The organism is Caulobacter sp. FV2ps19, assembly GCF_058681035.1.
The window spans coordinates 1,396,886-1,451,497 of the sequence record NZ_CM178729.1; the positions used below are offsets into that span (position 1 = coordinate 1,396,886).

General features: G+C 67.3%; 53 protein-coding genes and 3 pseudogenes (2 of these 56 only partly in view). 35 read left to right on the plus strand and 21 right to left on the minus strand.

The window, feature by feature from the left end; translation table 11 throughout:
* From ACW18B_RS06795 to ACW18B_RS06805, 3 genes are all read left to right on the plus strand, one after another.
* Window positions 1–22 carry the 3' end of a hypothetical protein gene (locus ACW18B_RS06795; RefSeq protein ID WP_492050617.1) on the plus strand. Its footprint begins 1,304 nt before the window's first position, so only the last 22 of its 1,326 coding nucleotides appear in the window; the start codon falls outside the window, past its left edge; its stop codon occupies window positions 20–22.
* Between the two features lie 64 nt (window positions 23–86).
* Window positions 87–1,109 (plus strand): mechanosensitive ion channel family protein, encoded by a 1,023-nt coding sequence (locus tag ACW18B_RS06800; RefSeq protein WP_492050619.1) that lies wholly within the window; start codon window positions 87–89, stop codon window positions 1,107–1,109.
* Window positions 1,110–1,206: 97 nt separating this feature from the next.
* On the plus strand, window positions 1,207–2,256 hold the full coding sequence (locus ACW18B_RS06805; protein WP_492050621.1) for an HpcH/HpaI aldolase/citrate lyase family protein: 1,050 nt from the start codon (window positions 1,207–1,209) through the stop codon (window positions 2,254–2,256).
* Between the two features lie 309 nt (window positions 2,257–2,565).
* Here ACW18B_RS06805 and ACW18B_RS06810 read toward each other — a convergent pair whose 3' ends face one another.
* The 3 genes from ACW18B_RS06810 to ACW18B_RS06820 all read right to left on the minus strand — a co-directional run bounded on the left by ACW18B_RS06810 (window position 2,566) and on the right by ACW18B_RS06820 (window position 4,725).
* The gene (locus ACW18B_RS06810) at window positions 2,566–2,979 is read right to left on the minus strand and encodes an OsmC family protein (RefSeq protein WP_492050622.1); all 414 of its coding nucleotides are present in this window, start codon (window positions 2,977–2,979) and stop codon (window positions 2,566–2,568) included.
* A gap of 69 nt (window positions 2,980–3,048) precedes the next feature.
* Window positions 3,049–4,422 (minus strand): cytochrome P450, encoded by a 1,374-nt coding sequence (locus ACW18B_RS06815; RefSeq protein ID WP_492050623.1) that lies wholly within the window; start codon window positions 4,420–4,422, stop codon window positions 3,049–3,051.
* A gap of 102 nt (window positions 4,423–4,524) precedes the next feature.
* Window positions 4,525–4,725 carry a hypothetical protein gene (locus tag ACW18B_RS06820; protein ID WP_492050625.1) on the minus strand — a complete coding sequence of 67 codons (201 nt, stop codon included), beginning with the start codon at window positions 4,723–4,725 and terminating at the stop codon, window positions 4,525–4,527.
* Window positions 4,726–5,002: 277 nt separating this feature from the next.
* Here ACW18B_RS06820 and ACW18B_RS06825 point away from each other — a divergent pair, with 277 nt between their 5' ends.
* Window positions 5,003–5,965, plus strand: a complete 963-nt coding sequence (locus ACW18B_RS06825) for an acetyl-CoA carboxylase carboxyltransferase subunit alpha (protein ID WP_492050627.1) — start codon at window positions 5,003–5,005, stop codon at window positions 5,963–5,965.
* 45 nt (window positions 5,966–6,010) lie between these two features.
* On the opposite strand, the gene ACW18B_RS06830 is transcribed toward ACW18B_RS06825, so the two are convergent.
* Window positions 6,011–6,304, minus strand: coding sequence for a hypothetical protein (locus tag ACW18B_RS06830; protein ID WP_492050629.1), 294 nt, complete (start codon window positions 6,302–6,304; stop codon window positions 6,011–6,013).
* Between the two features lie 915 nt (window positions 6,305–7,219).
* Here ACW18B_RS06830 and ACW18B_RS06835 point away from each other — a divergent pair.
* Together ACW18B_RS06835 and ACW18B_RS06840 are read left to right on the plus strand one after the other, a co-directional pair.
* Entirely contained in the window at window positions 7,220–8,197 is a 978-nt protein-coding gene (locus tag ACW18B_RS06835; RefSeq protein WP_492050631.1) for an NAD(P)H-dependent flavin oxidoreductase, read from the plus strand.
* A gap of 72 nt (window positions 8,198–8,269) precedes the next feature.
* The gene (locus tag ACW18B_RS06840; RefSeq protein ID WP_492050633.1) at window positions 8,270–8,857 is read left to right on the plus strand and encodes a hypothetical protein; all 588 of its coding nucleotides are present in this window, start codon (window positions 8,270–8,272) and stop codon (window positions 8,855–8,857) included.
* A 134-nt stretch (window positions 8,858–8,991) separates the two neighbouring features.
* On the opposite strand, the gene ACW18B_RS06845 is transcribed toward ACW18B_RS06840, so the two are convergent.
* On the minus strand, window positions 8,992–9,282 hold the full coding sequence (locus ACW18B_RS06845) for a hypothetical protein (RefSeq protein WP_492050635.1): 291 nt from the start codon (window positions 9,280–9,282) through the stop codon (window positions 8,992–8,994).
* 674 nt (window positions 9,283–9,956) lie between these two features.
* Here ACW18B_RS06845 and ACW18B_RS06850 point away from each other — a divergent pair.
* Window positions 9,957–10,082 (plus strand): annotated as a pseudogene (locus ACW18B_RS06850) (hypothetical protein); the annotation flags it as partial.
* 434 nt (window positions 10,083–10,516) lie between these two features.
* Here the strand turns inward: ACW18B_RS06850 and ACW18B_RS06855 are convergent.
* Genes ACW18B_RS06855 through ACW18B_RS06865 form a run of 3 tightly spaced genes read right to left on the minus strand, consistent with a single transcriptional unit; the run spans window position 10,517 to window position 11,914 of the window.
* A complete protein-coding gene (locus ACW18B_RS06855; RefSeq protein WP_492050637.1) occupies window positions 10,517–11,011 on the minus strand; it encodes a hypothetical protein in 495 nt (164 codons plus the stop codon).
* Entirely contained in the window at window positions 11,011–11,475 is a 465-nt protein-coding gene (locus ACW18B_RS06860; RefSeq protein ID WP_492050639.1) for a hypothetical protein, read from the minus strand. Before ACW18B_RS06860 ends, ACW18B_RS06855 begins: the two co-directional genes overlap by 1 nt.
* Complete coding sequence (locus ACW18B_RS06865) at window positions 11,432–11,914, minus strand: hypothetical protein (protein WP_492050641.1); 483 nt, start codon at window positions 11,912–11,914, stop codon at window positions 11,432–11,434. Before ACW18B_RS06865 ends, ACW18B_RS06860 begins: the two co-directional genes overlap by 44 nt.
* A gap of 354 nt (window positions 11,915–12,268) precedes the next feature.
* Between ACW18B_RS06865 and ACW18B_RS06870 the strand changes: the two genes are divergently transcribed.
* Window positions 12,269–12,976, plus strand: coding sequence for an alpha/beta fold hydrolase (locus ACW18B_RS06870; RefSeq protein WP_492050642.1), 708 nt, complete (start codon window positions 12,269–12,271; stop codon window positions 12,974–12,976).
* A gap of 152 nt (window positions 12,977–13,128) precedes the next feature.
* Here ACW18B_RS06870 and uvrB read toward each other — a convergent pair whose 3' ends face one another.
* Window positions 13,129–15,396 carry an excinuclease ABC subunit UvrB gene (uvrB, locus tag ACW18B_RS06875; RefSeq protein WP_492050643.1) on the minus strand — a complete coding sequence of 756 codons (2,268 nt, stop codon included), beginning with the start codon at window positions 15,394–15,396 and terminating at the stop codon, window positions 13,129–13,131.
* Window positions 15,397–15,747: 351 nt separating this feature from the next.
* On the opposite strand from uvrB, the gene ACW18B_RS06880 reads away from it, so the two are divergent.
* On the plus strand, window positions 15,748–17,169 hold the full coding sequence (locus ACW18B_RS06880) for an alpha/beta hydrolase family protein (protein WP_492050645.1): 1,422 nt from the start codon (window positions 15,748–15,750) through the stop codon (window positions 17,167–17,169).
* A gap of 80 nt (window positions 17,170–17,249) precedes the next feature.
* Entirely contained in the window at window positions 17,250–18,440 is a 1,191-nt protein-coding gene (locus ACW18B_RS06885; protein WP_492050647.1) for an MFS transporter, read from the plus strand.
* A gap of 12 nt (window positions 18,441–18,452) precedes the next feature.
* Here ACW18B_RS06885 and ACW18B_RS06890 read toward each other — a convergent pair whose 3' ends face one another.
* Window positions 18,453–19,025 carry a DUF1003 domain-containing protein gene (locus ACW18B_RS06890; RefSeq protein ID WP_492050649.1) on the minus strand — a complete coding sequence of 191 codons (573 nt, stop codon included), beginning with the start codon at window positions 19,023–19,025 and terminating at the stop codon, window positions 18,453–18,455.
* Window positions 19,026–19,130: 105 nt separating this feature from the next.
* On the opposite strand from ACW18B_RS06890, the gene ACW18B_RS06895 reads away from it, so the two are divergent.
* Both ACW18B_RS06895 and ACW18B_RS06900 read left to right on the plus strand, forming a co-directional pair.
* The gene (locus ACW18B_RS06895; RefSeq protein ID WP_492050651.1) at window positions 19,131–19,310 is read left to right on the plus strand and encodes a YegP family protein; all 180 of its coding nucleotides are present in this window, start codon (window positions 19,131–19,133) and stop codon (window positions 19,308–19,310) included.
* 76 nt (window positions 19,311–19,386) lie between these two features.
* Window positions 19,387–20,220 (plus strand): SDR family oxidoreductase, encoded by an 834-nt coding sequence (locus tag ACW18B_RS06900; protein ID WP_492051637.1) that lies wholly within the window; start codon window positions 19,387–19,389, stop codon window positions 20,218–20,220.
* Here the strand turns inward: ACW18B_RS06900 and ACW18B_RS06905 are convergent.
* Window positions 20,180–21,118: a cell wall hydrolase gene (locus ACW18B_RS06905; protein ID WP_492050652.1), complete on the minus strand. Its 939-nt coding sequence runs from the start codon at window positions 21,116–21,118 to the stop codon at window positions 20,180–20,182. The two genes, ACW18B_RS06900 and ACW18B_RS06905, sit on opposite strands and share 41 nt — an antisense overlap.
* Window positions 21,119–21,798: 680 nt before the next feature.
* Here ACW18B_RS06905 and ACW18B_RS06910 point away from each other — a divergent pair.
* Complete coding sequence (locus tag ACW18B_RS06910) at window positions 21,799–22,008, plus strand: hypothetical protein (RefSeq protein ID WP_492050654.1); 210 nt, start codon at window positions 21,799–21,801, stop codon at window positions 22,006–22,008.
* Window positions 22,009–22,135: 127 nt separating this feature from the next.
* Here ACW18B_RS06910 and ACW18B_RS06915 read toward each other — a convergent pair whose 3' ends face one another.
* Complete coding sequence (locus ACW18B_RS06915; protein ID WP_492050656.1) at window positions 22,136–23,113, minus strand: hypothetical protein; 978 nt, start codon at window positions 23,111–23,113, stop codon at window positions 22,136–22,138.
* A 13-nt stretch (window positions 23,114–23,126) separates the two neighbouring features.
* The gene (locus ACW18B_RS06920; RefSeq protein WP_492050658.1) at window positions 23,127–23,456 is read right to left on the minus strand and encodes a PadR family transcriptional regulator; all 330 of its coding nucleotides are present in this window, start codon (window positions 23,454–23,456) and stop codon (window positions 23,127–23,129) included.
* 287 nt (window positions 23,457–23,743) lie between these two features.
* Here ACW18B_RS06920 and ACW18B_RS06925 point away from each other — a divergent pair, with 287 nt between their 5' ends.
* From ACW18B_RS06925 to ACW18B_RS06940, 4 genes and pseudogenes are all read left to right on the plus strand, one after another.
* Entirely contained in the window at window positions 23,744–25,336 is a 1,593-nt protein-coding gene (locus ACW18B_RS06925) for a flavin monoamine oxidase family protein (protein WP_492050660.1), read from the plus strand.
* Between the two features lie 2 nt (window positions 25,337–25,338).
* Window positions 25,339–25,767 (plus strand): c-type cytochrome, encoded by a 429-nt coding sequence (locus ACW18B_RS06930; protein ID WP_492050662.1) that lies wholly within the window; start codon window positions 25,339–25,341, stop codon window positions 25,765–25,767.
* Window positions 25,768–25,946: 179 nt separating this feature from the next.
* Window positions 25,947–28,511 (plus strand): annotated as a pseudogene (locus ACW18B_RS06935) (TonB-dependent receptor); the annotation flags it as partial.
* Window positions 28,512–28,656: 145 nt separating this feature from the next.
* Entirely contained in the window at window positions 28,657–29,478 is an 822-nt protein-coding gene (locus ACW18B_RS06940) for a hypothetical protein (RefSeq protein ID WP_492050663.1), read from the plus strand.
* Here ACW18B_RS06940 and ACW18B_RS06945 read toward each other — a convergent pair.
* On the minus strand, window positions 29,475–30,422 hold the full coding sequence (locus tag ACW18B_RS06945; protein WP_492050665.1) for a GlxA family transcriptional regulator: 948 nt from the start codon (window positions 30,420–30,422) through the stop codon (window positions 29,475–29,477). The two genes, ACW18B_RS06940 and ACW18B_RS06945, sit on opposite strands and share 4 nt — an antisense overlap.
* A gap of 78 nt (window positions 30,423–30,500) precedes the next feature.
* On the opposite strand from ACW18B_RS06945, the gene ACW18B_RS06950 reads away from it, so the two are divergent.
* Window positions 30,501–31,187 carry a DJ-1/PfpI family protein gene (locus ACW18B_RS06950; protein ID WP_492050666.1) on the plus strand — a complete coding sequence of 229 codons (687 nt, stop codon included), beginning with the start codon at window positions 30,501–30,503 and terminating at the stop codon, window positions 31,185–31,187.
* Between the two features lie 221 nt (window positions 31,188–31,408).
* Window positions 31,409–33,103, plus strand: a complete 1,695-nt coding sequence (locus tag ACW18B_RS06955) for an alpha/beta hydrolase family protein (protein WP_492050668.1) — start codon at window positions 31,409–31,411, stop codon at window positions 33,101–33,103.
* A 144-nt stretch (window positions 33,104–33,247) separates the two neighbouring features.
* Here the strand turns inward: ACW18B_RS06955 and ACW18B_RS06960 are convergent, their stop codons facing one another.
* Together ACW18B_RS06960 and ygiD are read right to left on the minus strand one after the other, a co-directional pair.
* Window positions 33,248–33,907 carry a DsbA family oxidoreductase gene (locus ACW18B_RS06960; protein ID WP_492050670.1) on the minus strand — a complete coding sequence of 220 codons (660 nt, stop codon included), beginning with the start codon at window positions 33,905–33,907 and terminating at the stop codon, window positions 33,248–33,250.
* A 482-nt stretch (window positions 33,908–34,389) separates the two neighbouring features.
* Entirely contained in the window at window positions 34,390–35,160 is a 771-nt protein-coding gene (gene ygiD, locus ACW18B_RS06965) for a 4,5-DOPA-extradiol-dioxygenase (protein WP_492050671.1), read from the minus strand.
* Window positions 35,161–35,267: 107 nt separating this feature from the next.
* Between ygiD and ACW18B_RS06970 the strand changes: the two genes are divergently transcribed.
* From ACW18B_RS06970 to ACW18B_RS06980, 3 genes are all read left to right on the plus strand, one after another.
* Complete coding sequence (locus ACW18B_RS06970; protein ID WP_492051638.1) at window positions 35,268–36,434, plus strand: acyltransferase family protein; 1,167 nt, start codon at window positions 35,268–35,270, stop codon at window positions 36,432–36,434.
* A gap of 205 nt (window positions 36,435–36,639) precedes the next feature.
* On the plus strand, window positions 36,640–37,410 hold the full coding sequence (locus ACW18B_RS06975; RefSeq protein WP_492051639.1) for a tyrosine-protein phosphatase: 771 nt from the start codon (window positions 36,640–36,642) through the stop codon (window positions 37,408–37,410).
* Between the two features lie 82 nt (window positions 37,411–37,492).
* Complete coding sequence (locus ACW18B_RS06980; protein WP_492050672.1) at window positions 37,493–38,938, plus strand: MFS transporter; 1,446 nt, start codon at window positions 37,493–37,495, stop codon at window positions 38,936–38,938.
* 6 nt (window positions 38,939–38,944) lie between these two features.
* Here the strand turns inward: ACW18B_RS06980 and ACW18B_RS06985 are convergent, their stop codons facing one another.
* Window positions 38,945–39,961 carry a sensor histidine kinase gene (locus ACW18B_RS06985; RefSeq protein WP_492050673.1) on the minus strand — a complete coding sequence of 339 codons (1,017 nt, stop codon included), beginning with the start codon at window positions 39,959–39,961 and terminating at the stop codon, window positions 38,945–38,947.
* Between the two features lie 185 nt (window positions 39,962–40,146).
* On the opposite strand from ACW18B_RS06985, the pseudogene pabB reads away from it, so the two are divergent.
* Window positions 40,147–41,499 (plus strand): annotated as a pseudogene (gene pabB, locus ACW18B_RS06990) (aminodeoxychorismate synthase, component I); the annotation flags it as partial.
* Window positions 41,496–42,254: an aminotransferase class IV gene (locus ACW18B_RS06995; protein ID WP_492050675.1), complete on the plus strand. Its 759-nt coding sequence runs from the start codon at window positions 41,496–41,498 to the stop codon at window positions 42,252–42,254. The pseudogene pabB and the gene ACW18B_RS06995, both read left to right, overlap by 4 nt.
* Here the strand turns inward: ACW18B_RS06995 and ACW18B_RS07000 are convergent.
* From ACW18B_RS07000 to ACW18B_RS07010, 3 genes are all read right to left on the minus strand, one after another.
* The gene (locus tag ACW18B_RS07000; protein ID WP_492050677.1) at window positions 42,251–42,820 is read right to left on the minus strand and encodes a TadE/TadG family type IV pilus assembly protein; all 570 of its coding nucleotides are present in this window, start codon (window positions 42,818–42,820) and stop codon (window positions 42,251–42,253) included. The two genes, ACW18B_RS06995 and ACW18B_RS07000, sit on opposite strands and share 4 nt — an antisense overlap.
* A complete protein-coding gene (locus ACW18B_RS07005) occupies window positions 42,805–43,383 on the minus strand; it encodes a TadE/TadG family type IV pilus assembly protein (protein WP_492050678.1) in 579 nt (192 codons plus the stop codon). The genes ACW18B_RS07000 and ACW18B_RS07005 overlap by 16 nt, the downstream gene beginning before the upstream one ends.
* A gap of 110 nt (window positions 43,384–43,493) precedes the next feature.
* Window positions 43,494–43,883, minus strand: a complete 390-nt coding sequence (locus tag ACW18B_RS07010; protein WP_492050680.1) for a pilus assembly protein N-terminal domain-containing protein — start codon at window positions 43,881–43,883, stop codon at window positions 43,494–43,496.
* 319 nt (window positions 43,884–44,202) lie between these two features.
* Here ACW18B_RS07010 and ACW18B_RS07015 point away from each other — a divergent pair, with 319 nt between their 5' ends.
* From ACW18B_RS07015 to ACW18B_RS07065, 11 genes are all read left to right on the plus strand, one after another.
* The gene (locus tag ACW18B_RS07015; RefSeq protein WP_492050682.1) at window positions 44,203–44,370 is read left to right on the plus strand and encodes a Flp family type IVb pilin; all 168 of its coding nucleotides are present in this window, start codon (window positions 44,203–44,205) and stop codon (window positions 44,368–44,370) included.
* 114 nt (window positions 44,371–44,484) lie between these two features.
* Entirely contained in the window at window positions 44,485–44,652 is a 168-nt protein-coding gene (locus tag ACW18B_RS07020) for a Flp family type IVb pilin (RefSeq protein ID WP_492050683.1), read from the plus strand.
* 203 nt (window positions 44,653–44,855) lie between these two features.
* On the plus strand, window positions 44,856–45,368 hold the full coding sequence (locus ACW18B_RS07025) for an A24 family peptidase (protein ID WP_492050684.1): 513 nt from the start codon (window positions 44,856–44,858) through the stop codon (window positions 45,366–45,368).
* Between the two features lie 202 nt (window positions 45,369–45,570).
* Window positions 45,571–46,470, plus strand: coding sequence for a Flp pilus assembly protein CpaB (gene cpaB, locus ACW18B_RS07030; protein ID WP_492050685.1), 900 nt, complete (start codon window positions 45,571–45,573; stop codon window positions 46,468–46,470).
* Window positions 46,471–46,481: 11 nt separating this feature from the next.
* Entirely contained in the window at window positions 46,482–48,107 is a 1,626-nt protein-coding gene (locus ACW18B_RS07035; protein WP_492050686.1) for a type II and III secretion system protein family protein, read from the plus strand.
* Window positions 48,108–48,117: 10 nt separating this feature from the next.
* A complete protein-coding gene (locus tag ACW18B_RS07040; protein ID WP_492050688.1) occupies window positions 48,118–48,825 on the plus strand; it encodes a CpaD family pilus assembly protein in 708 nt (235 codons plus the stop codon).
* The gene (locus ACW18B_RS07045; RefSeq protein ID WP_492050689.1) at window positions 48,825–50,381 is read left to right on the plus strand and encodes a CpaE/TadZ family protein; all 1,557 of its coding nucleotides are present in this window, start codon (window positions 48,825–48,827) and stop codon (window positions 50,379–50,381) included. Before ACW18B_RS07040 ends, ACW18B_RS07045 begins: the two co-directional genes overlap by 1 nt.
* Window positions 50,382–50,387: 6 nt before the next feature.
* Window positions 50,388–51,884, plus strand: coding sequence for a TadA family conjugal transfer-associated ATPase (locus ACW18B_RS07050; protein ID WP_492050691.1), 1,497 nt, complete (start codon window positions 50,388–50,390; stop codon window positions 51,882–51,884).
* Window positions 51,885–51,887: 3 nt separating this feature from the next.
* Entirely contained in the window at window positions 51,888–52,862 is a 975-nt protein-coding gene (locus ACW18B_RS07055) for a type II secretion system F family protein (RefSeq protein ID WP_492050693.1), read from the plus strand.
* Between the two features lie 12 nt (window positions 52,863–52,874).
* Window positions 52,875–53,852: a type II secretion system F family protein gene (locus tag ACW18B_RS07060; RefSeq protein ID WP_492050695.1), complete on the plus strand. Its 978-nt coding sequence runs from the start codon at window positions 52,875–52,877 to the stop codon at window positions 53,850–53,852.
* A gap of 70 nt (window positions 53,853–53,922) precedes the next feature.
* Window positions 53,923–54,090: a hypothetical protein gene (locus ACW18B_RS07065; RefSeq protein ID WP_492050696.1), complete on the plus strand. Its 168-nt coding sequence runs from the start codon at window positions 53,923–53,925 to the stop codon at window positions 54,088–54,090.
* Here ACW18B_RS07065 and ACW18B_RS07070 read toward each other — a convergent pair.
* A protein-coding gene (locus ACW18B_RS07070; RefSeq protein WP_492050698.1) for a tetratricopeptide repeat protein crosses the window boundary here: on the minus strand, window positions 54,087–54,612 show its 3' portion. It continues 293 nt past the right edge of the window; only the last 526 of its 819 coding nucleotides appear in the window; its start codon lies off the right edge, out of view; the stop codon is at window positions 54,087–54,089. The two genes, ACW18B_RS07065 and ACW18B_RS07070, sit on opposite strands and share 4 nt — an antisense overlap.

Below are 54,612 nucleotides of genomic sequence, written 5' to 3' on the forward strand. Positions count from 1 at the left end.
CGTCACCCATGGTCTGCGCTAGTCGTTCCCGGCCCGCGTGACACAACCCCTTGATCCGGTCGCCTAGCGTGGCCCACACTCGGCCTATGGTCGAGAATCCCTTGCAACGCCTGGACACCTTCGAGCTGCTCAAGCTGGGCAAGGCTTCGGTGACGGTCGGCGGCCTGGCTGCGGCGATCCTGATCATCGCCGTGGCCTTGGTCGCCGCGCGCTTGAGCTCTATCGGATTGCAGCGATTGAGGGCGCGCGCCGCCGGCAGCGCCGCGTCGCTGTATGTCGTCGAGAAGGTTCTGACCTACGGCCTGGTGATCATCGGCTTCGTCGCCGGCCTGTCGACCATGGGCCTGGATCTGACCTCGCTGACGGTGTTCGCCGGGGCTCTGGGCGTCGGCGTCGGCCTGGGCTTGCAAGGCATGGTCAAGGACTTCGCCTCGGGCATTTCCCTGGTGTTCGAGCGACTGGTGGCGGTGGGCGATTTCGTCGAGCTGCCGGCCGGTCAGCGTGGCGTCGTGCACGAGGTCGGCCCTCGCGCCACCCGCATCCGCACCAATGACAGCACCGATCTGATCGTCCCCAACTCGGTGCTGGTCAACGACCTGGTCATTAACTGGACCCTTCGCAACACCAACCGCCGTATCCGGGTGCCCTTCGTCACGGCGTTTGGCGTCGACAAGGAAAAGGTGCGCGACGCGGTGCTGAAGGCCGCCCGAACCGTGCCCTTCACCTCGCCCGATGATGCGGTGCGCCGCACCCAGGTCTGGCTGGTGGGGTTTGGCGAAAGCGCCCTGAAGTTCGAGCTGATCGTCTGGCCTACTGTGGAATCGGTGCGGCGTCCCGCGGCCGTCAACGCGGCCTATACCTGGGCGATCGATGACGCCCTGCGCCAGGCCAATATCGAGATCCCCTATCCGCAACGCGACGTCCGTGTCCGGGGCCTGTTCGGCGAAGAGGGCGAGGACGCCCTGACCAGCCTGAAGCTTGAGCCCGCCGCCCGTCGCCGCAAGGCCAAGGCCGCCAAGGCGGCCTCCAGCAACGACGCGGCGCAGGACCTCGAGCGCGAAGATCCTGATGATCCGCCGATCGCCCCGGTCGCTCCGGTCAAAAGCTGAACGTTGATAACCTCGCACGCTTGACGCTCTTCCCGCGCCGCCGCAATGTTCTCGCAACTGCGAAAAGAACGCGGCAATAAAAATGGGGAGTAGGCGTATGAAGACCGCGCGAGGCTTTTTCAAACCTTTGGCCATCGGCGCGCCGGCGCCCTATCGCGACCTGCCCGCGCGCGTCGAGCGGATGATCCACTTCGTACCGCCGCACCTGGACAAGGTGCGCGCCAAGATCCCGGAGATCGCCCCGACCGTCGACGTGATCCTGGCCAATCTGGAAGACGCCATCCCCGCCGACGCCAAGGGCGCGGCCCTGGCCGGGACGATCGCCATGGCCCGAGACGTGGATTTTAAGGCCCTGGGCGTGGGCCTGTGGGTGCGGATCAACTGCCTCAACTCGCCCTGGCACCTGGACGAGGTCTCGACCCTGGTCGAGAAGGCCGGCGACAAGATCGACGTGATCATGGTCCCCAAGGTCGAGGGGCCGTGGGACATCTTCTACATGGACCAACTCCTGGCCTCGCTGGAGGCCAAGCATGGCGTGACCCGGCCGATCCTGCTGCACGCCATCCTCGAGACCGCCGAGGGGGTGATGAATGTCGAGCAGATCGCCGGGGCCAGCCCGCGCATGCAGGGGATCAGCCTGGGACCGGCCGATCTGGCCGCCAGCCGCGCCATGAAGACCACCCGGGTCGGCGGCGGCCATCCCGGCTATCGCGTGATCGAGGATCCGCATGCGGACGGGTCGCCCCGCGCCTCGGTTCAGCAGGACCTGTGGCACTATACCTTCGCCAAGATGGTCGACGCCTGCGCCGCCCACGGCATCAAGCCTTTCTATGGCCCGTTCGGGGCGATCGACGATCCGGTGGCCTGCGAGCAGCAGTTCCGCAACGCCTTCCTGATGGGCTGCGCCGGGGCCTGGAGCCTGCATCCCAGCCAGATCGCCATCGCCAAGGCGGTGTTCAGCCCGGCCCCCGACGAGGTGATCTTCGCCAAGCGCATCCTCGAGGCCATGCCCGACGGCACCGGCGTGGCGATGCTGGACGGCAAGATGCAGGACGACGCCACCTGGAAACAGGCCAAGGTGATGGTCGACTGCGCCCGGCAGATCGCGGGCAAGGATGCGGAGTATGCGGCGCTTTACGGGTTTTAGCGGCTAGCACTTGCCCCCTCCTGGCTGCTTCGCAGCCGTCCTCCCCCGTAGGGGGAAGACGAGATCATCTTCCCCCTCCGGGCAGGGCTATCGCATATGGCCAAAAACGGTTGTCATCCCGGACGAGCGCGCAGCGCGAAGATCCGGGACCGACGCCTGAACGCAGCGCTTCCGGCGGTCCCGGATCGGCGCCCGGCTTCGCCAGGCTTGTCCGGGATGACAACTTTTCTGGCCGAAAACTCATATGCGATAGCCCTGCCCCTCCGGGGGAGGAGCGCCGAAGGCGCGGAGGGGGCCAGTCGTTCAACCTCACCCCACCGTCGTCACCACCCGCGCGCCCTGGGTCAGCAGCCGGTGGATCGGGCACATCTCGGCGATGGCCAGCAGCCGTTCGCGCTGTTCGGTGGTCAACTCGCCGTCCAGGGTGATCTCGCGGTCGAAGCGTTCGGGCGGGATCATGTCGGCCTCAAGCGAACTGCGGACCTCCACATGCACCGCGCCCAAAGCCCAGTTCTTGCGCTGGGCGTAGAGCCGAAGGGTCATGGTGGTGCAGGCCGCCAGGCCCGCCGCGACCAGGTCATGCGGATTGGGCCCCAGATCCAGACCTCCGGCCGCCACCGTCAAATCGGCCACCAGGCTGGTCGGGCCGGCGGTGACGAACATCTGCAGGCCGCCATGGGCGCTGTCGTCGGCGATGGCGTTGGGGCGAGGGGTGTCGGTCATGGCGGGTTCCTTGAGGCTTGTAGCCAAGCTCGTGTTTAAGCTTGCCCGCCGCAAGAGGGGCGCGATTGTCTATTCGTGCGGGATTGACGTCAGGCGGAAGTCCGGCTCGTGGTCAGGGCCCAGCGAGACCGTCGCCACCGGCACGACCGGGCGGGCGCCTGTCAGGCCGATCTCGAAACGCGCCAGCAGGCTGCCGAGGATGATCTGCGCCTCGGCCATCGCAAAACTGGCGCCGATACAGACCCGGGGTCCCGCGCCGAACCGCATGAAGGCGTCCAGGCCCCAGGGCGAGGGGTGATCGACAAAGCGGTCGGGCAGGAAGGCCGTCGGCTGATCCCACAGCTTGCGGTGCCGCTGGATCAGCCAGGGGCTGATCATGATCATCTGGCCCGGCTGGACCCGGTGACCCAGGATCTCGTCGGCCTCCACGACCTCGCGGGCGATCAGCGGCGCGGGCGGGTAAAGGCGCAGGGCCTCCATCAGCACCGAGCGCAGCAGGGGCCAGGCCGAGAGATCGTCCAGCGTGCGGATCTGGTCGGGCGGGACAGCCAGGACTTCGGCGCGCGCCCGGCCTTGGGTCGCGGGATCCAGGGCCAGCAGATAGGTCGCCCAGAACAGCAGCCGCGAGGTGGTCTCGAAACCCGCCGCCAGCAGGGTGCCGCACTGGTCGCGCACCTCGGCGTCCGGCAGAGGTTGGCCGTCCTCGTCGCGGGCGGCCAACAGGCTGTCGAGGAGATCGCCGCCTTCGAGGGGCGGTCCCGCCGTCTTGCGGGCCGCGATCAGGGCGGCGACGGCGGTCATCCACGCCTCCCCCGTCTTGCGCCGGGCGCGTTCGGCGAAGGTGAAGTCGCCGGGCTTGCGCGCCAGGAAGTCGAAGAGGTTCAGGCCGCTCTGGCCCTGAAGATAGGTCCGGGCGATCGCGGCCAGTTCAGCGCCGTCCTCCGCCGCCGGCCTTGAGAACAGCGCCCTCAGCACGGCGTCGAGCGCCGCGCGGTGAAAGCTTTCGCTCAGATTGGTCCGGGTCTGGTCGGCGAGCCCGTCGGTCAGGGTCTGACCTGCCGCGATGAAATGCGGCAGCAGGCTTCCAATCGCCTTGGGGGTGAAGCTGGGCGCCAAGGCCTTGCGCTGGCCCCGCCAGGTTTCTCCCTCGGTCAGCAACAGGCCATCGCCGACCAGGGGGCGGATGATGCGACCCGCCTGATAGGGCCGCCGGTAGCGCGCGGCCTGTGCGCCCAGCACCTGCTTGACGCCCACGGGGTCGCTAACCACCAGGCCGGGCTGGCCCAGGAACGTGTAGGGAGTCATCAGGGTGTCGAAGTCCGACTCCGACCATGCCCCAACCATGTTACGCATCATCGACCAGGCGGCGCGCAGATTGGTCTGGGTCTTGGCGTGGACCTTCGGCGCGGGCGGGATCAGAGGGCGGGGAACCTGGGCGTCCATGGGCGGCTTCCAGACCGGGAGACGCCGGGGAGGGCGCTCCATCCGGGGCCATGGCGTAGCACCCCGCAGGGTTCGCCGCAATAATTCTCTACGCGATGAATATCAGGCGGCGGCGGACCGCTGGGCCGGGACGTCGAAGATGCGCGTCGCGCCGCGCCAGACCTCGATCAGGTCGCAGCGACGATGCATGTCGATGAGTTCGAAGGCCCGCCGGCGCGCGGCGTTATCATCGGCCAGGGGCGCAACGTCGAAGCGCGGAACGGAGCCGTCGGATTCAACGCAGAAAAAAGTGAACACCTGCATGGGAACGCCGTTCTCAACAGGCGGGTCCGGGCCACATTCGATGGGCGGGGGCCGCTGGGCGCTGGTTTTCATTCTCAACCAGCCAGATTCCAATCATAGGACCAAATGTCGCGATTCTCCAGAGTTTTGAGTCTTCAAAGAAGACTCTCTCGCGACACATCTGGGGACGGTCCTGGGGATGAATCCGCGTCGATGCGGATCGTTCCAAAGCCGGTTCCCTTTTTGTCGCATAGCCACTAGGTTCGCACCCTTTCGTAAATGGCGACGTTGAGACTCCATGGCCGCCCACTATCTTGATTTCGAACGCCCCATTGCTGATCTGGAAAGCAAGATCGAGGAGCTGAGCAAGCTCTCCGAGACCGCTGGGCCCGGTGCGTTCGAGCTTGAGATCCAGGCCCTGCGCGATCGCGCCCAGACCCTGCGGGTCGAGGCCTACGCCAATCTGGACGCCTGGCAGAAGACCATGGTCGCCCGGCACCCTCAGCGGCCCCACCTGCGCGACTATGTTGCGGGCCTGATCGACGAGTTCGTCGAGCTGCGCGGCGACCGCAAGTTCGCCGACGACCAGGCCATTGTCGGCGGTCTGGGCCGTTTCCGCGGTCAGCCGGTCGTGGTGATGGGCCATGAGAAGGGTCACGATACGACCACGCGCCTGAAGCACAATTTCGGCATGGCCCGCCCCGAGGGCTATCGCAAGGCCGTGCGGCTGATGGACATGGCCGAACGTTTCAGCCTGCCGGTCATCACCTTTGTCGACACCGCCGGCGCCTATCCGGGCCTGGGCGCCGAGGAGCGCGGCCAGGCCGAGGCCATCGCCCGCTCGACCGAGCGCGGCCTGATGCTGGGCACCCCGATGATCGCCACCATCGTCGGCGAAGGCGGTTCGGGCGGGGCCATCGCCCTGGCCGGGGCCAACAAGGTGCTGATCCTCGAGCACTCGATCTATTCGGTGATCAGCCCCGAGGGCGCGGCCTCGATCCTGTGGCGCGACGGCGCCCGGGCCAAGGACGCTGCGGATCAGATGAAGATCACCGCCCAGGACCTGATCAAGCTGGGCATCGTCGATCGTATCATTGAAGAACCGGCCGGCGGCGCCCATTCAGACCCCGAAGCGGCCTTGAAGGCTGTCGGCGACGCTCTGGAGGAAGAGCTGAAGGCCCTGTCGGGTCTGGACGCCGCCGCGCTGCGCAAGCAGCGGTCCGACCGCTTCTACGCCATCGGCCGCGTCGGCCTGCAATAGGGCTGGCGGCGGTCCGGGACAGAGTCCGCCTCGTCGCGCCAGCCTCTAGTCGTCGGGTTCGATGCGCTTGAGCAGGGACGACAGGTCCGTGAACAGGCCCTGGAGATCGCTGGAGGGGCCGACATAGTTCAGGCCCTCGGCGCTTCGGCGCACGAGGCCGGATTTCACCAGCATAGCCAGCTTCCGCCGAACCGACTCGCGCGGGATGCGGGTGATGTCGGACAGGCTCTGAACATTCACGCCGCAGGCCAGGTTTGAGACTGCGGTGCGAGGGGCTTGCGGCCGACCGGACAGGGTCATGGCCTTGATCTCGCCCAGCGCCAGAACGAGGTGAATCATGAACTGATCAATGTCTCCGGAATAGTCTCTCCGGTTCTTGATCAGGACCTCAAGCAATACGCCGCCCAGCTTGTAAGCGGCCTTGAAGGAATCAACGTCAAGCTGATCAGCGGCGCTGTCGGTCGGCTCTCGAAAGGTGCTCGGCTCTGGGGGGCGTCGTTGATAGCTGCGCTCAGGCTTGGAAAACTTCGGCCTCAGAGATTTTGAGTGATAATGAGCGTTGCTTTCGTCCATCGGAAAGCGCGCCCGGAGTTGAGCGGTCGTCAGATATTTCAAGGATGTTCCGCTCTCGGGTGTTGTTCTGATCATTGGACCCATCTCCAATCTAAGACCACTGCAAATCTTCCGCTGAAGTTGTGATTTCCCGGAAGTTCACGATCGATCCTGAATGGGGTCAGTTGCGGCATGACAATGCCTGGGAAAATTTGTCGAAGTTTAGGCCTATGCTTTTCGCGGCTATGGAAACTAAGGCCAGCGTCAAACAAGGTAAAAAACATATTAACCAAACCAGGCCCACAAAAATTATCCACAGAGCCGCCAGGGTTCTTGAGGATAAAAAGTCTCCACTTCTTGAAATCGGCACTGAGATAGGGCGGGGGGATTTCAAGGGAATGCGCCTTTATTGAACCAAGCGACATTTTGACGCAGTTGACGCTGTAAGCAAAGAGACTTGGCGCCCATTTCAGGTGGCGGCCACGCGGCGGGCGCTTCAAACCCCTTACAAACACAGGTTGACGGCATGCGGCTCACGCTCAACTTTTTTCGTAGTAGCTCAACCCTCGAGAGCGCCTTTGGTTGCGGATCGCAGAGCGCGACCCCCCCCGGGGAGGCGCTCGGCGCAGGGTTAAAGCCCCCTTGCCTGCCCCTAAGGTCACTGCGCCATAGTCGGTGGAAAATCAGAGGGAGCGCATCGTCATGGCCATCAAGACCCGTTTCACCGAGTTGTTCGGCGTCGAACACCCCATCGCCCAGGGCGGCATGCAGTGGGTGGGCAAGGCCGAGCTGGTCGGGGCCGTCGCCAACGCCGGGGCCCTGGGCTTCCTGACCGCCCTGACCCAGCCCACGCCCGAGGATCTGGCCAAGGAAATCGCCCGGACCCGCGATCTCACCGACAAGCCGTTCGGCGTGAACCTGACCATCCTGCCGGCCATCAAGCCGCCGCCCTATGCCGAGTACCGGGCGGTGATCATCGAGAGCGGGATCAGGATCGTCGAGACCGCCGGCTACAAGCCGCAGGACCATGTGGATCACTTCAAGGCCCACGGCGTGAAGATTATCCACAAGTGCACCGCCGTCCGCCACGCCCTCAGCGCCGAGCGGATGGGCGTCGACGCCATCTCGATCGACGGCTTCGAATGCGCCGGCCATCCGGGCGAGGATGACATCCCCGGCCTGATCCTGATCGCGGCGGCCGCCGACAAGGTGAAGATCCCGATGCTGGCCTCGGGCGGCATCGCCGATGCGCGCGGCCTGGTCGCGGCCCTGGCCCTGGGCGCCGACGGGGTCAATATGGGCACCCGCTTCTGCGTCACCCAGGAGGCCCCGATCCCGATGGCGTTCAAGGAGCAGATGGTCGCCAATGACGAGCGCCAGACCGACCTGATCTTCCGCACCCTGCACAATACCGCCCGGGTGATGCGCAACGCGGTCAGCCAGGAGGTCGTGCAGATCGAGCGGGCCGGCGGCGCCAGGTTCGAGGACGTCCAGCACCTGGTCGCCGGAACCCGGGGCCGCGACGCCCTGGCCAGCGGCGACACCGATGGCGGCATCTGGTCGGCCGGCATGGTCCAGGGCCTGATCCACGATATCCCCACCGTCCGCGAACTGGTCGACCGCATCGTCAGCGAGGCCGAGGGCCTGATCCGCCAGCGGCTGTCGGCCATGGTCGCCTAGCGGCGCCAGAACCTTCACTGGCCCCGTCCTCCGAAATCGCCGATGGAGGACGGGAACCGTCAAGGAACGCCGATGACCGACTCGATCGAGCAGATGATCGACCGCCTGCGCCATCTGGAAGAAGAGCTGGAGGCGGCCTTCGCGGCCAAGGCCGGAACCCACGGCGTGGAGCTGAAAGGCGGCAAGCCGCACTTCGGCCCCGAGACCAGGACCCGCCAGCGCAGCCACAAGCGCAAGATCCACTTCTTCCAGACCCCCTGGCCCACCCTGCTGACCCTGCCGCTGATCTACGGGATGGTCATTCCGATGGTGATCATGGATCTGGCCGTCAGCCTCTATCAGCTGGGCTGTTTCACCGCCTGGGGCATAGAGCGGGTCAAGCGCCGCGAATACATCGTCATCGACCGCCAGCGGCTGAGCTATCTCAATCCGGTCCAGAAGCTCAACTGCGTCTATTGCGGCTATGGCAACGGCGTCATCGCCTATGCCCGCGAAATCACCGCCCGCACCGAGCAATACTGGTGCCCGATCAAGCACGCCCTGAAGGTCAAGGGCAGCCACGAGCGCTACGCCGCCTTCGTCGACTATGGCGACGCCGAAGGCTTCATCAAGAGCTCGGCCGCCTATCGCGAACGGCTGAAGAAGAGCCGGGCGGAGTAGGGACGGCCACTCGCCCCCTCCGCGCCTGCGGCGCGCCTCCCCCGGAGGGGGAAGATGAGTCGGCGCCTTTCATCTTCCCCCTCCGGGGGAAGACGACCGCGAAGCGGTCCGTAGGGGGCGAGGCGCCCCGCCGCCTAACGCTCCATCGCCACGATATCCATCGCCGCCAGCTCCATCTTCAGCAGCGCCGCCTCCTTGGCCTCGCGCAGGCGGCGGGCGTGCTCGGCCTGGCGGGCCTGCTGGGCGGCGGCGGCCGGGCCGGCCATGCGACGCGGGTTGGGCGAGGCTGAGGTCCGGCGTTTGGCTTGCGGGCGCGCGGCGCGCGCGTCAGCCTCGGCCGCCAACGCGGCGCGCGCGGCGTCGATCTTCAGCATCAGCGCCAGATGCCAGGCGGTGACCTTGGCGTCGTGTGCGGGGTCGGTCATGGCGGATCTCCGAAAAGGGCGCCGGCGGGCGCACGGGTTTGCCGCCGCGCCGGATCGCGGCGCGGGTGAGAGCAGGAGAGGCGCGGGGCGTCCGGACCGCGTCCGGATCTGTTGTCTTTTAGTGTACCGTTTCGACGAAGCCTGACGCCCCGCGCGGTCGTTATCCCTCTGGCCGGGGCGCGCAGGCCTTGTTCAGCCTTATGCCCCACCCAGGTCTTGATCCTTCGGGACCGGACCCAGCCTTGGGGCTGCAAGCCACGATCCTCCCGGAGACCCGGAGCGAACCTTCGGGCGGGCGGGGGTCCTCCGACGGACCGCCCGATAGGCGGGTTTACGTCACCCGCCCTCCGATTAAGCCGGCCGGCCCCGCATCACGCGACTCCGGCGGCCCCGCTCGACCGCGTCCCCGCCGCGCGTCTTGGGCCGGATCCAGGAGCCCTCTCCCTTGCGACGGGATGGCTAGAATCATACGGGCGGTTTGAGCGCCGAGCATTGGCGCGCTCGATTATTTTGCAGGGCGTTGTTTTCGCTGGGGTTTGTGGCGCCAACGACGGGGATAAACTGCGCGCAATCCCCATGGTCGCCCCTTCTCCCCTTGCGGGAGAAGGTGGCCCGAAGGGCCGGATGAGGGGGCGCCAGCCCTGCCGGCCCATCCCCCGGCCTGACCGCCCCCCGCGGCGGCGCCCGCCCTCAACCCCTCACCCGACCCGCTGCGCGGGCCACCCTCTCCCGCAAGGGGAGAGGGGAGGGGGCGCATTATCCTTCTCCCCCTGCGGGAGAAGGTGGCGGCCGAAGGCTGACGGATGAGGGGTTGATAGGCGTGGCGGCGCGGCGCCCCGCCCCCTTCGCGCCGAAGGGAGCCGGCCTTTCATCTCACGGCGAGACGATCGCCGGTCTGGACAGGTTGCTCAAGGACCGGTCTGCGACCGGCCGCGCTGCGGCGGCCCGGAGGGCCGTCCTTGACCAACCTGTCCAGACCGGCACGCTTGGCCTCCATGAGATGAAGGGCGGGGTGGGGCGCGCCCACTACTTACGACAGCCTGAACACGTAGCTGGCTATCAGCCCCTGATGCAGACCACATAGTCATCCGCCCTCAGATCCAGCGCAACTGGTATATAGCCATGAAGGCCATGACAATCTCGGCGCGGGCAGTGGCGATCTTGATTATGTGTTCATGCGTATTGCTATCATGAACGGATTTGAACTATATAGATATACGATAACTATAAATTCCTATTGCTCATTTTTGGGGTGCGGTATGAGGCTTTCACCTTCAATTACTACGGATTTTGTCGGAGTGAACTCATCCCGGCCCAAAAAATGCAGCCTTCCAACTTCAATGCGTCCGGAATGGCTGGATATATAGGCTACGACGTGTGATTTTTCTCTAATTCTAAACGGCGATATCTCAACGGATGTGCTTATCGAATGGTATCCTGCAACATCATCGATATCATCAGTTTCGGAGTCTGGGGCTAAGGGTTTATCAAAAATAATATGCTCACCGTCAATATAGGAAATGGCAATTGTTATGTTTAGGTCGTCAAGGTTTCTATCTTGATCTATCGTGGCTGAAACCGTGACTGCAAATCTTGGGATTATCGCAGGAAATTTTTCAACGACAGTTTTCCCAAGGGAGACGCCGATGAAGGATTGCTTTCCGTCAACTTCCTCTCGAATGTCTTCGCAGAATATGGCGGTAGCCATTATTTCCGGCCTGATTGCCATTACGCTGTCACCATGTTTCCGGCGGTGATTACGCGCACCTTGGAATCGGAATCCTCATCTCCCCAGTCGTCAGACTCATTGATAGAGTATGATTGGCCAGCCCCGCTTGTTTTGAAGGCGCTCGCGGGAAGTGCCTCGTGGCAGTGATTTCCATTTCGCAAGCTTGTAAGTTCGCAGGCCTCTAACGTCGGTTCATAGCCAAGGCCCAGCATCATTTCTGCAAACGTATCCATGGTCCAATTCCCAGAACTCCCCAACCAACGGGTAATTTGTTCTGGTCTTTTATTCAGTCGCTTCGCTAGCTTAGCCTTTGTTGTACCGGCCGAGGCAGCTTCGTTGAATAATTTAAGAACAAGTTCATGTGCGTGGTCTCTGAGTCGGGCAGCAAAGTATGACCTTATTTTGAGCGGAATTTCCTGATCAAGGGATATTGCCGACTTCAGAGATGTCTGAAATGCATTCATTGGCCGGTACTCCACAAATAGGTAGGTAGTTTGGAAAAAGTTGGCGCCAGGTTGCTTTGCATCGCCTGATTTCCGCTTTCCATTCTTCAGAGTATTCACCCCCCAAATCCTCTCGGAAGGCAATGTTGGTGGCTATAAATACATCCTTCTCTGCAAACATACCAAAAACGCGCAGGGCTGGCTTTGGGTCGCGGCTTCGAATTTCCCAAACCCCATCATTTCGCGGGTCTAGTAGTTTGAAGAAGCATGTATTTTCGCGACCGTAGCCGACGGTAATCAATCGACCTTCGCTGAACCGATCAAAGTCCGCTTGCAGTTTACCTAGGCGATACTCACGACTTCCATGCGGTTCTTCGCTATCGACATATACAGAACGCCATACATCTTTGGTTGCATATATCACCCGCGTGTGAGTGCCTGGAAGGAGCGGTTCAGCCAAAAGCAGGCGGTCCTGGCTAAGACGGTCAGCTATTTCCTCTCGCATTGACATATAAGTCAACACCTATCGAGTTAAAGGTGCGTCACCAATCGGACATTAAGTATGCAAGCTGTACCGACTCGGCACGGATTGCCTCGATTCAATTTTCAGTAGATGAGGCCAGTCAGGTCGGGCGCAGATTCCAAATCCCGTTCGGTGGCGTTCAAATTGGAATGCTCCGCCGCCCCGCCCCGCCGCCCCGCCGCCCCGCCCCATCACGGCGGAAACCCTCAATCCACCCCCCTGAATCTTCAAGCCCGGCGATCCGGGCCGCGTCACCCTCGCGCCAGACCCTTGCAGCCCGGAGGCCTGGCCATGGACGATGCGACGACGACAATCCCGACCGTGGTGCTGGTGCACGGCGCCTGGGCGGAAGGCTCCAGCTGGGCGCGGGTGATCCCGATCCTGATGGCGGCGGGGCTGCCGGTGGTGGCGGTGCAGAACCCCACGACCTCGCTGGCCGATGATGTCACGGCGACGCGGCGGGCGCTGGCGGCGGTGCGCGGGCCGGTGGTGCTGGTCGGCCACAGCTGGGGCGGGGCGGTGATCACCGAGGCCGGGGGCGATCCCAAGGTCAAGGCGCTGGTCTATGTCGCCGCCTTCGCGCCCAAGGCCGGCCAGACGGTCGGCGACCAGGTGCAGGCCTATGACGCCCCGCCCGGCCTGGCCCATCTGGTCGACGACGGGGCCGGCTTCCTGACCCTGGGCGTCGAGGGCTGGGTGCAGGATGTCGCCCAGGACCTCGACGAGGCCCAGGCCCGGCTGCTGGCCGTGCTGCAGCCGCCCCTGGCGGCCAGCACCTTCGGCGACAAGATCACGGCGGCCGCCTGGGAGACCCGGCCCTGCTGGTACGTGGTCTCGGCCCAGGACCGCATGGTCAGCGTCGCCCTGGAGCGGGCCTGCGCGGCGGCGATGAACGCCGTGACCACCGAACTGCCGGCCGGCCACCTGTCGCTGCTGTCGCAGCCCGAGGCGGTGGCCGGGGTTATTCTGGAGGCGGTGACGGCGGTGAAGGCGGGGTAGGGGGCGGGCTTCTGACCTCCCTTCTCCCCTTGCGGGAGAAGGTGGCAGCCGAAGGCTGACGGATGAGGGGTCGATAGGCCTGTCCGGAAAGGCCTGCGCGACCCCTCACCCGGCCGCGTTGCGGCCACCCTCTCCCGCAAGGGGAGAGGGTTTTACAGCCGGCTCTTGCGGAACGCCTCGGCCTGCTCGGCCCGCAGCTCCGCCCGGATGCGCTTGGGGGCGGCCTTGTCGACCGTCTCGCCGGCGCCGGTGAGGATCTCGTTGGCGAATTCCAGGTCCATCATCTTCATGCGCTTGATCTCGTCGCGCAGGCGGGCGGCGGTTTCGAACTCCAGGTTGGCGGCGGCCTCGCGCATCTTGGCCTCCAGGTCCTTGAGGGCGGCCTTGAAGTTGTCGCCGGTGAACGGCTTGTCGACATCGCCGGCGTGCAGGCCGCCGATCGGCACGGTGACGCGGTCGCCGCGCTCGAACGGGCTGTTGAGGATGTCCTTGATGTCGCGCTTGACGCTTTCGGGCGTGATGCCGTGTTCGAGATTGTAGGCGTGCTGCTTCTCGCGGCGGCGGCTGGTCTCGCCCATGGCCCGCTCCATCGAGCCGGTGATGCGGTCGGCATAGAGGATGACCTTGCCGTCGAGATTGCGCGCCGCGCGGCCGATGGTCTGGATCAGGCTGGTCTCCGAGCGCAGGAAGCCTTCCTTGTCGGCGTCGAGAATGGCCACCAGGCCGCATTCGGGGATGTCGAGGCCCTCGCGCAGCAGGTTGATGCCCACCAGCACGTCGAACTTGCCCAGTCGCAGATCGCGGATGATCTCGATGCGCTCCAGGGTGTCGACGTCGGAGTGCATGTAGCGCACGCCGATGCCCTGCTCGTTGATATATTCGGTCAGGTCCTCGGCCATCTTCTTGGTCAGCACGGTGACCAGGGAGCGGTAGCCCTTCTGGGCGGTCTGGCGGATCTCGTCGATGACGTCGTCGACCTGGGAGGCGCCGTCCTTGCTGACCGGGCGCACCTCGACCGGCGGGTCGATCAGGCCGGTGGGGCGGATCACCTGCTCGGCGAACACGCCGCCGGACCGCTCCAGCTCCCAGGCGGCCGGGGTGGCGCTGACATGGACGGACTGGGGTCGCATGGCGTCCCATTCCTCGAACTTCAGCGGGCGGTTGTCCAGGGCGCTGGGCAGGCGGAAGCCGTATTCGGCCAGGGTCCATTTGCGGCTGCGGTCGCCTTTGTACATGGCGCCGATCTGCGGCACGGTCTGGTGGCTCTCGTCGGTGAACAGCAGGGCGTTGTCGGGGATATATTCGAAGAAGGTCGGCGGCGGCTCGCCGGTCTTGCGGCCCGACAGATAGCGGCTGTAGTTCTCGATGCCGGCGCACGAGCCGGTGGTCTCGATCATCTCCAGATCGAAGGTCGTGCGCTGCTCCAGGCGCTGGGCTTCCAGCAGCTTGCCGTTCTCGTACATCCAGGCCAGGCGCTCTTTCAGCTCGGCTTTGATCTCGATGATCGCCTGGCGCAGGGTGGGGCGCGGGGTGACGTGGTGGCTGTTGGCGTAGACCTTGATGCTGGGCAGGTCGGCGGTCTTCTTGCCGGTCAGCGGGTCGAACTCGGCGATGGCCTCGACCTCGTCGCCGAACATCGTCACGCGCCAGGCGCGGTCCTCATAGTGGGCGGGGAAGATCTCCAGGGTGTCGCCCCGGCGGCGGAACGTGCCGCGCTCGAAGGCGGCGTCGTTGCGCTTGTACTGCTGGGCCACCAGGTCGGCCATCAGCTGCTTCTCGTTGACGACCTGGCCGACCTCCAGGGTGAAGGTCATGGCCGTATAGGTCTCGACCGAGCCGATGCCGTAGATGCAGCTGACCGAGGCGACGATGATCACGTCGTCGCGCTCGAGGATCGCCCGGGTGGCCGAGTGGCGCATCCGGTCGATCTGCTCGTTGATCGAGCTGTCCTTCTCTATGTAGGTATCGGTGCGCGGCACATAGGCTTCGGGCTGGTAGTAGTCGTAATAGCTGACGAAATATTCGACCGCGTTGTCGGGGAAGAAGCTCTTCATCTCGCTGTAGAGCTGGGCCGCCAGGGTCTTGTTGGGGGCCAGGATCAGGGCCGGGCGCTGGGTGGCCTCGATGACCTTGGCCATGGTGAAGGTCTTGCCCGAGCCGGTGACGCCCAGCAGCACCTGGTCCTGGTCGCCGTTCTCCAGGCCCTCGACCAGTTCGGCGATGGCGGTCGGCTGGTCGCCGGCGGGGGAGTATTCGCTGACCAGCTTGAATTTCTTGCCGCCCTCGGACTTGGCGGGCCGGTCGGGACGGTGCGGCGTCCACAGCATCGGCATGACGCCGAGGACCTCGCCCTCCAGGGCCACGTCGTGGATGAACTTGGCGGAGACGTCTGAAACGCCGGTGTCCGGGGTGTTGGCCATGGGCTGGAAGGTAAGGATCGCGAGGCCGGAAGGCTAGGGGCCCTGCTGACGCCGAGTGTCAGCAGAGTGGCGGCAGGTGGCGGGAGCGAGCGAAATCGGATGCTCGCCTTCCGGTTTTGCTTGACCGGCGAACGGCGTTTCAGGACTATCGGGGCAGATATCAGGCCGCGCCCGTCGCGGTCAGGCTGCGTCCCGCTTGTGGGGCGAATTCGGTCCGGCGTCCGTCGATAACCTGACGCCACGTTGTGTTCTCTCTCGGGAGTTCGCCGTGGCGCTGTGATCGACGTCGAGGATCGCTCCGATCCCCGTCACCCGTGTCTTGGCGGCCCCGCTCTGATCTGGAGGCTGTTGATGTTCTGGACCCTATCCTTGCTGCGCGGCGCCCGCGCCCGCGGCGTCTTGCGTATCGCTCTGGTCGGCGCGCTCGCCGGCCTCTTGCTGGCCGTGGCGGTGCGCCCGGCTCACGCCCAGGCGACCCCGCCGCCCGTGGAGGGCGACTGGCGCGGCGCGCTGGAGGTCGGGACGCGGACGCTGCGGCTGCAGGTCACCCTGTCCCGCGCCGCCGACGGGACGCTGAGCGGCCAGATGGTCAGCCTGGACCAGACGCCGGCGCCGCTTCCCCTGGCCGACATCACCGCCGCCGACGGCAAGCTGGCCTTTGCCGTGCCCATGGTTCAGGGCCATTTCGACGCCACCTGGGACGCGGCCAAGGGCGGCTGGTCGGGCGTCTGGATGCAGGGCCTGCCGCTGCCGCTGGTGCTGACGCCGGGCCAGTATCCGCCGTCCGCCAGGCCGCAGGAGCCCAAGCCGCCCTATCCCTATGACGCCCGTCCGATCGCCTTCGACGGCGGGGCGCCCGATGTGCGGCTGGCCGGAACCCTGACCGTGCCGCCGGGAGCGGGCCCGTTCCCCGCCGTGGTGCTGATCACCGGCTCGGGGCCGCAGGACCGCGACGAGGCCCTGCTGGGCCACAAGCCGTTCCTCGTGCTGGCCGACGCCCTGACCCGGCGCGGGGTGGCGGTGCTGCGCTATGACGATCGCGGCACGGCCGAGTCGACCGGCCAGTTCAAGACCGCGATCGAGCGTGACTTCGTCGATGACGCCGCCGCCGCCCTGGACTGGCTGCGCGGCCAGCCCGGGATCGACCCGGCCCGGGTCGGCCTGCTGGGCCACAGCGAGGGCGGTCTGATCGCCCCGCGGGTGGCGACAACCCATCCCGGCGCGGCCTTTGTGGTGCTGCTGGCCGGTCCCGGCGTGCCCGGCGCCGAGGTCATGCAGGTTCAGCGCCGCACGGTGCTGAAGGCCATGGGCCTGCCCGAGGCGGCGATCGAGGGCCGCGCCAGGGTCGGCGACGCCGTGGACGCGGCGGTGATGGCCGCGCCGACCACGGAGGCGGCCAGGGATGCGGCGCACAAGCTGCTGGTCGCCAGCGGCTTGCCCGGCCCGGCGGTCGACGCCCAGCTGGGGATGTTCGCCTCGCCCTGGTATCGCGACCTTCTGGCCTATGACCCGCGTCCGGCCCTGAAGGCCCTGCACGTGCCGGTGCTGGCCGTGAACGGTTCGGTCGACGTGCAGGTGGTCGCCAGCCAGAACCTGCCGGCGATCCGCCAGGCCCTGGCCGATAATCCCCAGGCGACGGTGCTGGAGCTGCCCGGCCTCAACCATCTGTTCCAGACCAGCGCCACCGGCGATCCGGGCGAATATGGCCGCCTGGAGGAGACGATGTCGCCCAAGGCCCTGGCGGTGATCGTCGACTGGATCGCCCAGCGGTAGGCCACGAGGGGGCGGCGAGGGCGGTTTTCGGGCCGGATTTCTTCAAGGCCCGGGCGGCGGCTTGGTGCTAATCAGGCGGGATGAGCGCTCCCGATCCCGCCGCCGTCGCCCCCGCCCGCCCGCTGGGGCGGGGCCTCACCCTGGCCATGGCGATGGCCACCGGCGTGGCTGTGGCCAATATCTATTACAACCAGCCGATGCTGGGCCTGATGGCCCGCGACCTGCCCGGCGGCGGCGCGACCCTGATCCCCACGGCCACCCAGCTGGGCTATGCGGCGGGCCTGTTCCTGCTGACCCCCCTGGGCGATCTGGTCGAGCGCAAGCGGCTGATCCTCATCCAGTTCGCCGTGCTGGCCGTGGCCCTGGTCGTCCTGGCCCTGGCCCCCGGCGTGGGACTGATCATCCTGGCCTCGCTGCTGGTCGGCGCCGCCGCGACGGTGGCCCAGCAGATCGTGCCCCTGGCCGCCCATCTGGCCGCGCCCGAGAAGCGCGGCGCGACGGTCGGCACGGTGATGGCGGGGCTGCTGTGCGGCATCTTGCTGAGCCGGACCCTGGCGGGCTTTGTCGGGACCCACGCCGGCTGGCGCGAGATGTTCTGGCTGGGCGTCCCCATGGCCCTGGGCGCGGGCCTGCTGATGGCCGTCACCCTGCCGCGCAGCCAGCCTGACAGCACGCTGCACTACGGAACCCTGATCGCCTCGCTGGCCAGGCTGTGGGTGCAGTTTCCCGCCCTGCGGCTGGCGACGCTCACCCAAGCCTGCCTGTTCGCCGCCTTCAGCGCCTTCTGGACCATCCTGGCCCTGCGGTTGCAGTCCCCGCGCTTTGGCCTGGGCGCCGATGTGGCCGGCCTGTTCGGCGTGGTCGGGGCGGTGGGGATCTTCGCCGCGCCGGTCGCCGGACGCCTGGCCGACCAGCGCGGCCCGCGGCTGGTGATCGTGCTGGGGGCGGTCCTGACCCTGGTCTCGTGGCTGATCTTTGGCCTGTGGGGCTCGATCGCCGGCCTGATCGTCGGGGTGGTGCTGCTGGACTTCGCCGTGCAGGGCGCCCTGATCTCCAACCAGCATGTGGTCTATGCCCTGCAGCCGGAGGCGCGGGCCCGGCTCAACACCCTGTTCATGGGCGGGATGTTCCTGGGCGGCGCGGCCGGCTCGGCCGCCGCCGCCACGGCCTGGACGCTGGCGGGCTGGACCGGCGTTTCGCTGCTGGGCGGGGCCCTGGCCCTGGTCGCCACGGCGCTGCAACTGGGCGCGCTGGTTCGCAAACGGGGCTGAACGCCCGGCGCCCTATTTCGTCGCCGCCAGTTGCGCCGTCAGGGTCGCCATCTGGGCCTCCAGCCGGGCCAGGGCCTCGGCGTTGTGGCGGCTGAGCTCGGCGATGTCGCGCTCGCGCAAGGAGTCCAGCTTGGCGTGCAGGTGCATGATCTCCAGCTCGGCGCGCAGATTGACCACATAGTCGTGCTCGGCGTTCTGGCGGTCCTTCAGGGCCTGGCGGTTCTGGCTCATCATGATCACCGGCGCCTGCAGGGCCGCGACCGTCGACAGCAGCAGGTTGAGGAAGATGAAGGGGTAGGGGTCGAAGGCCAGGGACCACGGCTTGAGGAAGACGTTCAGCCCCACCCAGGCCAGCAGCACCGCGCTGAATGCGCCGATGAAGCCCCACGACCCGCCCACCTTGGCGACGCTGTCGGCCAGGCGGTCCCAGCCGGTCCGATCGTCATTGACGAGGCTCTTGTTCAACCCTGTCGGGGCCTCGTCGCAGATCAGGTCGATGACGCTCTTCTGGACGGCGGTCAGAGCGCTGTACGGGACCGAAAGCAGCTCCCTGGAAAGCTGGTCGAGGCGCTCGTCAATAGTCATTCACATTTCTCCGCAGCCATCTTGATTGACAGGTCGCCGGGGGACGCGCGACGCTCGTATCGTCGTCAAGACGACACAGCCCATCGAGATCTTGGAGACCAAGCCATGGCCTATAAGTTCATAATCAAGAAGGACAAGGCGGGCGAGTTCCGCGTCAACTTCGTCTACAACAGCGAAGTGATGTTCTCGACCGAGGGTTATTCCTCGAAGGCCTCCGCCAAGAACGCCATCGAGTCGATGAAGAAGAACGGCCCCGAGGCTGAGATCGACGATCAGACGGACTGAGGTTCGACGACGCGCCCTCGTTCGCGCGAGGGCGCACGCCAAAGCTTGACCCCTTCCCGCCGTCGGCGTCTGATCGCTGATAACAATAAGGGGAGGATCGCCAATGAGCGTCCAGTCGGACGGTCGCAAGACCATCTTCATCACCGGCGCCGCCAGTGGCATCGGTCTGGCCTGCGCCAAGCGCTTCGCGGCGGCGGGCTGGTTCGTGGGCCTGTCGGATATCGACGCGGCCGGCCTGAAGGCGGCTCTGCTGGCCATCGGGCCCGCCAATGGCGCCACCTTCAAGCTGGATGTCCGCGACCGTAAGGCCTGGGACAACGCCCTGGGCGAGTTTGGCCGCCAGACCGACGGCAAGCTGGACGTGCTGCTCAACAACGCCGGCGTGGCGCGGTTCGGAAACCTCGAGGATCTCAGCGAGGCCGATTGCGACATCCAGGTCGACATCAACATCAAGGGCGTGATCAACGGCGCCCGCGCCGGCCTGGTCCCGCTGAAGGCGGCCGGCGGGCGGCTGATCAATGTCGCCTCCTGCGCGGGCCTCTATGGCTCGCCGAAGTTGGCGGTCTATTCGGCCACCAAGTTCGCCGTGCGCGGCCTGTCTGAAGCCCTGGACGTCGAATACGCCCAGCACGGCGTCAGCGTCGCCTGCGTCATGCCCTGGTTCATCGAGACGCCGATCCTCAACGCCGGGGCGTCAGGCAGCAACGAGAACATGGCCGACGCCCTCAAGAAGGGCGGGCTGGAGGTCTATCCGGTCGAAGACGCCGGCGAGGTGGTGTTCAAGGCCGCCACCGGCAAGGACCTGCACTATTTCGTGGGTAAGCGGGCCAAGCAGATGCGCTTCGCCACCAGCCACATGCCCGGCGCGGTCAGGAAGCAGCTCCGGTCAAGACCGGCGCTGCAGGCCTGACGTCGGAGGTCTTTTCGACCTTGCCCTGAGCCTGGACCTTGCCCTGGGTCTGGATCGGGGCCGAAGCGGGTTCGGTGGGCGCACCCAGCGGACCGCCCATGCCCTTGCCGGTGAAGACCGGCGGGGCCTTGGCCGCGCCATTGGGGGCCTTGATCCCGCCGCTGGTCTCGACGACCGCGACCGGGCCGCTGTTGGCGACCAGGGGCTGAAGGTTGGTCACGGCGTTGGCGGCATAGACCACGCTTCCCGGCGCCAGCGGGGCCCCGACGATCGGCTTGCCGTCAGCCGTGAAGCTGGCGATCTCCGGCGCGTTGGGCAGATCCTCGACCGTCGAGGGAACCGGGCTGGAGGACAGGGCCCCCGGCGCGCCGGCGCGTCCGCCGAAGCGGTAGAAGATGTGCAGGCCCACCTGACCCACGCGCAGCAGGCGCGGGCCCCAGCCGGGGGAGACGCCGGTGGTGTGGAAGTGGGTGGCGGTGCCGACTTCGGCCATTACGGCGCCGGCCAGGGCGCGTGCAGCGACCTTCTCGGCCCGGCTCCAGGCGCCGCGCTCGCGGGTCCGGGTCATCGAGCCGTCGCAGGCGAAGCTGAACTGGCAGCCGGTCCGACGCGACGCGCCCTGGAACACGACGCCACAGACCGATTTCGGGAAGGCCGGATGGCGGACGCGGTTCAGGACCACCTGGGCCACGGCGGCCTGTCCCCGGGCGCCTTCGCCGCGGGCTTCATAATAGACGGCGTCGGCCAGGCAATCGAGCTCGCGCGAGCTCTCCAGAACATTGCCCATGCGGAAGGGGGAGGCGGCCGGATTGAACGGACCGCCGAAGCTGGCGCGCAGCATCATCGGGCCGCTGCGGGGAACCAAAGTGTTGGTCTGGCGCTTTTCTAGACGAGCCACCAGCAAGGCGACCTGACGGTCGCGCTGGGCGGAACCGGAAACGGCGGAGGAATCGTGGCGACGGGCAACGGCCAGCGCTCCGACGTCCATCCGGGACGCGGCGCTGATCAAGGCGACGTCGGAGAATCCCCCCGAGGCGCCGTCAGCAAGGCGTGTAACGCGAGCGTGCTGGTTAACGGTCTGGGCGAGCCCACCCGCCAGATAAACGCCGCCAAGGGCAAGGCCCGTGGCGGACCCAACCAATACAGCGCCGACCAGCGCGCGCGCATCTGCGCGCGTCTGCGACTTGATATACAAAACTCGTGTCCTGCGCGGCGAGGGCGGACCGCCCCCCGACAAAAGCGCTTTCAGGGTCCCGGAAAAATACTGTCGGGCGGTCCAGAAAGCGGAGGTTCGACCGTTTCACGATGTGGCCGAGAACCTGCTTATGACGTCCTTATGACCGATCCCGCCTCGAGTCGCAACCTTCCGCCGCAGTGCAGCATCGAATTTGGGCCTATTCGTCGCAGTTAAGAAGGTTAACGCTTTGTTTTGCTAGAAAAACCCGACAGTGGAAAAAATCACTGCTCTGCCGCAGCGCGAAGCATTGGCGGGACTGTTCTAACGCCTTTGATTCAGGGAACTTCAGCCGTAGAGCATCGTTACTCAAGTCAGACGATCACCGTCTCAAGGACTGAGCCATGACCATCAACCTTAACGACTCTCGCCCCCTTTCCGTGGCGGCGATCGCGGCCGTTTGCGCCCTGGCGCTGGGCGCCTGCGGGCACAACATGGAGCAGCGCGCGGCCACCGGCGCGATGACCGGGGCCGTGGTCGCAGGCCCGGTCGGCGCCGTCGTCGGGGCCGGGGTCGGCGCCGTGGTGGACACCGCCGCCAAGCCGAACAAGTAGGGTTTCAATACCCGCGCTCTCCCCGGCCAGGGCCGGAGGAGAGCCGCGGCGGACGCGCTCGAAAAGCCATCCGCCGCTTTGAGACCTGTGCGCGCGCGCCGTCGTCGAGCCTGGAGAAGGTTAACGACTAAGGCTTGCCCAGCCGCGCCAGACGCCAGCCCTCGATCAGGATATTGCCGGCGCAGATGGCGGCGGTGACCACCAGGCAGACCTTGAAGGTCTGGTCGACGGTGTACTTCAGCGACGCCAGGTCCTGCGCTGCATCCGGTCCCGAGAAGGTGACCAGGGGCATCTCCCGCCACAGCAGGGCGGCCAGGGCGATGCCGGCGATCGACAGCACGATCTCGGCGACAGCGCGTGGCGCGATCCAGGCCGGACGCACCACCACGATCAGCCCCGACAGCGCCTGGCCGATCGCCAGCAGCAGAATGGGCGTATGCAGCTCCGTCAGGATCGGCGCCAGGGTGATCTGAAGTTCGCGTTCGCTGCCGTACGGGCCCGGACCGATCGGCAGGTCGATCAGGCCCGCCCACCACAAAGCAAACAGCGACATGAACACCACCTCGAACAGCGCCTCGAAGCGGGTCTTGGGCGAAAACCAGCCCTTCTTGGCCGACACGCGCGGCAGGTCGCTGACCTTCCATTTGCCAAGATCGCCGGCCTTGATCCAGCCGCGCTCGACCATCGCGCCGATCACCGTGATCAGGCCGATCAGGGTCAGGGCCGAGGGAATGAAGGCGTTGAGCGCATGGCCGATCACCCGGCTGACGTCTCCGCCGTCCGTGACAACGCCGATCACGGCCGGGATCAGGGCGACGAAGGCCGCGATGGCCAGAGCGACCTTCACCGCGAAGAACCAGAACGGATAGAGCTCCACGCCGATCAGGGCGCGCTGCGGGCCATAGCGGCCGGCGACGGCCAGCGGATGGCCGAAGTCGCGGAATACGTCCTCCAGCTCCTTCTTCTGCAACGGGCGACCCAACTGGGCCTCCCGGTCCTCGATCCGGTTCATCAGCACGTCGCGCAGCTCGGCGACGATGTCCTGGCGTTGGGCGGCGGGCAGCAGGGCGGCGATGGCGCCCAGATAGCGGTCGAGCAGATCCATGATCCGTCCTCTCTCAGAGCAGGGGTTGCAGGGTGTCGTTGATGGCGCGCCATTCGTCGGCCAGGCGGGCCAGCACGGCCTCGCCCTGGGGCGACAGGCGGTAGAACCGCTTCTTGCGCTTGTCCTCCTCGCGCCACTCGCTGGCGAGCAGGCCCTGCCCCTCCAGGCGGCGGAGCATCGGATAGAGCGCGCCTTCGTCGATCTCGACCCCCACCGAGGCGAGGGCCTGACGCAGGCTGTAGCCGTAGCGCTCGACCCGCAGCTGGGCCAGCACGGCGAGGATCAGGGTTCCCCGCCGCAGCTCCTGACGCAGCTGTTCAAAGATGTCGGTATCCGTAGGCATGGTGTGCGCCGTATCGTGTGCGCCACATGGTGTGTGGCGCACACTGTTTGTCACACAGTATAGGCCGAGTCAAATTGCCGGCTCTCGCGTCTGCATCCCCGGTGCGGCGAACGCCCGATGCGAACTCTGCATAGTTCCTGCGCAGCCGTCCTGACGCGGCGCCCCAAATGACCAACAGCGTGTCGCGGATCCCCCGGCGAGAAACATGGCGCGCGCCACGTGGCGCGAAGTCTCGTTAGCTCGCGCTCAACAGCCGCCGGACGGGCGGCGCGAGGGGAAGTCGTTTCATGGAACTGGGGGTTCGCGCGCCGACCCGGCGTCAGCTGCTGTCCGCCATCGCCGCCGTCGGAGGCACGGCGGCGCTCTATCAGGCCATGACCTCGCTGGGTCACGCGGCCGAGACCCAGTTCACGGGTCCGCCCAACCTGGCCGGGGCGCGCAAGGGCGCCTCGGTGATCGTGCTGGGCGCGGGCCTGGCCGGCATGCTGGCCGCCCACGAGCTGACCAAGGCCGGCTACAAGGTGCAGATCCTGGAGTATCAGGACCGGGCCGGCGGTCGGAACTGGTCGCTGCGCGGCGGCGATACCTATACCGAGCTGGGCGGGGCGACCCAGAAGGTCGGCTTCGCCAAGGGCAACTATCTCAATCCCGGTCCGTGGCGGATCCCGCACCATCACCGCACCCTGCTGCACTATTGCAAGGCGTTCGGCGTGGCCCTGGAGCCGTTCGTTCAGTTCAACCACAACACCTTCATCCACTCGTCGGAGTCGTTCGACGGCAAGCCGGTGCGCTTCAAGGCCGCCGCCGCCGACTTCGAGGGCAATGTCGCCGAGCTGCTGGCCAAGTCGGTCAACGAGAAGGCCCTGGACCAGGCGGTCACACCTGAGGACCGCGAGCGGCTGCTGGAGGCCCTGAAGGGCTGGGGCATGCTGGACAAGGACTACAAATACGCCAAGGGCCTGCGCTCGTCGTCGCATCGCGGCTATGAGCGTCCGGGCGGCGGCGGGGTCAACGGCGCGCCGATCCCGTCGGACCTCTACCAGCTGCACGATGTGCTGGACCCGCAGGTCTGGACCTCGATGGCCTTCTTCATGGGGCACGAGATGCAGACCACCATGTTCCAGCCGGTGGGCGGCATGGACATGATCGGCAAGGCCTTCGCCAAACAGGTCGACGGCCAGGTGACCTACAACGCCAAGGTCAGCAAGATCGCCCAGGACGACAAGGGCGTGGCCGTCACCTATGCCGACACCAAGACCGGCAAGGTGGTCACCGCCGAGGCTGATTGGTGCGTCTGCACCATTCCGCTGGGCGTGCTGAGCCAGATCGACACCCAGGTCAGCGACGAGATGTCGGCCGCCATCAAGGCCGTGCCCTATTCGGGCCAGGTCAAGATCGGCCTGGAAATGAAGCGCCGCTTCTGGGAGGAGGACGCCTCGATCTATGGCGGCCACAGCTTCACCGATCAGGAGATCGGCCTGGTCTCCTATCCCAACAACAACTTCTTCGGCGACGGGCCGGCGGTGCTGCTGGGGGCCTTCGCGCGCGGCATGGGCGGCTATCGCCTGGCCGGCCTGACGCCCGAGCAGCGGATCGAGGCGGCCCTGCAGCAGGGCTCGGTGTTCCACCCGGAAAGCTATCGCAAGGAGTTCTCCAACGGCGCCTCGGTGGCCTGGAGCCGGGTGCCCTGGAGCCTGGGCTGCTGCGCCCGCTGGACCGACGAGACCCGGGACGAGCACTACCAGACCCTGGTGGCCATGGACCGCCGCATCGTCCTGGCGGGCGAGCACGCCTCCTATGTCGGCTGCTGGATGGAGGGGGCGCTGCTCTCGTCCATCGACGCCATCACCCGTCTGCACAAGCGCGCGCTGGAGGCCTGAGCATGAGCACCCGTTTCCTGATCCCCCTGGCGGCCGGCCTGCTGGCTGTCGCCGCCCCCGCCATCGCCCAGACGCCGCCCGGCGGCGACAGCGGCGGCGGCGTAGTCCGTGTCGCCAAGCCTGTGACCGGCCAGCAGGTCTATGAGGCCGTCTGCCAGGCCTGCCACATGGCCGACGCCAAGGGCGGAACCGGCGCAGGCGTCATCCCGGCCCTGGCGTCCAATCCGCGCCTGGCGGGGGCGGCCTATCCGATCTCGATGGTCGTGCGGGGGCAGGGCGCCATGCCCGGCCTGACGGGCGAGCTGGACGACAGCCAGATCGCGGCGGTGGTCACCTATGTGCGCACCAGCTTCGGCAACAGCTACGCCAAGCCGGTGACGGCGGCGGATGTCGGCAAGATCCCGCATCCCAAACTGGGCGGCGGGCACTGAGCCCGGGTTTGGGCGAAGGCAATAGAGATCCGGCTACGGAGCAAACTCCAAAAAAGTGTCGTCAGGCCGACAACAAACCGTGACGCCGCCGTAGCGAACCTGTCGTGGTCGCCCCTTAAGCGCTGCTCAATCTATCGCTTGAGGGGGCGCTCATGTTCAGATCTCACACCGTTTCTCGGCTGGTCGCGGGCCTGCTGGCCACCAGCGCCCTGTCGCTTCCGGCCCTGGCCGCCGCCCAGGAGGCGCCGACCTCGGTCGAGGCGGTGGTGGTGACCGGCCAGCGCGAAGCCCAGCGCGCCGCCATCGCCGTCAAGCGCGAGAGCTTCGTGGTCGCCGACGTGGTGTCCTCGGACGATATCGGCAAGCTGCCTGACCACAACACCGCCGCCGCCCTGCGCCGCATCCCCGGCATCTCGGTGATGGAAGACCAGGGCGAGCCGCGCTTCCCGGTCATTCGCGGCCTGCGCTCGACCTATAACCGCACAACGATCGACGGCGCCCTGGTGGCCTCGGTCGACGAGACCGGCCGCACGGTGCCGATGGACATCGTGCCCTCGGTGATGGCCGGCCGCCTGGAAGTCATCAAGACGGTGACCCCGGAGAACGACGGCAACGCCATCGGCGGCGTCATCAATGTCACCACCCGCAGCGCCTTCGACGCCGGGAAGCCGTTCTTCAACGGCATGGCCTCGTACGGCGACTATGAGCGCAGCGGCGGCGTGCGCAACGACAAGCCCTCCTACCGCCTGGCCTTCGCCACGGGGCGCACCTTCGGGGCCGAGGACCAGTGGGGCGTCGTCCTGGGCGTCTCGCACGAGCAGCTGGACTACGACATCCCGCAGGTCGAAGCGGCCAATCCGTCGGTGCGCGAATACACCGCCGCCGGCGCGCCGGTGCTGTCGGGCGCGGCCACCGGCAACGGCTTCCAGGTCCCGACCCAGCAGCGGCTGTTCTGGTACAACAACACCAAGCAGCGCAGCGGCGTGAACGGCAAGATCGAGTATCGCCCCTCCGACAGCTTCCGCTGGGAGGCCTCGGCCCTCTATGCCCGCATGGAAGACGACGAGGAGCGGATCGAAAACCGCCTCGAGCCGCTGGGCAATGTCTCGGGCCAGACCGCGACCAGCGGCTCGTTCGCCCGCGGCCGCGGCATCATCCAGTTGAACCAGCCGATCACCAAGCGCCAGATCGGCCTGGCCCGCACCCGCTTCGACTGGGATGTGGCCCCGCAATGGAAGCTGGACGGCGACCTGGTCTATTCCCAGGCCAAGCTGGACGTGCCCAACGAGTCGGTGGAGTTCCGCACCGTGGACGCGGCCGGCGCCAACTATGCCTTCACCTATGACACCACCAATCCGCTGTTTCCGGTGTTCAAGCCGGTCAATGACGCGGCCCTGCGCAATCCGGCCAACTATGTGCTGCAGCAGCACCGCATCGACCTGACGCAGACCGACGAAAAGACCAGCCAGGCCCGCTTCAACCTGGCCTTTGACGAGGGCGGCGCCCTGAAGGCCAAGCTGGGCGGCGTGCTGCGCACCACCAAGCGCGACTTCAGCAACACCCAGACCAACTATACGGCCGGGACCGGCTTCACCTACACCCTGGCCGAGGTCGACAAGGCCGGGCCCAGCGAGCTGATCGCCGGCCGCTATCTGCTGACCCCGCGCATCGACGCCGAGGCCGCCATGGCCTTCTTCCGCGCCAACCGCGCCAAGTTCGTCGCCAAGGTCGCCGCCCCCACCGGCAATTACGATGTCCAGGAAGACATCTATGCCGGCTATGGCCAGGCCAGCTACGCGATCGGCGACCTGACCCTGCTGGGCGGTCTGCGCTATGAGCACACCCAGGTGGAGTCCGGCGCGGTGCGCAATACCGCCGGCGTCCTCACCCCGGTCAGCAATTCGGGCGACTATGGCAACTGGCTGCCCAGCGTCCACCTGCAGTGGAAGCCGGCTAAGGCTTGGATCGTCCGCGCCGCCTGGACCAACACCATCGGCCGCCCCGACTACAGTTCGCTGGCGGCGACCGAGACCCTGGCCTTCGACGGCAGCCAGCCGACCCTGTCGCGCGGCAATCCCGGCCTCAAGCCCCGCGAGAGCGAAGGCTTCGACCTGTCGGTGGAGTTCTATCCGCGCGACGGCCTGATCTCGCTGGCGGTGTTCAGCAAGGATATCAAGAACGAGATCTTCACGCTGAGCTCGGTCGAGAACCGCGATGTCGGCCGCGGCGTCGAGTCTGTTCTGGTGTCGACGCCGCGCAACGCCGAGAAGGCCAGGATCAACGGTGTCGAATTCGCCGTGCAGCAGGCCTTCACCTTCCTGCCGGCCCCGCTCGACGGATTCGGCTTCAACGGTAATGTCACCCTGCTGGACACCGAGTTCACCTTCCTGACCTCGACCGGCCCGCGCGTGACCGGCCTGTTCCAGCAGCCGGACATCACCACCAACGAGTCGATCTACTACCAGCGCGGGCCGCTCGAGGCCCGGGTGTCGCACAACTATATCGGCGGCCAGCTGGAGACGATCGTCGACACCAACGCCAATTCCGACCAGTATTGGAAGGGCCGCCACGTGTTCGACGCCAGCCTGTCCTGGCGCCTGGCCGACCATTTCACGGTGTTCGTCGAGGGCCAGAACCTCAGCAACACCGGCCGCCAGGAAGTCACGGGTCCGGGCCGCCGCTACCTTCAGGAATGGGCCAATTACGGCCGCACCTACTGGGTCGGCGCGACGGTCAATTTCTAGGACCGTCGAGGTTTGTGCGTGGTCCTTGTCCTTCGACACGCTCAGGATGAGGACCATGACAGACATCGACGCTAGGGAAACCTCGTCCTGAGCTTGTCGAAGGACGAGGTTTTCGCTCGAGCGGACGGAAGACGGAGAACGACCGATGATCCTGACCCTGCTGGCGGCCCTGGCGCTGCAGACAACGGCCGCCGCCGCGCCCGTCGCTGACGCTCCGGCCCCCGCCCGCCGCGCCGAGACGCTCCGGCGTTACGACGCCCACGCCACCCAGGGCGTGGCGGTGGGGCCCCATGACGTCTATGCGGTCAGCAATTTCAGGCTGGTGCGCTACGACAAGGCGACCGGCGAGAAGCGGGCGGAATGGACGGGCGACAAGGCCGTGTTCCCCCACATCAATTCCTGCGCCCTGATCGCCAAGGACCTGGTCTGCGCCAGCTCCAACTTTCCCGGCGTGCCGCACGTCAGCACGGTCGAGCTGTTTGATCCCCAGACCCTGGCCCACCGGCGCAGCATCGCCCTGGGGCTGGGCACGGGTTCGATCACCTGGGTCGACCGGCACGACGGCGCGTGGTGGGCGATGTTCGCCAACTATGACGGCAAGGGGGGCGAGGCCCCGCGCGACCACCGCTACACCACCCTGGTCAAGTTCGACGACCAGTGGCGCCGGCTGGAGGCCTGGGCCCTGCCGCCGACGGTGCTGGAGCGGATCGCGCCGATGAGCGTGTCCGGCGGGGCCTGGGGCCCCGATGGTCGGCTCTATCTCAGCGGCCACGATCGTCCGGAACTCTATGTCCTGCAGCTCCCGGCCGGCGGCGGGGTGCTGGATCATCTCGAGACCTGGGGCATGGACGCCGAGGGTCAGGCGATCGACTGGGACGAGAGCCAGCCGGGCATGCTGTACGGCATCACCCGCCGCGGCGGCGAGATCCTGGCCATGAAGACGCCGCTGGCCAAGCCGGCCCGCTAGGACCGGCCCGCCTTGACCGAGCGCCGCAGCGCCTGGGGCGGCTGGCCGAACGCGCGGATGAAGGCCCGGCGCATGCGCTCGGGATCGCCAAAGCCGGTCTCAAGGGCCACGTCTTCCACCTGCAGCGGCTGGTTGTCGAGCAAAGCGCGGGCGGCCTCGACACGCAGACGCTCGATGGCCTTGGCCGGGGTGACGCCGGTCTCGGCGGCGAACAGGCGGGCGAAGTTGCGCGGGCTCATGGCGGCCTGGGCGGCCAGTTGCTCGACGTCGAGAGGCTCGGCCAGGTGCTCGCGGGCCCAGATCATCAGGGCGTCAAAGCGGCCGGGCCTGAGATCGATCAGGGCCGAGAACTGCGACTGGCCGCCGGGGCGGCGGTGATAGACCACCAGCTGCTGGGCCGTGCGCCGGGCGACGGCCTCGCCCAGGTCGGCGCCGATCAGGGCCAGGGACAGGTCGATGCCGGCGGTGATGCCGGCCGAGCTCCAGATCTGGCCGTCCTGGACAAAGATCTTGTCGGGCTCCAGCCGGATGGCCGGATAGCGCTTCTGGACGTCCTTGGTGCGGCTCCAGTGGGTGGTGGCCCGCTTGCCGTCCAGCAGACCGGCCTCGGCCAGCACATAGGTCCCCGAACAGACGCTGGCGACGCGGCGGGCGGTCCTGGCCGAGTCGCGAACGAAGCACAGGGTTTCGGCGCAGAGGGCGGCCGCCCGCACGCCATCGCCGCCAGAGACGATCAGGGTGTCCAGCGGCGGGGCGTCGGCCAGGGCGGTGGTCGCGACGGCCATCCCCGAGGAGCTGGCCGTCATCCCGCCGGCCTGGGACAGGAACACCAGCTTGTAAGCGCCCGGCGAGAACCGTCCGCCGATCTCGAACGCCGCGATCGGGCCGGTGGCGTCCAGCAGCTGGAAGTCCGGATAGACCAGAAAGCCGATCGTGCGGGGCATGGCGGAATCCGAGGGAATTATGTCATTTGCGCCAGACGCTAGGCGCGGGAGGATGCGGCGTCAAACGGAGATATCCCCATGGCCGACCAACAGACCCTCAACATCGTCTTCGCCCTGTTTCCGGGCGTCACCCATCTGGACTTCACCGGTCCGCACCAGATCCTGGCCCGGCTGCCGGGGGCGAAGGTCACGGCGGCCAGCCTTGAGGGCGGCGAGATCGAGGCCGACGGTCTGGTCTTCGCGCGCCTGCCGCGTCTGGCCGACGTCGCGGACTGCGACGTGCTGGTCGTCCCCGGCGGGTTCGGGACCACCGAGGCGATGGCCAACCCCGCCTTTCTGGATCAGATCCGCCGCCTGGCGGCCGGCGCGCGCTATGTCACCTCGGTCTGCACCGGCTCGCTGGTGCTGGGCGCGGCGGGCCTGCTGAAGGGCAAGCGCGCGGCCTGTCACTGGGCGTGGCGCGACCAGCTGGCCCTGTTCGGCGCGATCCCCGATCCGGCCCGCGTGGTGCGCGACGGCAACGTCTTCACCGGTGGCGGGGTGACGGCGGGCATCGACTTCGCCCTGACCATCGCCGCCGAAATCGCCGGCGACGAGGTGGCCCAGGCCATCCAGCTTGGCGTGGAATACGCGCCGGCCCCGCCGTTCAACGCCGGCCGACCCGAGACTGCCCCAGCCGCCGTGCTGGAGCGGGTTCAGAAGATCTATGGCCACGGCATGCCCGGGCGCCTGGCGGCGGCGCAGAAGGCCGGGGCGTTGGTTTAAATCGCGCTCCCATGGGGAGAGGGCGGGGCCCATCGCTTGCGATGGGAGGGTGAGGGGGGAAGGCGTGAGCGGGTTTCGCTGCCAACGACGAAGCGCCTCACCCTCCCATGCTTCGCATGGGCCCCTCCCTCTCCTTATAGGAGAGGGGATATCCAGGTCCCTCCGCCTCCTCTAGGCTCCTTCCAAAGCCGGCGAACGACCGGCGCGGGGGAGGGAATGTCATGCGCAAGCCATGGCTGTTGTTCGTGCTGGGCGTGGTCCTGGTTTTGGGCGGAAGCGCGCTGGCCTGGACGGTCCAGACGGCCGGCGGGATCAAGGTCACCGAGGTGACCTTCCCCGGAACGGGCGGCACGCCGATGAGCGGCCTGCTCTACACGCCGCCCAACGCCACCGCCGCCACGCCCGCCCCCGGCGTGCTGGCCGTGCACGGCTATATCAATTCCCGCGAGACCCAGAGCCCGTTCGCCATCGAGTTCGCCCGGCGCGGCTATGTGGTGCTGGCCATGGATCAGACCGGGCACGGCTATAGCGGCGGTCCGGCGTTTTCGAACGGCTTCGGTGGGCCCGACGGGCTGACCTATCTGCGCAGCCTGAAGAGCGTCGATCCCGCCAATATCGGGCTGGAGGGCCACAGCATGGGCGGCTGGACGGTGCTGGCCGCCGCCGCGACGATGCCCGACGCCTACAAGGCCGTGGTGCTGGAGGGCTCCTCGACCGGGGCGCCGTTCGCCGCCGAGGGCTCGCCGACCTGGCCGCGCAACCTGGCCGTGGTGTTCAGCCGCTATGACGAGTTTTCCAAGCTGATGTGGGGCGTCGACCGGGCCCAGGATGTCACCGGCAGTTCCAAGCTGCAGGCGGTGTTCGGGACCCCCTCGGCGGTGCAGCCCGGCAAGGTCTATGGATCGGTGGCGGACGGAACAGCCCGGACCCTGCACACCCCGTCGACCACCCATCCCGGCGACCACATCTCGCCGGTGGCCGTCGGCCATGCGCTGGACTGGTTCGCCCTGACCCTGAAGGGCGGCACGCCGCGTCCGGCGTCCGACCAGATCTGGATGTGGAAGGAGCTGGCCACGGGCCTCGCCCTGGTCGGGGCGGTGGTCCTGCTGCTGGGAACCTTCGAGCTGCTGCTGGCCTTGCCGCTGTTCGCCGGCCTGCGCGGCGCGCCGCAACCCACCGTGACGCGGCGCGACACGGGCTGGTGGGGCGGCCTGGCCCTGACCGCCGTGCTGCCGGCCGTGACCTTCTTCCCGGTCTTCATCCTGGGCATGCTGGCCCTCAAGCCCAATGGGATCCTCAAGCAGGGCATCACCAACCAGGTGCTGACCTGGGCGGTGTTGGGCGCCCTGCTGACCCTGGCCCTGGGGGCGATCGGCAAGCGCGACAAGCCGGTGTTCACCCGCCATCTGCGGCTGTCGCTGCTGATCGGCCTGGTCAGCGTGGTCGTGGTCTATGGGGCGCTGGAGCTGGTCCATCGCCTGTTCCTGGTGGATTTCCGTTTCTGGGTGGTGGCCCTGAAGCGGCTCAGCCTGGCCCAGGCCGACCTGGTTCTGGTCTATGTTCTGCCCCTGACCCTGGCCTTCGGCGTCACCCTGCGCACCCTGCTGGCGCGGATCCCGGTGGCGGGCGAGGGCGCCTTGGCCCAGTACGCCAGCGCCGTCCTGGCGCTGAGCGGCGGCTTCCTGCTGCTGCTGGGTCTGGACTACGGGACGCTGTTCCTGACCGGCAGCCTGCCCACCGCCTTCGACCCGCTATCGACGGTGGTGGCCATCCAGTTCCTGCCGCTGACCGCCCTGATCGCGGTGGTCGGGGTGTTCACCTGGCGGCGGACCGGCGGTTACCTCTCGGCCACCGTGATCGTCGGCCTGCTGCTAACCTGGTACATGGTGGCGGGTACGGCGACCCAGGTGGCGTGAGGGGGCCTCTGTCTCATCGGCCCGCCCTCGTCCTTCGACAGGCTCGGGATGAGGGCTAAGGCTAGCGTGGCTGGGCTCTCGAAAGCCTTATCCTGAGCTTGTCGAAGGACTATTTTCCCGTGCGCAGACTGATGCCTACGCGCCTTAAGCCTCGGCGGCGATCTGGCGGAGGGCCTTCTCGAAATACTCGGCCGGCTGGCCGCCCGAGATCAGATAGCGGTCATTGATGATCACGGCCGGCACCGAGCTGATGCCCGCCTCATGCCAGGCGCGTTCGGCGTCGCGGACCTCCTGAGCATACTGGCCCGAGGTCAGCACCTCGCGCGCGGCCGCGCCGTCCAGGCCGGCCTTTTCCGCCGCCGCCACCAGCACGTCGTGGTCGGCGGGGCTGAGGCCGTCGGTGAAATAGGCGTCGAACAGGGCGCGCTTCAGGGCTTTCTGGCCGCCCCCCGGTCCACTGGCAATTCCGGCCCAGTGCAGCAGGCGGTGGGCGTCAAAGGTGTTGTAGATCCGGCTGGTCTCGCTGGTCTTCATCGTGAAGCCCACCGAGGCCGCGCGCTCGTGGATGGCCTTGCGGTTGGCGGCCGACTGCTCGGGCGTCGCGCCATACTTCTCGCCGATGTGCTCGACGATATTCTGGCCCTCTGCCGGCATGTTGGGATTGAGCTCAAAGGGCTGGAAGTGGATCTGCGCGTCCACCAGATCGCCGACGCGTTCCAGCGCCGTCTCAAGCCCGCCCAGGCCGACAATGCACCAGGGGCAGGAGACGTCGGAGACGAAATCGATCTTCAGGGACTTGGTCATGGGCGCGGATCCGGTGTTGAGACGCCTAGAGATATAGGGGCGAGGGTGGGCCGATCCAGCCTGGTCGGGCGAACGGGCCGTTCTGGGCGCTAGGCATGGACGGCGCGATCATTGTCCGGTTGACGCGCGTGCGCCTTGCTCCGCTTTCGAACCTGGGCGGACTCCCTTCCCCCTTGATGGGGAAGGGTTGGGGATGGGGGGGACCTGCCGAGTTTGGGTCGCGCCCAAGCGATGTCGTGAGCAAGCGGCGTTTCCCGCCCATTGGGTCGAATCTCGGAGCGCCGCCGCCGGTTTGTGGCAACCCTGCCACAGTCAACACAAAAAGACCTTGATCGCGCCGTTGCAAAGCCCGGTTCGCCTCCCAATCTAACAATCAACGCGGACAACCCGGCTACCCCCCCCGGCCGGCCCCAGCGTTCTCCAAGCGCAACGCTCGTGCCTCCCCCCGGGCACGGGCGTTGTTCGCGTTTGGACGGGCTTCCTTAGCCGACCTTTACGCCCGTCATCGAGATCGCCGTGAACACGTCGTCGGTGAACAGGCTGACCGGCTCGTCCTGGCCTTGCGCGCCCAGCACATAGAGCAGCGGCAGATAGTGCTCGGCGCTGTTGATCGAGGCGTCGGCGTCGGGGCCCAGGGTCTGCCAGTCGATCAGCGGATCGTGGTCGCCGGCCAGGATCAGGGCCTTGGCGGCGGCGTTTAAGCGCTCGGCCCAGGGCAGGGTCTCGGGACGGCGGAAATCGATGGCGCGCAGATTGTGGACGATGTCGCCGCTGCCGATCAGCATCACCCCCTCGTCGCGCAGGGTCGCCAGTCGGCGGCCGGCGTCATAGTGCCAGCGGTTGGAGCGGCCGCGATCCAGGCTGATCTGCACCACGGGGATGTCGGCGTCGGGATACATGGGCCTGAGCACGCCCCAGGCGCCATGATCCAGGCCGCGGGTCGGGTGCTGCATCACCGGATCAGGCGACAGCAGGCCGGCGATCCGCGCCGCCAGGGCCGGATCACCCGGGGCCCGGTAGCGCACGTCGAACAGGGCCTGCGGAAAGCCGCCGAAATCATGAATGGTTTCGGGCGCCGTCGCGGCGCTGACGGCGGTGGCGCCTTGCGTCTCCCAGTGGGCGCTGACCATGGCGATGGCGCGCGGACGGGGCAGGTCGCGGCCCATCTGGGCCCAGGCCTGGCTCCAGGGATTGTCTTCAATGGCGTTCATCGGCGAGCCGTGGCCGACGAACAGGGCGGGCATGCGGGTCATCTGGCGACCTTTCGAAACAGGATAGGTTACAGATGGGCGGCGCGTCGCCTTGACGCAAGGTGACGCGACGCGATGGCTTTTCCGGCGCGGCGGGCTTTGTTAAGGCCATGCTCGTGACCGCTTCTTCGCAGCCTTTCGACGCGCCTGACGTCACCCCGATGGCCGTCGAGCCGTCGACGCCGGCTCGCCTACACCGGGCGGTGCGGGGCGGAGCCCTGGATTTCCTGCGCTTTCTGGCCTCGCTGCTGATCGTCCTCTACCACTACGGTTCCGAGGGCCCGATGCGGCTGGAGCGCTTCCATCCGGTCTTTGCGCGCGGCTTCCTGGCCACCGACTTCTTCCTGATCCTGTCGGGCTATGTGCTGGGCCGGGCCTATGGCGGCTCGACCCTGTCAGGAAGGATCACCCCGGGCCGCTTCTGGCTGCGCCGCGCCGCCAGGGTCTGGCCCGGACACCTGGTGGTGCTGGCGGCCATGGCGGCGCTGGTGCTGGTCCTCAACGCCCTGGGCACCGACGCCCACAAGCCGTCGCGCTTCGCCTGGGACCAGCTGCCGAGCCAGGCTCTGCTGATCCACGCCTGGGGCGTGCCCAGCGACGGCTGGAACCTGCCCAGCTGGTCGCTGTCGGCCCTGATCGTCTGCTACGCGATCTTTCCCTTCCTGTGGCGGGCGGCCGACAGGGTGCGGCGGCCGGCCCTGGGCCTGCTGGTCGGCGTCGGCGCGCTGATCGTGTTCGAGGTCATCGGCCGGTTCGGCTTTCATCACGCCCTGGCCGACATGCCGTTGCGCTACGGCGTGGTGCGGGCCGTGCCGCTGTTCATCCTGGGCGTCTGTCTGGCGCGGGCGGTCGATCTGAACTGGCCCTCGGAAAAGACCGCCCGCATCCTGATGTATGGCGGCGTGGCGGTGCTGATCGGCTGGCAGGTCATCGACCGCTACGCCGTGCCTGACGTGCTCTATTTCGACCTGCCGTGCCTGGCGGCCATCGCCTGCATCATCCTGGGCGCCGGCCGCCTGCCGGTGAAAACGCCCCGCGCCTGGATCGAGCAGGCGGCCAAGCTCTCGTTCGCCCTGTTCATCACCCACATCTTGGTCGGGGTGATCTATTGGAGCGCCGTCCACAAGCTGATCGAGACCGTGCCGATCGGCATCGGCTGGCAGTGGCTGATGTGGCTGGCCAGCTTCCCCCTGGCCTATGGCGGGGCCTGGCTGTTCCACACCTATGTCGACCAGCCGCTGCAGGACCGGCTGGCGCCGTGGTTGCGGAGAAGCTGATTTTTCTCCGTTTCCCCGGCGAATGCCGGCGCCCAGATTCAGCCTGAGCGCCTTGGGATGATGCGCCATGTGACGGCGCTAAGTTCTCCAGATCAAGTGGGTTCGATCTGGGTCCCGGCATTCGCCGGGAAGACGGATTTGAAGGGATGACTTCAATCGGTCACCGGCTCGCGCTAACACCTCGCCCATGACCCGTCTGATCCCCCTGCCCCGTCTTATTGCGCTTGAGGGCGTTGAGAACCTCCGCGACTATGGCGACTACGCCGCCGGCCTGGGCCGTCTGAAAAAGGGCGTGCTGTTTCGCGCCGCCCACCAGGCCGAGGCCACCGACGCGGACCTGGCCGTCCTGTCGGCCCTGAACCTGGCCACCCTGGTCGATCTGCGCCGCCCCAATGAGCGCGAGCGCTCGCCCTCGCGGCGCTGGGCCGGTTTCACTGCCGAGGTGATCGAGAACCATCAGGGCTCGATCGACGATCCCTGGCACACCTTCCTGCAGACCTCGGATCTCTCCGAGCAGGCGGTGCGCGACTACATGCTCGACTATTATCGCCGGCTGCCGTTCAAGGAACGGCATCAGGACCTGTTCCGCCGCTATTTTCAGGCCCTGGCCCAGGGGCGCGGCCCGGTGCTGATCCACTGCGCGGCGGGCAAGGACCGCACCGGCCTGCTGGCCGCCCTGACCCACCACGTGGCCGGGGTGTCGGACGATGACGTCATCGACGACTATCTGCTGACCAATGACGAGCGCCGGTTCGAGCGGCGCGGGCGTCAGTTCATCACGGTCATCGAACAGATGACCGGCCGCACGCCGACCGAGGGCGCGGTGCGCGCCGCCATGGGCGTCGAGGCCGACTACCTGGCCGCCGCCTTCGCGGTGATCAAGGCCCAGCACGGCTCGCTGGACGGCTATCTGGACCAGGCCCTGGGACTGGACGCCGCCACCCGCGAGGCGGTGCGGGCCCATATCCTGCTCTAGAAGAGGGGCGTGACAAACGCTCGTTTAACCGCCACGCTCAACCCAGGCCCCGCGCAAGACGGCGCCACAAGCAGGGTAGGGCATGAGCGAACTCACAGGCACGCCGCCGGGCCTGGCGGAGGCGGCGACCGAGGACCGCCCCGTGATGGTCGGCAAGCCCCCGGGGCTCTCGAAGGGCGCCTGGAGCTGGGTGCTGCACCAGGGCGCGCGCGACGCCTATGTGGTCCTGATCACCATCTACATCTTCGCGCCCTATTTCTCGGGCGTGCTGGTCGGCGATCCGGTCAAGGGGCAGGCGACGGTGGCCGGCATCGCCACGATCTATGGCCTGCTGACCGCCGTCACGGCCCCGCTGCTGGGCGCCTCGATCGAGCGCTATGGTCCGCGCAAGCCGTTCCTGGCCGCCGTGCTGGCGATCATGATCCCGCTGCTCCTGCTGCTGTGGTGGGCCAAGCCCGATCACGGCCTGCCGGTGGCCCTGGTCGGGGTGATCCTGACCGTGGCGGGCGTGGCCTATAACTGGGGCGACGTGCTCAACAATTCGATGCTGGCCCGGGCCGGCGAGCCGGGGCAGGAGCCGCTGCTGTCGGGCCTGGGCTACGCCATGGCCAATGGGCTGTCGGTCGGGGTGCTGGTCTTCCTGCTGTGGGGCTTTGTTCTGCCCGGGGCCGTGCCGTGGCCCGGCGTGCCGGCCGCGCCGCTGTTTGGCCTGTCGACCGCCGATCACGAGCCCAGCCGGATCTCGGCGCCCCTCTCGGCGATCATCATGCTGGCGGGCGCGATCCCCCTGTTCCTGTGGACCCGCGACGCGCCGCGCACCGGCCGCTCGATGGTCCAGAGCCTGGGGGACGGGGTGCGGCTGCTGCGCGACACCTTCGCCAATCTGAAGGGCCATGCCGACATCGCCCGTTTCCTGGGCGCGCGGATGCTCTATTGCGACGGCATGACCGCCTTGCTGATCTTCAGCGGTCTGTTCGCCGCCGGCCTGATGAACTGGGGCGCGCTGGAGATGCTGGCCTATGGCATCAGCCTGAGCCTGTTCGCCGTGCTGGGCGGCCTGCTGGCCCCGTTGCTGGACAAGGCCGTCGGGCCGCGCCGGGCGGTGCAGCTGGAGATCCTGGGCTGTCTGGTCGTGCTGATCGCCATGCTGGGGATGGGCCGCGAGAAGATCCTCTATCTGTGGCCCTATGCGGCGGCGACCCATGCGCCGGTCTGGAACGGACCGCTGTTTCGCACCCTGCCCGAGCTCTTGTATCTGGGCCTGGGTTTGGTGATCGCCATTTGTGTCACGGCCCAGTACGCCTCCAGCCGCACCCTGCTGGTGCGCCTGGCGCCGCCAGACCGCATGGCCGCCTTCTTTGGCCTGTTCGCCCTGTCGGGGACGGCGACGGCCTGGCTGGGCTCGCTGCTGGTGGCCCTGGCTACCAAGGTCTTTCAGAGCCAGGTTGGCGGTTTCGTGCCGATCATCGGCCTGCTGGCCCTGGGCGCGATCGGCCTGTTCTCGGTCAAGGGCGGGAAGGCGAATTAGATCCTGTCAGGCCAGCGGCAGGAACGCATCGACCTTGTCGAGCGCGGCGCGGGGCGAACGGATCGAGCAGCGCAGTCCCTCGGGCCGATAGTCGACCGCCACCGCGCCGCCCAGCTCGTTGGGCAGGGCCTGCTGGACGATCCGGGTGCCAAAGCCGCGTCGCTCGGGCGGGCGCACCGCGGGGCCGCCGCGCTCGGTCCACTCGATGTTCAACCGGTCGTCGGCGTCCACGGTCCAGCTGATGTCGACATGGCCGACCGGTGAGGACAGGGCTCCGTGCTTGAGCGCATTGATCGCCAGTTCATGGAACGCCAGGGCCATGACCACGGCGGGCTTGGGCGAGACCCTCAGGTCCTGTCCGGTGATGGTCACCTGGCCCGCCTGGGCGCAGTAGGGCGCCACCGAGCCGTCGACGATCTGGCGCAGGCTGGCGGCCGACCAGTTCTCATCGGTCAGCACATTGTGGGTGGCGGCGATGGCCATCAGCCGACCGTCCAGCGCGTCGCGGACCCCTTCGTCCACCCCGGCGTTGCGCAGCGACTGCCGGGCGATCGACTGCACCGTGGCCAGGGTGTTCTTGACGCGATGGTTCAGTTCGTTGACCAGCAGGCGGCGGTGACCTTCGGACAGCACCACTTCGGTCACGTCGCGCGAGGTGGCCAGCACACGGTTCGCCCGGCCCTGTTCCAGGATCGGGGAGACGGTGGTGTCCCACCAGCGCAGGCGACCGGCGACCGTGGGGCAGATCGCGCGGAAGGCGCTGGCATGACCGGCCATCGCGGCCTTCAGAGCGCCTTCCACCGCATCGCGGCTCTCGGCGGGCCAGAGGTCGGGCCAGTAGCGCAGGCGATTGCGACCGTCGAAGTCGACAATCTCAAACAGGGCCTGGCCCCGGGCGTTCATATATTCGACGAAGCCCTCGGCGCTGATCACCCGGATGCAGTCCTGGCTGGCCTCGACGATACTGAGGAAATAGGCGCCTGCGCCCTTCAGCACCGTCTCGTCGGATTTGTCGTCAGCCACTCGGACATCCTTCACGCGATCCCCATGATCACCGGCTCGCGCCCGGTTTCAAGTCACGCGCGAAAAACTTGAACCGATCGCGGTGATTTTCGATGCACTGAGGCCTTACGATATCCAAGACGCCCGGCGTCGATCCGGTCGGATCGTGTCGCGTTCGCGCTGTGATCTTTTGGTGTATCAACCCGGCCATGCGCTGTGTCGCTCTTCTTTCCGTCCCCTGGCGCGAGCCGGTGTGGGCGTTGCAGCCCTTTCGGGACGAGCCCCACGCCTGCGCCCTGCTGTCCGGCGGCGAGCGCTGGTCGTATCTGCTGCGCGCGCCCGAGGCGACGCTGACGATCTTGGCCGACGATCCGCGTGATCCCTTCCAGGCCCTGGCCGATTTCATCGGTCCGCCCCGGCCGGTCGACCCCGATGGGCCGCCGTTCCAGGGCGGGGTGGTGGGGCTGGCGGCCTATGAGCTGGGCGACCGGGTCGAGGCCTTGGGTCTGGCGCGCACCGCCTGGCCGGACCTGACCTGCGCGCGCTACCCCGCCCTGCTGGCCTTCGACCATCGCCAGCGGCGGGTGGTGGCGGTGGGGCGCGGCGACACCCCGGTTCAGGCCGACGCGCGGGCGGCGGCGGCCCTGGCCTGGCTCGACGCGCCGGCCGACGCGCGGCTGTCCCTCGAAGGACCCCTGTGCGAGGGCCTGACCGCCTCGGACGGCGCGGCCTATGAGTCCGCTGTCGCCCAGGTCATCGACCGCATCCTGGCCGGCGAGATCTTCCAGGCCAATATCGCCCGCGCCTGGCGCGGGCGGCTGGTGGCGGGCGCGGATCCGTTCGACCTCTTCGCCCGCCTGCGCGGCCAGAGCCCGGCCCCGTTCTCGGCCTATTGGCGGCTTGAGGATCGGGCTTTGATCTCCAACTCGCCCGAGCGTTTTTTGAAGGTGACCGGCGCGGACGGCGCGATCGAGACCCAGCCGATCAAGGGCACACGCCGGCGCGGCGCGACGCCGGACGAGGACGCCCGGCTGGTCGCCGAGCTGTCGGCCAGCGCCAAGGACCGGGCCGAGAACCTGATGATCGTGGACCTGATGCGCAACGATCTGGCCCGGGTCAGTCCGCCCGGCAGCGTCAGGGCGCCCGAGCTGTTCAAGGTCGAGACCTTCGCCAATGTGCATCATCTGGTCTCGACGGTGACGGCGCGGCTGGGGTCGGGGCTGGGTGTGGCCGACCTGTTGCGGGCGACGGTTCCGCCGGGCTCGATCACCGGCGCGCCCAAGGTGCAGGCGATGCGGGTGATCGCCGAACTGGAGCCGCCGCGCGGGCCCTATTGCGGGTCGCTGTTCTGGGCCGGGTTCGACGGGAGCTTCGACTCCAGCGTGCTGATCCGCACCGTCGGTCTGGAGCGGGACGGGGACGGCTGGCGGCTTGAGGCCCGGGCGGGCGCCGGCATCGTCGCTGACAGCGATCCCCGGGCCGAGCGCCTGGAGACCGAGGCCAAGATCGCGGCTCTGCAGCGCGCGCTGACCGAACCCCTGGCGGAGACCGCATCATGATCCCTCCCAATGACCGTGGCCTGCTGCTGGGCGACGGCCTGTTCGAGACCATGCTGGCGGTCGACGGGGTGATCCCGATGATCGAGGCGCATCTGGACCGGATGGCGGCCGGTTGCGAGGTTCTGGGCCTGCCCGCCCTGGACCGCGACGCCGCCCGCGCCCAGGGCCTGGCCGCCGCGCCCGCCGCCGGCCGCGCCGCCGTGCGTCTGACTCTGACGGCCGGATCAGGCGGACGGGGACTGGAGCGTCCGGAGACGATGTTCCCGCGCCTGATCGTCGCCGCCGCGCCGTCGCTGGCCGTCAACACGCCCGCCGCCCTGGTCATCGTCGCGGTCCGTCGCAACGAGGGCTCGCCGACCGCCCGGCTCAAGACCCTGGCCTATCTGGACAATGTGCTGGCCCGGGCCGAGGCGCGGGCGGCCGGGGCCGATGAGGCGGTGATGCTGAACAATCGCGGCCAGCTGGCCTGCGCGGCGGCGGCCAATCTGTTCTGGATCGAGGGCGATCGCCTGGTTACCCCCGCCTTGGACTGCGGCGTGCTGGCCGGGATCACCCGGGCCCGGGTGCTGGCCCTGGCCCGCGCGCTGGGGGTCGAGGTGCTGGAAGTGGCCGCCGGCCGCGCGCGGCTGGAGGCGGCCGACGGCGCGTTTTTGACCAACAGCCTGATCGGCGTTCGTCCCGTGTCGCGCCTCGGCGAGCGGCCGCTGGCGCCCCATGTCCTGACCGAGCGGCTGCAGGCGGCTCTGGACGCCTAACCTGTGGTGCGGAGCACCGATTCAGATTTGCGCGGACGCAGATAATAGGTGCGGCTGATATTGAGCGTTGAGGGCAGGACCAGCTTGATCGGCGAGGCGTAGCCATAGGTGGCCTTGGCCATGATCACGCTCTGGCTGGCGGGCAGGACGCCGGTTGGGACCACCCCGGCGGACAGCACCGCCCCCTTGGTCGGGCAGTCGGGATGATTGTTGTTGTTCTCCGACCAGTCGACCGTGTCCTTGCCGGAGGAATCCGAACTGACGCTGACCAGGCACATGCGCAGGGTCGTGGTGGAGAACGGGGCCATGATGATGCCGCCGATCGTGAAGATGTCGGTCCTGCGCGCGTCGGTCAGCTGCGGGTTCTGGGCGACAAGATCGCCGATCGTCGAGGTCAGATGGCTCAGGCGACGCTGGGCCATCATGGCCTGGCTCAGCTCGGCCATGCCGCAATAGAACAGGATCAGAATCGGGGCGATCAGGGCGAACTCGACGGCGGAGACGCCGCGATGGTCCCGCCAGAAGCCGCTCAGCCGGCCGGGGCGGGGGCTCAATTGCTGGGACATGTCACCGCGGCCGCTTCGTCGTTGGAATAGGGTTCGTTCGCGAAGGCCGCCGCCGCCGTGACCATGCGCTTGCCATTGGCGGTCTGCAGACCGGTTTGCAGCAGCGGGGTGATCAGGGGCCAGTTGTAATAGGCGCGCACCAGGACGATCGAGCCCGGCCCGCCGGGATCCCAGCAGGGGGTCTTGGGCTTGGCGGTGTTGAGCGCCGAGCCGGAGGCGGAAAAGCCGGTGAAGGTGCGAACGTCGATGCTCAGGGCGTCGGAACAGGCCGAGCCGATCCAGCCCATTTCGCTGCACATGTCGGTCTTGAACGTGGCGGCGGTGCCGCCGGTGATCTGCAACTGGCCGGTGCGGATCTGGCGGCTGGTGTCGCTGACCGCATTTTCGAGGGTCACCGCGACCAGGGACACCAGGGCCAGTTCGATGATGGCGAAGACCAGCAGCAGGAAGGGACCGGCGACGAAGGCGAACTCCACCGCCGTCGCGCCGCCGCGCGCGCGGGCGAACCGGGCGAGCAGGCGGTGGAGGCGTTTGGCGCGGAGGAGCCGGGCGAGGTTCGCCATGACGCTTGGGGTCCGTTTCGACGCCGTCGGGCTGGACGGTCGCGGCATCCTAGGTCTGACGGCCCTAATCAGTCGTTTAACAGCGCGCCCCCGCGTGGACGCGCGAGTCCCTAGGGGACCGCCGCGCCGCCCGGGGCTGGCGTGAGGCGGGTGCATTGGGCGCCGCAGGCATAGTTCGCCGCATCGGTCGCGCCGCGATAGATGGTGATCCCGCCGCCGCCGTTTTCTGAAACCAGGATCTGGCGATCCGCCAGCGGACGCCCGGCGATGTCGAAGGCCATCAGGGAGGTGACGCCCGGGTGCTTGCCCAGGATGACCAGGGTGCGTTCGTTGACGACGCTGACATCGGCGACCGTCGGATCGCCGATCACCACGTCGCGCACCGCGCCGTTCAGGGTGATCCGCGCGGCCTGACCGGCCGAGACGGCCAGACTTTCGGCGTGAACCGAGGCCCCCGTGAGGGCCAGAATGGCGGCGAGGGCGAGCGGCAGGCGACGCATGAGGGGTCCGATTCGATGTCCGAGCCCCACGGAGACTGACTTTGAATGGTCAACAAAAGACTAAATTTGATGTCCCCGCGACACCGTGTCCCAACGCGAAATCGTTGATTCAAAAGGCTTTGCCGGCGCCGGCGCTCTGTACAGTTAAGCGATAGTAATGGTAAATACAAATAAACCAACAGAAAACTCTCGAAAACTATTCGATCGTTTACTGGCCATTAAGTGAACTCGGCGAAATTGATCGTGTTTTCGGGGGTGAGCAAGTCAACACGGCTTGAAGACCTCAAAATCAACCAATGATGATTTAGGAGATCAAGTCATGTCGAAGTTCTTCACCCGCTTCCTGAACGACGAATCCGGCGCCACGGCCATCGAATATGGCCTGATCATCGCGCTGATCGCCGTCGTCATCGTGACCGCCGTCACGACCCTGGGCACCAACGTCAAGGCGAAGTTCAACGCTGCCGCCACGGCTGTTGGCACCTAAACCAAGAGCTTCACCTCGAAAAAGAGGGTCGAGACGTCTGTCTCGGCCCTTTTTTCATTTTATAGGCGTGCTCAATCAGGCGTTGTGCTCGCTTTCGAAGATCTGGAGGACGACATGTCGAAGTTTGTTACGCGCTTCCTGAGCGATGAATCCGGCGCCACGGCCATCGAATATGGCCTGATCGTCACCTTGATCGCTGTTGTGATCATTGCCGCCGTGACCACCCTGGGCACGAACGTGACGGCCAAGTTCACCGCCACGAGTACTGCGATCGGCAGTTGAGCCCAAGGGCTTTGGCTTCGTGCAAAGAGGGTCGAGACTTCTGTCTCGGCCCTCTTTTGCGTTCGGCTCGCGACGATCCGCCAGGCCTGGCGTCTGCGTCCGCGCTAACCGGGAATACGCTTTCGCGCTAAAAGGCTAAGACGCGGGAAACCATTGCTTCACCTGATCGTCCCAGAATGGGTCGCTCAAAAAGGCGCTTGGTGATGCACGTAATCCAGATCCCGCTGCTGCTGATCTTTCCGGCCCTGGCCATCGTGGCCGCGCTGAAGGACGTCACCAGCTACACTATTCCCAACTGGATCTCCCTGGGCTTGATCGCGGCCTTCGTTCCCGCGGCGGCCCTCAGCGGCGCGTCCCTGCCGGCCATCGGCCTTTGCCTGGCGACCGGCTTTGGCGGCCTGCTCCTGGGCATGGGCATGTTCGCGGCGGGCTGGATCGGCGGCGGCGACGCCAAGCTGTTCGCCGCTTCGGCCCTGTGGATCGGTTGGCCGACGGCCATGCCCTTCATGCTCGCCACCGGCCTGGCCGGCGGCGCCGTGACCCTGGGCATCCTGGCCCTGCGCTCGGGCTGGCTGGAGCCCATCCTGGCCGGAAGCCCGGCCTGGCTGCGCAAGCTCAGCGCCCAGGGCGGCGACATCCCCTATGGCGTGGCCATTGCGGTCGGCGCCTTGGCCACCTTCCCGCAGGGCGCCCTGGCCTCAGCCATCCTGGGCTGAGCACGGGCCTGATCCAGGCGGGTCCCGCGTCAGGCTGTCGCGCGGATCGCCGGTGTTCGCGACGCAAAACTTTAGCCGGTGTTAACCAAGCTCAAGCGACCATGAGGGCGGCCAGAAAGGCTGTCTGACGAATCGCGCGCCGCCCGGAAGGGCCAAGGCGAGCAAAACATCGCTTCTCGTCGCGAAAGCCTGTGACCACGTAATGAATCCTGTCCGCCTCATGATCGTCCTGATCGCTGCTGTTTCCGCCATCGGCCTGGCCGTGGTGATGCAGCGCGCGCTGGGCGGCAAGCCCGCCGCCGCGCCGTCGGTCATGGTCGCCCCGGTCGCGGGCAAGCCCATGACCCAGGTCCTGGTCGCCAAGCGCGATCTGGCCATCGGCGTCCGCCTGACGGGTGACGATGTCGCCTGGCAGGCCTGGCCGAGCGAAGCTGTGAACGCGGCCTTCATCACCAATGGCGCGGCCTCGCCCGAAGTGCAGGGCGCGGCCAAGGCGAGCGCCGCCATGGCCAGCGTCGCCAATGGCATGATCGGCGGCGTTGATCCGGCCAAGGCCGTCGAGGGCGCGATTGTGCGCGACCCGATCCTGACCGGCGAACCCATCACCCCGCGTAAGATCGTCCGCGGCGGCGACGGCGGCTATCTGTCGGTCGTGCTGTCGCCCGGCAAGCGGGCCATGGCGGTGCCCGTCACATCGGAGACCGCCGTCGGCGGCTTCATTCTGCCCGGCGACCGGGTGGATGTTCTGGAAACCCGCGACGCGCCCTTGCGCGACGGTGACGGCGGCATGGGCAAGGTGACCATCGCCGAAACCATCCTGCAGAACGTCCGCGTCCTGGCCCTGGATCAGACCACGGCGGCCGACAAGGACGCCAAGTCCATCGTGGCGTCCACCGCCACCCTCGAGGTCGGCCCCGCCGATGCGGAAATCCTGACCAGGGCCAAGGCCGCCGGCCCGGTCACCCTGGCCCTGCGCGCCTATACCGACCTGGGCGGCCCCTCCGGCGCCGTCGGCGGTCGGGCTGCTCGCAACACGCAGGACGACACGGTCATTCGCGTCAATCGCGGCGGCCAGACCACCAATGTCGCGGTGCGCCCATGAGGGGCTCGAACATGATCCGTCGTCTCGTCACCGCCCATGTCGCGGGTCTGCTGGCTCTCAGCCCGGTGGCGCCGGCCCTGGCCGACGGCCCCGTCGGCGGGTCGCATACCTATCGCGCCCCGCCCCGGGCGGTGCGTCCGCCGCAGCCGGTCACCGTCGCCCCGATCGCGCCGCCGGCCGAACAGGTGCTGAGCATCGACCTGACCGCCGGCGCCGGGGCCCGCGTCCTGGACCTGCCGCTGGGCAAGTCGGCGATCATCGAATTGCCGGCCGACGTGCGCGACTTGCTGGTGACCAATCCTCTGGTGGCCGACGCCGTGCTGCGCAGCCCGCGCCGGATCTATGTGCTGGGCCTGACCTCGGGCACGACCGACGCGGTGTTCTTCGACGAGGCCGGCCGCAAGATCCTGCAGCTGAACATCCGCGTCGCCCAGGACACCGGCCTGCTGTCCTCGACCTTGCGCAATGTGCTGCCGACGGGGACCATCCAGGTGTCGCCGCTGAAGGACAGTGTGATCCTGAGCGGCGTCGTGATGAACGCCGCGGACTCCGAGAAAGCCTCGCGGATCGCCGCCCAGTTCGTGACCTCGCCCGAAAAGGTGCTGAACATGCTCAGCATCGCCGGCAAGGATCAGGTGATGCTGCAGGTCCGCATCGTCGAGGTGCAGCGCAATGTCATCAAGCAGCTGGGCGTTGATCTGAACGCCGTGCTGGGCCAGCTGGGCGAGACCCAGTACAGCTTCGGCCTGTCGCCGACGTTCGGCGTCAATGGCAGCCTGCTGGGCGGTGTCACGGGCGGCTACTCGACGGACACCACCCAGCAACCGACCATGGTGATCCCTTGCGGCGCGGGCGTGACGGGCACCTGCTACGGCGTCGTGCGCGACACTAGCGTCTATTCCAACGGCGACACCGCCACCATCAAGGAAACCGCCGGCAGCGCGGGCCTGAACTCGGCCAAGGGCATGATCCAGGCCTTTGAACGCGTGGGTCTGGTCCGCACCCTGGCCGAACCCAACCTGACGGTGCTGTCGGGCGAGTCGGGCACCTTCCTGGCCGGCGGCGAATTCCCGGTGCCCACCGGAACCGACACCACGGGCAAGGTCAGCATCGAGTTCAAACCCTACGGCGTGGGCCTGGGCTATACGCCGGTCGTGCTGTCGGGCGGACGCATCTCGCTGAAGCTGTCGACCGAGGTGTCCGAGCTCTCCAGTCTGGGGGCCTATTCGATCACCAGCGGGTCCAGCACCCTGACCGTGCCGGGCCTGTCCGTGCGCCGGGCCGAGACCACGGTGGAGCTGCCCTCGGGCGGATCGCTGATGATCGCCGGGCTTCTGCAGCAGACCACCAAGGAAACCATCGACTCGATCCCGGGCATGACCAACATGCCGGTGCTGGGCGCGTTGTTCCGGTCGCGCGACTATCTGAACGGCGAGACCGAGCTGGTGATCATCATCACCCCCTATATCGTCGACCCGACGCGGCCGCAGAACCTGCAGACTCCGGCGGACGGCCTGCGGATCGCGGGCGACATGAGCACGGTCCTGCTGGGCCGATTGAACCAGGTGGTCAAGGCGCCGGCCGGCGCCAATACGGGGCGCGCCTATCAGGGCCCCGTCGGCTATGTGATCGAGTGAGGACGCGGACATGACCCCGCAAACCCTGCAGCGTCTTCTGAAGACCAGTCTGATCGGCGCCGTGCTGATCGGCCTGTCGGCCTGCGCCGGCGGCGCCGTCGATCCGCCGGTCGCCACGCCGGTCTCGCGCACCGACACCGAAAAGTGGCGCGACCAGATCAAGGTCGATGGTCGCGTCGACGAAATCCAGCTGGCGGTCCACGCCCAGGGCCTGTCGCCCAACCAGGATCAGGCGTTGTCGGCCCTGGCCGGCCGCTGGCTGTCGGCCCAGGCCCGCGAGATCGTGATCAGCGCGCCCCTGGGCGGCGACAACCCTTCGGCGGCGGGCGGCATGGCGATGCAGGTTCGCGATCGGCTGACCTTCTATGGCGCGCCCCCGACCCTGGTTCGGGTGGTCGGCTACGACGCCGGCGGTCAGGCCGCCGCGCCGCTGCGCGTGGGTTTTGAGGTCTTTGTCGCCGAGGCGCCCAATTGCGGGGCCTGGGAAAACCTCACTGCGACCCGCAAGAATGAGGCCTATGGCAATTTCGGATGCGCCCTGGCCGCCAATCTGGCCGCCCAGATCGCCAATCCTGAAGACCTTGTGCGCCCCCGCGACACCACACCGATGGACGCCGGCCGCCGCGACACCGTCATGGGCAAGTATCGCAAGGGCGAGGTCACATCCTCGGCCAAGGATGACCAGGCCAAGGGCTCGATCTCCAAGGCGATCGACTGATGGCGCGTCAACCGACTGAGCATGACCCGTTCGATATGGGGTTCGAGGCCGATGACGAGTTCACCTCGGCGGGTTCCGATCCCTGGCGCTCGTCCGCTCCGGCCCTGACCCCGACCATCGGCGGCGCCGACGATCCCTTCGCCGCCTTCCCACCGGCCCGGCCGCGCGAGGAACGGGCCGCGCCGAGCGAGGATCCGTTCGCCGCGCCCGCCGCCGCCCGGCAGGCCCAGGCCCAGGCCCAGGCCGCTGCGCGCGCTGCGCCCCCGCCGCCGAGCCGGCCCGCCGCCGCCCAACCTGCCCCGCAGCCAGCGCCGGAGGCGGGTGATCACGACGGTCTGACCGGCAGCGACGCCGCCCTCGGCGAAATGGCCGTGCCGCGCATCAGCATTCACGCCTTCTGCGTGCGGCCTGAAACCGCGCGGATGATCGAGCACGCCGCCGCCGACCGTCGGATGGCCCGGGCCTCGACCACCGTGCGCGACGGCGGGCTCGACGCGGCTGTCGACCTCTATCAGAACCAGCCCACGCCCTCGCTGGTGCTGGTCGAAAGCCATGACGGGCCCCAGCGCCTGCTGCACCTGCTGGACGCCCTGGCCCAGGTCTGCGACCCGGGCACCAAGGTGGTGGTCATCGGTCAGGCCAATGACATCGCCCTCTATCGCGAACTGATGCGGCGCGGGGTCAGCGAATATCTGACCCAGCCGCTGGGGCCGCTGCAGGTGATCCGGGCGGTCTCGGGCCTGTATTCCGACCCCTCCGCGCCCTTTGTCGGCCGGCAGGTGGCCTTTGTCGGCGCCAAGGGCGGGGTAGGGGCCTCGACCCTGGCCCACAACTTCGCCTGGTCGATGGCCGAGCGCATGCAGAGCGCCACGGTGATCGTCGATCTGGATCTGCCGTTCGGCACCGCCGGCCTCGACTTCAACCAGGATCCGCTGCAGGGCGTGATCGACGCCCTGACCCAGCCCGAGCGTCTGGATCCGGTGCTGATGGACCGGATGATGGTGCGCTGTGGCGATCGTCTGTCGCTGTTCGCCGCCCCGGCCACCCTGGACCAGGACTACGACATCAGCGCCGAGGCCTATGAAGAGGTCACCCAGAAGATCCGCGGCGCCGCGCCGTTCGTGGTGCTGGATCTGCCGCACAGCTGGGCCGCCTGGACGCGCCGCGTGCTGATCGGCTCGGATGATCTGGTGGTGGTCGCCACGCCGGATCTCGCCAGCCTGCGCAACGCCAAGAACATCGTCGACATGGTGCGTCAGGCCCGTCCCAACGACGCCCCGCCGCGCCTGGTGCTCAACCAGGTGGGCGTGCCCGGCCGGCCCGAGATCCCGGTCAAGGATTTCGGCGAGGCTCTGGGCGTGACCGCCTCCCTGGTCCTGCCCTTCGATCCCAAGTCGTTCGGCCAGGCCGCCAATAACGGCCAGATGGTCGCCGAGGTCGCGCCCAAGTCGAAGGCCGCCGAGGGCATTGATCACCTGGCCCAGCTGATCAGCCGCCGCGAGCCGCCGCCGGTTCAGAAGGGCTCGATGCTGTCTGGCCTGTTCAGGAAGAAATAGCGACGGATGTTCGGTAAGCGCGATCAGAACCCTGTTGTCGACCGTCAGGCGCCGCCGCCGGCGCCCGCCGACGGCTCGGCGATCGCCACGCGTCCGCAGCGGGTCGATCCGGCCTCGGAGCCGCGCCCGGCGCCGTCGCCCAAGGTCGCCGCGCCCAAGCAGACGCCCGGTCTGGACCAGTTGCGCGCCGCCCAGGGCGTCACGCCGACCACCCAGGTCGTCCGTGAGCAGAGCGACTATTACCACGCCACCAAGACCACGATCTTCAACGCGCTGCTCAACACCATCGACCTGTCCCAGCTGGCCCAGCTGGACCTGAAGGCGGCGGCCGAGGAGATCCGCGACATCGTCGCCGAGCTGGTGGCGATCAAGAACGTCTCGATGTCGGTGTCCGAGCAGGAACACCTGGTCCAGGACATCATCAATGACGTCCTCGGCTATGGCCCGCTGGAGCCGCTGCTGGCCCGCGACGACATCGCCGACATCATGGTCAACGGCGCCCACCGGGTATTCATCGAAGTCGGCGGCAAGGTCCAGCTGACCAATGTGCGCTTCCGCGACAATCTGCAGCTGATGAACATCTGCCAGCGGATCGTCAGCCAGGTCGGCCGCCGGGTCGATGAAAGCAGCCCGATCTGCGACGCCCGCCTGCCCGACGGCAGCCGCGTCAATGTCATCGCTCCGCCCCTGGCTCTGGATGGTCCCACCCTGACCATCCGGAAGTTCAAGAAGGACAAGCTGACCATGAAGAACCTGGTGGACTACAAGTCCATCAGCGCCGAGGGCGCGCGGGTTCTGGGGGTCATCGGCGCCTGCCGCTGCAATATCGTGATCTCCGGCGGTACGGGCTCGGGCAAGACCACCCTGCTCAATACCCTGACCGCTTTCATCGATCCCACCGAGCGGGTGGTGACCTGCGAGGACGCCGCCGAACTGCAGCTGCAGCAACCGCACGTGGTGCGTCTGGAAACCCGGCCGGCCAATCTGGAAGGCTCCGGCGCGGTGACCATGCGCGACCTGGTCAAGAACTGTCTGCGGATGCGGCCTGAGCGGATCATCGTCGGCGAAGTCCGCGGCCCGGAAGCCTTCGACCTGCTGCAGGCCATGAACACCGGCCACGACGGCTCGATGGGCACCCTGCACGCCAACAGCCCGCGCGAGGCGATCAGCCGGATCGAGAGCATGATCACCATGGGCGGCTATGGCCTGCCGTCCAAGACCATCAAGGAGATGATCGTCGGCTCGGTCGACGTGGTCATCCAGGCCGCCCGTCTGCGCGACGGCACCCGTCGCATCACCCACATCACCGAGGTGGTCGGGCTGGAAGGCGACGTGATCGTCACCCAGGACCTGTTCGTCTACGAGATCACCGGCGAGGACGCCGACGGCAATGTGATCGGCAAGCACCGCTCGACCGGCATCGCCCGTCCCCGGTTCTGGGACCGCGCCCGCTATTACGGCCTGGAGCGCGAGCTGGCCGAAGCCCTCGACGCGGCGGAATAGCCGATGCTGTTCGTGATCGCCGGCATATTGGGCTTCATCACCATCGCCGGGCTGGGCTTCGCCTTCGCGGGCGGCGACCAGACGGCGGCGCGCACGGCCAAGCGGACCCAGGCGATCATGGGCGGTCCCCGCGCCGACAGCGCCCGCGCCAAGGCGGTGGCCAATACGCCCGACGCCCGCCGCAAGCAGATCCTCAAGACCCTGAAGGAACAGGATCGCAAACAGAAGAAGGCCTCGCTGAGCCTCGTCGCCCGCCTGCGCGCCGCCGGCCTGGGCGAAAACGTCAGGATGTTCTGGATCATCAGCGGCGTCGTCGGTCTGACGATCGGCGTCTTGCCGCTGGCGTTGGGCCAATCGCCGCTGATCGCCCTGGGCGCGGCCTTCGCGGCGGGCTTTGGCCTGCCGCGCTGGGTGGTGGGCATGATGGCGACAGCGCGAACCAAGAAGTTCACTGAAGCCTTTTCCGACGCCATCGACATCATCGTGCGCGGCATCAAGTCGGGCCTGCCGGTCCATGACTGCCTGAAGATCATCGGCAAGGAATGCCCCGAGCCCCTGGCCGGCGAGTTCCGCATGCTGACCGAGAATGTCGGCATGGGCATGCCGATGGACGCCGCCCTGGAGCGCATGTACGAGCGCATGCCCACCAACGAACTGCGCTTCTTCGCCATCGTGCTGTCGATCCAGGCCAAGACCGGCGGCAATCTGGCCGAGGCCCTGGGCAATCTGTCGACCGTACTGCGGGCCCGCAAGCTGATGGGCGAGAAGATCAAGGCGCTGTCGGCCGAGGCCGTGGCCTCGGCCTTCATCATCGGCGCCCTGCCGCCCGGCGTGGTGCTGCTGATCACCGTCACAGCGCCGGCCTATATGCAGCCGCTGTTCACCGACCCGCGCGGCCACCTGATGCTGCTGGTTGGCGGCGTCTGGATGAGCATCGGCATCTTCGTGATGCGCAAGATGATCAACTTCAAGTTCTAGGGGAGGGCGCGCATGAACATCATCGACGCCCTGACCGATCCGTCGAACCTGCTGACCGGCTTCATCGCTCTGGTGGTGTTCGCCACGATCATCACACTGGTTTCACCGGTGCTCAGCAACAAGGGTCTGGAAGGCCGCCTCAATTCGGTGGCCAATCGCCGCGAGGAGCTGCGTCGCCGCTCGCGCGAAGCCATCGCCCACAAGGGTGGCGGCACCCTGCGGCACGCCGACGAGGGGGTCTACAAGACCATCGTCGATCGCCTGCAGCTGTCGCGCCTGCTGGAGGACCCCAAGGTCGTCGACAAGCTGGCCCAGGCGGGTTTCCGGGGTCCGCAGCCCGTCTCGACCTTCTATTTCTTCCGCTTCGTGATGCCGTTCGTCTTCGCCGTGGTCACGGCCTTCTACATCTATGTCATCAATGACTTCGGCCTGCTGGACATGCAGAAGCTGTGCGTCTGGGTGGCGGCCCTGGCCATCGGCTACTACGCGCCCAACGTCTATATCAGCAACATCGCCCAGAAGCGTCGCGAGTCGATCGTCGCGGCCTTCCCCGACTCGCTGGACCTGCTGCTGATCTGCGTCGAAAGCGGCATGTCGATCGAGGCGGCGATCCAGAAGGTGGGGGCCGAGGTCGGCTCCAGCTCGATGGAGCTGGCCGAGGAACTGAGCCTGCTGACCGCCGAGCTGTCCTACCTGCCCGATCGTCGCCTGGCCTATGAGGGCCTGGCCCGCCGCACCAACCATCCGGGCATCCGTTCGGTGGCGACGGCGATGATCCAGGCCGAACGCTATGGCACGCCTCTGGGCGGCGCCCTGCGGGTGATGGCCAAGGAAAACCGCGAGCTGCGTCTGTCGGCCGCCGAGAAGAAGGCCGCGGCCCTGCCGGCCCAGCTGACCGTGCCGATGATCCTGTTCTTCCTGCCGGTGCTGTTCGTGGTGATCCTGGGTCCGGCGATCATCAAGATCCAGGACGTGATGAGCAAGCAGTAGGCGTCCCACAACCTCCGGCGCCGATCTTGAAGATGCTTACCCAGAGGTTACTCATTCTGGGACAGTGGGCATGGACGAGGATTTTGCGCGCGATGAGACGGGCAGCGCCGCGATCGAGACGGCCCTGCTGCTGTCGCTGGTCGCCACCCTGGTGTTTGTGCTGCGTTCGGCTCTGGTCGGGCCGTTGCTTCAGAAGTTCGTGGTCGCCGCCAATGTCCTGTCCAAGGCTTTGAGCTAGCTGCCGGCCTTCAGGGCTTCCCAGGAGCGGGGATTGACGGCGCTGGGCCCTTGGCCCGTGGCGGCGCGCAACCAGGCCAGGTTGTTGGCCACCGATTCCGGCGGCAGGTCCTGGCGGGCCAGTTTCTCGGCCTCGCCCAGCCGGCCTTGCAGGCCGATGACCAGGGCCAGGTTCTGGCGGATCTGGATGGTCGCCGAGGGCAGGGCCACGGCGCGGCGCAGCTGGGCCTCGGCCCCGGCCAGATCGCCCTTCGCGGCCAGATGCATGGCGTAGTTGGCGTTGGGCGCCGCCTCATTGGGCGCCAGGGCTATGGCCTTGAGGTGGGCCTGGGTCGCCTCGTCGTCGCGCTGGGCCTGCTCATAGGCGACGCCCAGCAGGGATTCCGGCCGCCAGTCCCTGGGGGCCAGGGCGGCGGCGTGACGGGCCGGCTCGATGGCGTAAAAGCCCTGGCCGCGGGCGATCTGGGCCCGGGCCGCTTCCAGCAGGCCGTCGATATTGTCGGGCGAGACCAGCAGAACCTTG

Excerpts from the sequence above, each read along its gene's own strand:
- cpaB (WP_492050685.1), top strand. The coding sequence starts at position 45,571 with ATGAATCCTGTCCGCCTCATGATCGTCCTGATCGCTGCTGTTTCCGCC.
- ACW18B_RS06840 (WP_492050633.1), top strand. The coding sequence starts at position 8,270 with ATGACCGACTCGATCGAGCAGATGATCGACCGCCTGCGCCATCTGGAA.
- ACW18B_RS06855 (WP_492050637.1), bottom strand. The coding sequence starts at position 11,011 with ATGGCAATCAGGCCGGAAATAATGGCTACCGCCATATTCTGCGAAGAC.
- ACW18B_RS07010 (WP_492050680.1), bottom strand. The coding sequence starts at position 43,883 with ATGCGTCGCCTGCCGCTCGCCCTCGCCGCCATTCTGGCCCTCACGGGG.
- ACW18B_RS06885 (WP_492050647.1), top strand. The coding sequence starts at position 17,250 with ATGAGCGCTCCCGATCCCGCCGCCGTCGCCCCCGCCCGCCCGCTGGGG.
- ACW18B_RS06925 (WP_492050660.1), top strand. The coding sequence starts at position 23,744 with ATGGAACTGGGGGTTCGCGCGCCGACCCGGCGTCAGCTGCTGTCCGCC.
- ACW18B_RS06910 (WP_492050654.1), top strand. The coding sequence starts at position 21,799 with ATGACCATCAACCTTAACGACTCTCGCCCCCTTTCCGTGGCGGCGATC.
- ACW18B_RS06805 (WP_492050621.1), top strand. The coding sequence starts at position 1,207 with ATGAAGACCGCGCGAGGCTTTTTCAAACCTTTGGCCATCGGCGCGCCG.
- ACW18B_RS06950 (WP_492050666.1), top strand. The coding sequence starts at position 30,501 with ATGGCCGACCAACAGACCCTCAACATCGTCTTCGCCCTGTTTCCGGGC.
- ACW18B_RS07025 (WP_492050684.1), top strand. The coding sequence starts at position 44,856 with ATGCACGTAATCCAGATCCCGCTGCTGCTGATCTTTCCGGCCCTGGCC.
- ACW18B_RS06800 (WP_492050619.1), top strand. The coding sequence starts at position 87 with ATGGTCGAGAATCCCTTGCAACGCCTGGACACCTTCGAGCTGCTCAAG.
- ACW18B_RS06880 (WP_492050645.1), top strand. The coding sequence starts at position 15,748 with ATGTTCTGGACCCTATCCTTGCTGCGCGGCGCCCGCGCCCGCGGCGTC.
- ACW18B_RS07060 (WP_492050695.1), top strand. The coding sequence starts at position 52,875 with ATGAACATCATCGACGCCCTGACCGATCCGTCGAACCTGCTGACCGGC.
- ACW18B_RS07050 (WP_492050691.1), top strand. The coding sequence starts at position 50,388 with ATGTTCGGTAAGCGCGATCAGAACCCTGTTGTCGACCGTCAGGCGCCG.
- ACW18B_RS06960 (WP_492050670.1), bottom strand. The coding sequence starts at position 33,907 with ATGACCAAGTCCCTGAAGATCGATTTCGTCTCCGACGTCTCCTGCCCC.
- ACW18B_RS07040 (WP_492050688.1), top strand. The coding sequence starts at position 48,118 with ATGACCCCGCAAACCCTGCAGCGTCTTCTGAAGACCAGTCTGATCGGC.
- ACW18B_RS06835 (WP_492050631.1), top strand. The coding sequence starts at position 7,220 with ATGGCCATCAAGACCCGTTTCACCGAGTTGTTCGGCGTCGAACACCCC.
- ACW18B_RS06995 (WP_492050675.1), top strand. The coding sequence starts at position 41,496 with ATGATCCCTCCCAATGACCGTGGCCTGCTGCTGGGCGACGGCCTGTTC.
- ACW18B_RS06915 (WP_492050656.1), bottom strand. The coding sequence starts at position 23,113 with ATGGATCTGCTCGACCGCTATCTGGGCGCCATCGCCGCCCTGCTGCCC.
- ACW18B_RS06820 (WP_492050625.1), bottom strand. The coding sequence starts at position 4,725 with ATGCAGGTGTTCACTTTTTTCTGCGTTGAATCCGACGGCTCCGTTCCG.
- ACW18B_RS07055 (WP_492050693.1), top strand. The coding sequence starts at position 51,888 with ATGCTGTTCGTGATCGCCGGCATATTGGGCTTCATCACCATCGCCGGG.
- ACW18B_RS06945 (WP_492050665.1), bottom strand. The coding sequence starts at position 30,422 with ATGCCCCGCACGATCGGCTTTCTGGTCTATCCGGACTTCCAGCTGCTG.
- ACW18B_RS06815 (WP_492050623.1), bottom strand. The coding sequence starts at position 4,422 with ATGGACGCCCAGGTTCCCCGCCCTCTGATCCCGCCCGCGCCGAAGGTC.
- ACW18B_RS06870 (WP_492050642.1), top strand. The coding sequence starts at position 12,269 with ATGGACGATGCGACGACGACAATCCCGACCGTGGTGCTGGTGCACGGC.
- ACW18B_RS06930 (WP_492050662.1), top strand. The coding sequence starts at position 25,339 with ATGAGCACCCGTTTCCTGATCCCCCTGGCGGCCGGCCTGCTGGCTGTC.
- ACW18B_RS06810 (WP_492050622.1), bottom strand. The coding sequence starts at position 2,979 with ATGACCGACACCCCTCGCCCCAACGCCATCGCCGACGACAGCGCCCAT.
- ACW18B_RS06970 (WP_492051638.1), top strand. The coding sequence starts at position 35,268 with ATGCTCGTGACCGCTTCTTCGCAGCCTTTCGACGCGCCTGACGTCACC.
- ygiD (WP_492050671.1), bottom strand. The coding sequence starts at position 35,160 with ATGACCCGCATGCCCGCCCTGTTCGTCGGCCACGGCTCGCCGATGAAC.
- ACW18B_RS06920 (WP_492050658.1), bottom strand. The coding sequence starts at position 23,456 with ATGCCTACGGATACCGACATCTTTGAACAGCTGCGTCAGGAGCTGCGG.
- ACW18B_RS06940 (WP_492050663.1), top strand. The coding sequence starts at position 28,657 with ATGATCCTGACCCTGCTGGCGGCCCTGGCGCTGCAGACAACGGCCGCC.
- ACW18B_RS06955 (WP_492050668.1), top strand. The coding sequence starts at position 31,409 with ATGCGCAAGCCATGGCTGTTGTTCGTGCTGGGCGTGGTCCTGGTTTTG.
- ACW18B_RS06830 (WP_492050629.1), bottom strand. The coding sequence starts at position 6,304 with ATGATTCACCTCGTTCTGGCGCTGGGCGAGATCAAGGCCATGACCCTG.
- ACW18B_RS06825 (WP_492050627.1), top strand. The coding sequence starts at position 5,003 with ATGGCCGCCCACTATCTTGATTTCGAACGCCCCATTGCTGATCTGGAA.
- ACW18B_RS07020 (WP_492050683.1), top strand. The coding sequence starts at position 44,485 with ATGTCGAAGTTTGTTACGCGCTTCCTGAGCGATGAATCCGGCGCCACG.
- ACW18B_RS06845 (WP_492050635.1), bottom strand. The coding sequence starts at position 9,282 with ATGACCGACCCCGCACACGACGCCAAGGTCACCGCCTGGCATCTGGCG.
- ACW18B_RS06895 (WP_492050651.1), top strand. The coding sequence starts at position 19,131 with ATGGCCTATAAGTTCATAATCAAGAAGGACAAGGCGGGCGAGTTCCGC.
- ACW18B_RS06980 (WP_492050672.1), top strand. The coding sequence starts at position 37,493 with ATGAGCGAACTCACAGGCACGCCGCCGGGCCTGGCGGAGGCGGCGACC.
- ACW18B_RS06890 (WP_492050649.1), bottom strand. The coding sequence starts at position 19,025 with ATGACTATTGACGAGCGCCTCGACCAGCTTTCCAGGGAGCTGCTTTCG.
- ACW18B_RS07035 (WP_492050686.1), top strand. The coding sequence starts at position 46,482 with ATGATCCGTCGTCTCGTCACCGCCCATGTCGCGGGTCTGCTGGCTCTC.
- ACW18B_RS07005 (WP_492050678.1), bottom strand. The coding sequence starts at position 43,383 with ATGGCGAACCTCGCCCGGCTCCTCCGCGCCAAACGCCTCCACCGCCTG.
- ACW18B_RS07045 (WP_492050689.1), top strand. The coding sequence starts at position 48,825 with ATGGCGCGTCAACCGACTGAGCATGACCCGTTCGATATGGGGTTCGAG.
- ACW18B_RS07015 (WP_492050682.1), top strand. The coding sequence starts at position 44,203 with ATGTCGAAGTTCTTCACCCGCTTCCTGAACGACGAATCCGGCGCCACG.
- ACW18B_RS07065 (WP_492050696.1), top strand. The coding sequence starts at position 53,923 with ATGGACGAGGATTTTGCGCGCGATGAGACGGGCAGCGCCGCGATCGAG.
- ACW18B_RS06860 (WP_492050639.1), bottom strand. The coding sequence starts at position 11,475 with ATGAATGCATTTCAGACATCTCTGAAGTCGGCAATATCCCTTGATCAG.
- uvrB (WP_492050643.1), bottom strand. The coding sequence starts at position 15,396 with ATGGCCAACACCCCGGACACCGGCGTTTCAGACGTCTCCGCCAAGTTC.
- ACW18B_RS07000 (WP_492050677.1), bottom strand. The coding sequence starts at position 42,820 with ATGTCCCAGCAATTGAGCCCCCGCCCCGGCCGGCTGAGCGGCTTCTGG.